The organism is Herpetosiphonaceae bacterium (genome assembly GCA_036374795.1).
Classification (GTDB): domain Bacteria; phylum Chloroflexota; class Chloroflexia; order Chloroflexales; family Kallotenuaceae; genus LB3-1.
Genome location: DASUTC010000318.1, coordinates 1 through 48,312, shown reverse-complemented (window position 1 = coordinate 48,312; position 48,312 = coordinate 1). Strand labels below are relative to the sequence as shown.

47 protein-coding genes and 1 tRNA gene are annotated in these 48,312 nt (G+C 63.3%); 23 read left to right on the top strand and 25 right to left on the bottom strand.

The genetic code is table 11. The annotated features are described in order from the left end of the window. Window positions 1–618, top strand: a 618-nt coding sequence (locus VFZ66_25010) for a DUF3800 domain-containing protein (protein ID HEX6292470.1), incomplete at its 5' end; no start/stop codon positions are given. A gap of 64 nt (window positions 619–682) precedes the next feature. Here the strand turns inward: VFZ66_25010 and VFZ66_25005 are convergent. Then, entirely contained in the window at window positions 683–1,540 is an 858-nt protein-coding gene (locus VFZ66_25005; GenBank protein HEX6292469.1) for a DUF1206 domain-containing protein, read from the bottom strand. 148 nt (window positions 1,541–1,688) lie between these two features. Between VFZ66_25005 and VFZ66_25000 the strand changes: the two genes are divergently transcribed. Further along, the gene (locus tag VFZ66_25000; protein HEX6292468.1) at window positions 1,689–2,558 is read left to right on the top strand and encodes an MBL fold metallo-hydrolase; all 870 of its coding nucleotides are present in this window, start codon (window positions 1,689–1,691) and stop codon (window positions 2,556–2,558) included. Window positions 2,559–2,672: 114 nt separating this feature from the next. On the opposite strand, the gene serS is transcribed toward VFZ66_25000, so the two are convergent. From serS to VFZ66_24980, 4 genes are all read right to left on the bottom strand, one after another. Beyond that, window positions 2,673–3,941, bottom strand: coding sequence for a serine--tRNA ligase (gene serS / locus VFZ66_24995; GenBank protein ID HEX6292467.1), 1,269 nt, complete (start codon window positions 3,939–3,941; stop codon window positions 2,673–2,675). A gap of 73 nt (window positions 3,942–4,014) precedes the next feature. Continuing rightward, the gene (locus VFZ66_24990) at window positions 4,015–4,503 is read right to left on the bottom strand and encodes an 8-oxo-dGTP diphosphatase (GenBank protein ID HEX6292466.1); all 489 of its coding nucleotides are present in this window, start codon (window positions 4,501–4,503) and stop codon (window positions 4,015–4,017) included. A 38-nt stretch (window positions 4,504–4,541) separates the two neighbouring features. After that, complete coding sequence (locus VFZ66_24985; protein HEX6292465.1) at window positions 4,542–5,021, bottom strand: NUDIX domain-containing protein; 480 nt, start codon at window positions 5,019–5,021, stop codon at window positions 4,542–4,544. Beyond that, window positions 5,018–6,022 carry a glycosyltransferase family 2 protein gene (locus VFZ66_24980; GenBank protein HEX6292464.1) on the bottom strand — a complete coding sequence of 335 codons (1,005 nt, stop codon included), beginning with the start codon at window positions 6,020–6,022 and terminating at the stop codon, window positions 5,018–5,020. Before VFZ66_24980 ends, VFZ66_24985 begins: the two co-directional genes overlap by 4 nt. A 386-nt stretch (window positions 6,023–6,408) precedes the next feature. On the opposite strand from VFZ66_24980, the gene VFZ66_24975 reads away from it, so the two are divergent. Next, the gene (locus VFZ66_24975) at window positions 6,409–7,347 is read left to right on the top strand and encodes a pseudouridine-5'-phosphate glycosidase (GenBank protein HEX6292463.1); all 939 of its coding nucleotides are present in this window, start codon (window positions 6,409–6,411) and stop codon (window positions 7,345–7,347) included. 96 nt (window positions 7,348–7,443) lie between these two features. After that, entirely contained in the window at window positions 7,444–9,045 is a 1,602-nt protein-coding gene (locus tag VFZ66_24970) for an amidohydrolase (protein ID HEX6292462.1), read from the top strand. Between the two features lie 179 nt (window positions 9,046–9,224). Here VFZ66_24970 and VFZ66_24965 read toward each other — a convergent pair whose 3' ends face one another. The 6 genes from VFZ66_24965 to VFZ66_24940 all read right to left on the bottom strand — a co-directional run bounded on the left by VFZ66_24965 (window position 9,225) and on the right by VFZ66_24940 (window position 15,964). Further along, the gene (locus VFZ66_24965) at window positions 9,225–9,473 is read right to left on the bottom strand and encodes a hypothetical protein (protein ID HEX6292461.1); all 249 of its coding nucleotides are present in this window, start codon (window positions 9,471–9,473) and stop codon (window positions 9,225–9,227) included. 5 nt (window positions 9,474–9,478) lie between these two features. Next, window positions 9,479–10,000 carry an FHA domain-containing protein gene (locus tag VFZ66_24960; GenBank protein HEX6292460.1) on the bottom strand — a complete coding sequence of 174 codons (522 nt, stop codon included), beginning with the start codon at window positions 9,998–10,000 and terminating at the stop codon, window positions 9,479–9,481. A 149-nt stretch (window positions 10,001–10,149) separates the two neighbouring features. Then, window positions 10,150–11,379, bottom strand: coding sequence for a VWA domain-containing protein (locus VFZ66_24955; GenBank protein HEX6292459.1), 1,230 nt, complete (start codon window positions 11,377–11,379; stop codon window positions 10,150–10,152). Window positions 11,380–11,382: 3 nt separating this feature from the next. After that, window positions 11,383–12,417, bottom strand: a complete 1,035-nt coding sequence (locus VFZ66_24950; protein ID HEX6292458.1) for a PP2C family serine/threonine-protein phosphatase — start codon at window positions 12,415–12,417, stop codon at window positions 11,383–11,385. Between the two features lie 103 nt (window positions 12,418–12,520). Next, window positions 12,521–14,548 (bottom strand): serine/threonine-protein kinase, encoded by a 2,028-nt coding sequence (locus VFZ66_24945; protein HEX6292457.1) that lies wholly within the window; start codon window positions 14,546–14,548, stop codon window positions 12,521–12,523. A 264-nt stretch (window positions 14,549–14,812) separates the two neighbouring features. Further along, complete coding sequence (locus tag VFZ66_24940) at window positions 14,813–15,964, bottom strand: FtsW/RodA/SpoVE family cell cycle protein (protein HEX6292456.1); 1,152 nt, start codon at window positions 15,962–15,964, stop codon at window positions 14,813–14,815. A 147-nt stretch (window positions 15,965–16,111) separates the two neighbouring features. On the opposite strand from VFZ66_24940, the gene VFZ66_24935 reads away from it, so the two are divergent. Further along, window positions 16,112–17,257, top strand: coding sequence for an acyl-CoA dehydrogenase (locus tag VFZ66_24935; protein HEX6292455.1), 1,146 nt, complete (start codon window positions 16,112–16,114; stop codon window positions 17,255–17,257). Between the two features lie 32 nt (window positions 17,258–17,289). On the opposite strand, the gene VFZ66_24930 is transcribed toward VFZ66_24935, so the two are convergent. Beyond that, window positions 17,290–17,880: a DUF6624 domain-containing protein gene (locus VFZ66_24930; protein ID HEX6292454.1), complete on the bottom strand. Its 591-nt coding sequence runs from the start codon at window positions 17,878–17,880 to the stop codon at window positions 17,290–17,292. Window positions 17,881–18,118: 238 nt separating this feature from the next. Between VFZ66_24930 and VFZ66_24925 the strand changes: the two genes are divergently transcribed. After that, the gene (locus VFZ66_24925) at window positions 18,119–19,000 is read left to right on the top strand and encodes a PAS domain S-box protein (protein HEX6292453.1); all 882 of its coding nucleotides are present in this window, start codon (window positions 18,119–18,121) and stop codon (window positions 18,998–19,000) included. Window positions 19,001–19,087: 87 nt separating this feature from the next. Here VFZ66_24925 and fmt read toward each other — a convergent pair whose 3' ends face one another. Beyond that, window positions 19,088–20,032 carry a methionyl-tRNA formyltransferase gene (gene fmt / locus VFZ66_24920; GenBank protein ID HEX6292452.1) on the bottom strand — a complete coding sequence of 315 codons (945 nt, stop codon included), beginning with the start codon at window positions 20,030–20,032 and terminating at the stop codon, window positions 19,088–19,090. A 311-nt stretch (window positions 20,033–20,343) separates the two neighbouring features. Between fmt and VFZ66_24915 the strand changes: the two genes are divergently transcribed. The 10 genes from VFZ66_24915 to moaA all read left to right on the top strand — a co-directional run bounded on the left by VFZ66_24915 (window position 20,344) and on the right by moaA (window position 32,048). Next, entirely contained in the window at window positions 20,344–21,537 is a 1,194-nt protein-coding gene (locus VFZ66_24915) for an SPFH domain-containing protein (GenBank protein ID HEX6292451.1), read from the top strand. Between the two features lie 48 nt (window positions 21,538–21,585). Beyond that, window positions 21,586–22,515, top strand: a complete 930-nt coding sequence (locus tag VFZ66_24910) for a carbohydrate kinase family protein (GenBank protein ID HEX6292450.1) — start codon at window positions 21,586–21,588, stop codon at window positions 22,513–22,515. Between the two features lie 2 nt (window positions 22,516–22,517). Further along, entirely contained in the window at window positions 22,518–23,267 is a 750-nt protein-coding gene (locus VFZ66_24905) for a lysophospholipid acyltransferase family protein (protein HEX6292449.1), read from the top strand. Window positions 23,268–23,451: 184 nt separating this feature from the next. Continuing rightward, on the top strand, window positions 23,452–24,687 hold the full coding sequence (locus tag VFZ66_24900; GenBank protein HEX6292448.1) for a PH domain-containing protein: 1,236 nt from the start codon (window positions 23,452–23,454) through the stop codon (window positions 24,685–24,687). 213 nt (window positions 24,688–24,900) lie between these two features. After that, window positions 24,901–26,922, top strand: coding sequence for a hypothetical protein (locus VFZ66_24895; protein ID HEX6292447.1), 2,022 nt, complete (start codon window positions 24,901–24,903; stop codon window positions 26,920–26,922). 1 nt (window position 26,923) lies between these two features. After that, on the top strand, window positions 26,924–27,964 hold the full coding sequence (locus VFZ66_24890; protein HEX6292446.1) for an ABC transporter ATP-binding protein: 1,041 nt from the start codon (window positions 26,924–26,926) through the stop codon (window positions 27,962–27,964). Continuing rightward, entirely contained in the window at window positions 27,961–28,905 is a 945-nt protein-coding gene (locus VFZ66_24885) for an ABC transporter permease subunit (protein ID HEX6292445.1), read from the top strand. The genes VFZ66_24890 and VFZ66_24885 overlap by 4 nt, the downstream gene beginning before the upstream one ends. A 69-nt stretch (window positions 28,906–28,974) precedes the next feature. After that, entirely contained in the window at window positions 28,975–29,601 is a 627-nt protein-coding gene (gene upp / locus VFZ66_24880; GenBank protein HEX6292444.1) for a uracil phosphoribosyltransferase, read from the top strand. A 240-nt stretch (window positions 29,602–29,841) separates the two neighbouring features. Further along, complete coding sequence (locus VFZ66_24875; protein ID HEX6292443.1) at window positions 29,842–30,921, top strand: Mrp/NBP35 family ATP-binding protein; 1,080 nt, start codon at window positions 29,842–29,844, stop codon at window positions 30,919–30,921. A gap of 50 nt (window positions 30,922–30,971) precedes the next feature. Then, entirely contained in the window at window positions 30,972–32,048 is a 1,077-nt protein-coding gene (gene moaA, locus VFZ66_24870; protein HEX6292442.1) for a GTP 3',8-cyclase MoaA, read from the top strand. Window positions 32,049–32,132: 84 nt separating this feature from the next. Here the strand turns inward: moaA and VFZ66_24865 are convergent, their stop codons facing one another. Further along, window positions 32,133–33,860 carry a glycerol-3-phosphate dehydrogenase/oxidase gene (locus VFZ66_24865; protein ID HEX6292441.1) on the bottom strand — a complete coding sequence of 576 codons (1,728 nt, stop codon included), beginning with the start codon at window positions 33,858–33,860 and terminating at the stop codon, window positions 32,133–32,135. Between the two features lie 192 nt (window positions 33,861–34,052). On the opposite strand from VFZ66_24865, the gene VFZ66_24860 reads away from it, so the two are divergent. Further along, the gene (locus tag VFZ66_24860; protein ID HEX6292440.1) at window positions 34,053–34,289 is read left to right on the top strand and encodes a hypothetical protein; all 237 of its coding nucleotides are present in this window, start codon (window positions 34,053–34,055) and stop codon (window positions 34,287–34,289) included. 65 nt (window positions 34,290–34,354) lie between these two features. Then, window positions 34,355–34,672 carry a type II toxin-antitoxin system VapC family toxin gene (locus VFZ66_24855; protein HEX6292439.1) on the top strand — a complete coding sequence of 106 codons (318 nt, stop codon included), beginning with the start codon at window positions 34,355–34,357 and terminating at the stop codon, window positions 34,670–34,672. A 141-nt stretch (window positions 34,673–34,813) separates the two neighbouring features. Here the strand turns inward: VFZ66_24855 and VFZ66_24850 are convergent, their stop codons facing one another. Then, on the bottom strand, window positions 34,814–35,224 hold the full coding sequence (locus VFZ66_24850; protein HEX6292438.1) for a VOC family protein: 411 nt from the start codon (window positions 35,222–35,224) through the stop codon (window positions 34,814–34,816). Between the two features lie 268 nt (window positions 35,225–35,492). Here VFZ66_24850 and VFZ66_24845 point away from each other — a divergent pair, with 268 nt between their 5' ends. The 5 genes from VFZ66_24845 (at window position 35,493) to VFZ66_24825 (ending at window position 38,097) form a co-directional block, all read left to right on the top strand. Continuing rightward, window positions 35,493–35,720 carry a hypothetical protein gene (locus VFZ66_24845; GenBank protein HEX6292437.1) on the top strand — a complete coding sequence of 76 codons (228 nt, stop codon included), beginning with the start codon at window positions 35,493–35,495 and terminating at the stop codon, window positions 35,718–35,720. 85 nt (window positions 35,721–35,805) lie between these two features. After that, a complete protein-coding gene (locus VFZ66_24840; GenBank protein HEX6292436.1) occupies window positions 35,806–37,023 on the top strand; it encodes a crosslink repair DNA glycosylase YcaQ family protein in 1,218 nt (405 codons plus the stop codon). 103 nt (window positions 37,024–37,126) lie between these two features. After that, window positions 37,127–37,203 (top strand) — tRNA-Val (locus VFZ66_24835). 282 nt (window positions 37,204–37,485) lie between these two features. Next, window positions 37,486–37,752 (top strand): hypothetical protein, encoded by a 267-nt coding sequence (locus tag VFZ66_24830; protein ID HEX6292435.1) that lies wholly within the window; start codon window positions 37,486–37,488, stop codon window positions 37,750–37,752. Between the two features lie 99 nt (window positions 37,753–37,851). Next, window positions 37,852–38,097, top strand: coding sequence for a hypothetical protein (locus tag VFZ66_24825; GenBank protein ID HEX6292434.1), 246 nt, complete (start codon window positions 37,852–37,854; stop codon window positions 38,095–38,097). An 8-nt stretch (window positions 38,098–38,105) separates the two neighbouring features. On the opposite strand, the gene VFZ66_24820 is transcribed toward VFZ66_24825, so the two are convergent. The 10 genes from VFZ66_24820 to radC all read right to left on the bottom strand — a co-directional run bounded on the left by VFZ66_24820 (window position 38,106) and on the right by radC (window position 47,975). Beyond that, complete coding sequence (locus tag VFZ66_24820; protein HEX6292433.1) at window positions 38,106–38,441, bottom strand: zf-HC2 domain-containing protein; 336 nt, start codon at window positions 38,439–38,441, stop codon at window positions 38,106–38,108. Next, window positions 38,441–38,881, bottom strand: a complete 441-nt coding sequence (locus VFZ66_24815; GenBank protein ID HEX6292432.1) for a sigma factor-like helix-turn-helix DNA-binding protein — start codon at window positions 38,879–38,881, stop codon at window positions 38,441–38,443. The genes VFZ66_24820 and VFZ66_24815 overlap by 1 nt, the downstream gene beginning before the upstream one ends. Window positions 38,882–38,995: 114 nt before the next feature. Beyond that, entirely contained in the window at window positions 38,996–39,967 is a 972-nt protein-coding gene (locus tag VFZ66_24810) for a ribose-phosphate pyrophosphokinase (GenBank protein HEX6292431.1), read from the bottom strand. A 137-nt stretch (window positions 39,968–40,104) separates the two neighbouring features. Then, a complete protein-coding gene (locus tag VFZ66_24805) occupies window positions 40,105–40,956 on the bottom strand; it encodes an SDR family oxidoreductase (GenBank protein HEX6292430.1) in 852 nt (283 codons plus the stop codon). Next, complete coding sequence (gene rnc / locus VFZ66_24800) at window positions 40,953–41,684, bottom strand: ribonuclease III (GenBank protein HEX6292429.1); 732 nt, start codon at window positions 41,682–41,684, stop codon at window positions 40,953–40,955. Before rnc ends, VFZ66_24805 begins: the two co-directional genes overlap by 4 nt. Window positions 41,685–41,748: 64 nt before the next feature. Beyond that, window positions 41,749–42,996, bottom strand: a complete 1,248-nt coding sequence (fabF, locus tag VFZ66_24795) for a beta-ketoacyl-ACP synthase II (protein ID HEX6292428.1) — start codon at window positions 42,994–42,996, stop codon at window positions 41,749–41,751. 98 nt (window positions 42,997–43,094) lie between these two features. After that, window positions 43,095–44,243, bottom strand: a complete 1,149-nt coding sequence (locus VFZ66_24790; GenBank protein HEX6292427.1) for a CpXC domain-containing protein — start codon at window positions 44,241–44,243, stop codon at window positions 43,095–43,097. A gap of 173 nt (window positions 44,244–44,416) precedes the next feature. Next, a complete protein-coding gene (gene guaB / locus VFZ66_24785; GenBank protein ID HEX6292426.1) occupies window positions 44,417–45,892 on the bottom strand; it encodes an IMP dehydrogenase in 1,476 nt (491 codons plus the stop codon). Window positions 45,893–46,004: 112 nt separating this feature from the next. Then, a complete protein-coding gene (aroF, locus tag VFZ66_24780; protein ID HEX6292425.1) occupies window positions 46,005–47,051 on the bottom strand; it encodes a 3-deoxy-7-phosphoheptulonate synthase in 1,047 nt (348 codons plus the stop codon). A 222-nt stretch (window positions 47,052–47,273) separates the two neighbouring features. Next, window positions 47,274–47,975 (bottom strand): DNA repair protein RadC, encoded by a 702-nt coding sequence (gene radC / locus VFZ66_24775; GenBank protein ID HEX6292424.1) that lies wholly within the window; start codon window positions 47,973–47,975, stop codon window positions 47,274–47,276. Window positions 47,976–48,312 lie beyond the last annotated feature (337 nt).

The window sequence follows — 48,312 nt, the reverse complement described above, 5'->3', positions numbered from 1 at the left end:
TGTGTGTTTGAGCGTCAGGGCTACTGGATCGCAAAGGAGCTAGACAACATTGCTGCTAGATTTAACCCGGCAGATCCTTCATCAGTTGAGCTACATGGCAACCCAATGGTTGGTGGTAAAGGAAAGTGGAGACAATACACTAAAGATGATCGATTCAAAGCAATTGAAGATATACTGCACGTTTTTCTAGCATCACACCCAAGCAATCGTTTGTTTGCGAGTGTTATAAGAAAGTCGGCAGTTTCACCAGCAGATCCGGTCGAAGTTGCTTTTGAACAACTGGCTAGCCGATTTGACCATTATTTGGCGAGATTACATAAGATTGGTGATACACAGAGAGGTATTATTATTTTTGATAAGTCAACATACGAAACAACCATTCAATCCTTGGCTACGGACTTTAGAACCATCGGTCATAGATGGGGAATAATAAGAAACTTTTCAGAAGTACCCCTATTTTTAGACTCAAAGGCTTCAAGACTGATTCAGCTGGCTGATATTATTGCCTATGTGATTTTTCGCAGATTCGAGAGGGAAGATAACAGGTTTTACCGCATCATTGAAGATAGATTTGATTCTGAAGGTGGTATAGTGCATGGGCTATTTGTGCGGCAATAGTAGGTTTGTGCGCATTTTCGTGTACGTGCGCTTCGCTTAAGTAGCGAAGCGCACGTAGCGTTAATCAGCCCGTAAAGATACGTCGATAGCGCGCCTCGACCAGCATATACACGCCGTAGGCTACCAGCCCAGCCGCCACAACTCCCAGCAGCCACGGCCCGAATGGCTGCCGCGCCAGCGCCTGGAGCGCGCCGCTGAGTCCCTGCGCTTTATCCGGGTTGTATTGCAGCGCGGCCTGCACCAGGAAGCTGCCGATGATCCCAAAGACGACGCCCCGCGCTGCCAGGCCGAACCTGCCGCTGCGGATCGCCCACGATTCTTCCGTGGCGCTCATCTCCGCAACCTTCAACTTCTTGCGGAACCGGGTCGTGTAGGCTTGATACAGTTCGTACAGCCCGAATCCGATCACGCCCAGACCGATCAGGCCGACGAGCCAGCGCCCGAACGGCTGCGACATCAGTCGCGCCGTCCAATCCTGTGTCATGTCGCCGCTCGCCTCATCCGCACCTGTGAGCAGCCGGATCGCCGTCACCGCCAGCCCCACGTAGACCACGCCGAGTCCGGCATAGCCCACACGCTGCGCGATCCCTTTGGCATCGCTGCCCTTGTGCTCAGGATCGGTGGCGGCCTGGACGAAGCGCCACAGCGCATGGCCCAGCAGCCCGACCGCCAGCAGGCCGAGTAAGACCTGCCCAAACGGCTGCTGTCCAAGCTGCCGGATCGCCCCGTGCGGGTCGGTGGTCGCGCCGCCCGCGCCGAGCGCCGCCTGAGTCGCCAGCACGCCGATCGTGATGTACACGACGCCCTTGGCCGCAAAGCCCAGGCGGGCAAGTCGCTCGACCCACGGATTTGCCGCTGCTTGCCGCGCCGCCTGCTCTGCATGCTCCGCAGCCTCTCTAACGGATGAGCCGACCTGTCCCATACGCTTGATCCTTTATCTATCGTGGTATCTTGTCGATGGGTGTGTGATCCTTCACGAGTGATGCATATAGCAAGTTCAGGGCCAGTTCTCGCACGCCGGGCAGCGTGTGCTACAATCCGTCGATAGTGCTAGACCCAGGATAGCCACGGTGAGTATACAGAGCTTCAATCAGATCTCGGCGCATGTCCACTGGCTTGCTCCCGACTCGACCACCGACCGACCGGTCCTGGGCGCGATCAGCGGGTCGCGCGCGACTCTTCTGGTCGACGCCGGAAATTCTCCGGCTCATGCCAGGACGCTGCTGCGCGAGCTGGCGCGCGTGGCTGTCGCGCCGCCGACCTTTGTCGCGCTCACGCACTGGCACTGGGATCATGTCTTCGGCACCGCCGCGCTCGATCTGCCGACGTTTGCGCATACCGAGACGTGCCGGATCGTCGCGGAGATAGCGATGCAGGATTGGAGCGACGCGGCGCTGGACCGGCGGGTTGCGCAGGGCGTGGAGATTGCGTTTTGCCGCGATATGATCAAGGCCGAGCTGCCCGATCGCTCCGATCTGACAATCCGCCCGCCGGAGATCGGCTTCACGGAGCGCGTCGAGCTTGACCTGGGCGGTGTCACCTGTCAGATCGTGCATGTCGGCGGCGACCACGCGGCGGACTCGGCGGTCGTCTACGTGCCGGAAGACCGAGTCGTCTTTCTCGGCGATTGCGTGTATCCCGATATTTACGCGCCGCAGCGCCGCTACACCACGGCGCGGGTTCTGCCGCTGTTCGACCGGCTGCTCAGCTTCGATGCCGAGTGCTTTCTCGCGGGCCACGACCCTGAGCCAATAACCCGCGCGCAGATGGTCGCAGAGGCCGCGCTGCTCAAGACGGTTAGCGGCACCGTGGAGCAGCTCGCGCCCGACCATGCGGCGATTCTGGCGGCGCTTCAGAAGGCCGTCGCTGCTCCGCTCGACGACTATCTGTACATGGTCGATGCGTTTCTCGCGGGGCTGCCCGATGCGGAGATTGGCTGATCACGCCGGAGTATCCATGTCGAAAGGGCACACCATCGGCGTGCCCCTACGAATGACGCGATTCGCTTGTCCTGCAACGCGGCTGCCGCACTGCCCCGATCTATCGTTTTGCTCCTACTCGATCACCTCGATGCCGCCCATGTAGGGCCGCAGCACCTCCGGCACCTCGATCGAGCCGTCGGCGCGCTGGTAGTTTTCCATGATCGCGATGATCACGCGCGGCAGAGCCAGCCCCGATCCGTTGAGCGTATGCACGAACTCCGGCTTGGCGTTCGGCTCTGGCCGGTAGCGGATATTCGCCCGCCGCGACTGGTAATCGCCGAAGTTGGCGCACGAGCTGACCTCCAGCCACTCGCCGCAGCCGGGTGCCCACAGCTCAAGGTCGTACTTCATGGTGGCGGTGCCCAGGTCGGCGGTGCAGAGCTGCAAGAGACGATAGGGGATCTTGAGCGCTTTGCAGATGTCCTCGGCGTTGTCGATCAGCGTTTTCAGCTCGTCGTAGCTGGTGTGCGGCTCGACAAACTTGACCATCTCGACTTTATCGAACTGGTAAACGCGCTTGATGCCGCGCACGTCGCGGCCAGCGCTGATCTGCTCGTTGCGCCAGCAGGGCGTGTACGCCACGTGGTAGATCGGCAGGCGGCCCGGCTCGATGATCTCCTCGCGATACAGGTTCGTCACCGGCACCTCGGCGGTCGGGATCAGCGTCAGGTCGACGCCCTCGATGCGGAAGAGGTTATCGCCGAACTTGGGCAGGTTGGCCGTGCCGACCAGGACCTCTTCTTTGACGAGGTAGGGCGGCGTGACCTCGGTGTAGCCGTGCTGGCCGATATGCACGTCGAGCATCCAGGCGATCAGCGCCCGTTGCAGCCGCGAGCCCGCGCCCTTGAGCACGAAGAAGCGGCTGCCGCTCAGCTTGACGCCGCGCTCGAAGTCGATAATGCCCAGCGCCTCGCCAAGCTCCCAGTGCGGCCTGGGCGTGAACTCGAAGCTGCGCGGCGTGCCCTCGGTGCGCACGACGATGTTCTCATCCTCGCTGGTGCCGACCGGCACGTCGGGATGCGGCAGATTCGGCAGCAGCAGCATCAACTGGTACAGCGCCGTCTCGACCTCCGCTGTCGCCTTGTCAAGCTCAGGGATACGATCGCCCTGCGCGCGCATCTCGGCGATGCGCTGGTTTCGCTCCGCCGGATCTTTGATCTTGCCGATCGCCTTCGACGCGGCGTTTTTCTCGGCCTTCAGTCGCTCGACCTCGCTCAGCAGCTCGCGTCGCCGTGCATCCAGCCGCAGCACCTCATCGACCATCGCGGGATCGTCGCCGCGCTTGCCAACGCCATCTTTCACCAGTTCGGGCTGTTCGCGGATCAGTTTAATATCTAGCATGCCGAACCTTCCTCGCTCATGCGCCGCTCGAATGAGGCGCTCCCACCGAATTCGTTATCCTTCATGTTGATCATCAAAATCGCTCGTAGCTCCACCCCACCATCTGGCCGTTCTCGTAGGGCATCACGCCATGAAACACGGCGGGCGAGTCGTCGAAGACCATCGGCAGAAACAGCCGATCGCTCTCCCAGAGCGGCAGATCCAGCAGCACATCGCGCTCAACCCACTCCAGTGTGCCCTCGTGGTTGCCCGCGTGCGGCGTGCCGCTCCAGCCGTCGATGCGAAAGATAAAGCCGAACCAGTCCTCTCCGCGCTTGCCGAAGCCGGGCCAGCTAATCGTGCCGCGCAGCACCATCGCCTCGACGTGCAGCCCCGACTCTTCCCACACCTCGCGCTTCATACAGTCGCTCACCGACTCGCCCCGGTCGAGCTTGCCGCCTAAGCCGTTGTACTTTCCATAATGAATGTCGTCGAGCCGCTTGTTGCGATGGACCATCAGCACGCGCTGTCTGTCCGGCGATACGATATAGCCTAACGTGGCGAGAATCGGTGTATAGCTCATGGATACCTCGATCGTCTGATTGTGCTCGGCGGGCAGCGCTACCACACGCCATCCAGCCCGTATGCTCCAGCGGCGTACTCGGCCAGGCGGCCCGGCACCGACGGCGTGACGGGCGGCAGCGCGTCGAGCGGCCAGTAGCGCGCCTCGGCGATCTCAATGTTGAGCGCCAGCGCCGGACGGTTGATCGGGCGGCAGACATACACCGCCACGTAGTTGGTCATGCCGTCGCAGAGGTTGAGATACATCCCCAGCAGGCGCTCGGCCTCGACCACACAGCCGCTCTCCTCGCGTGTCTCGCGGATCGCGGCCTCGCGCAGCGACTCGCCCCGCTTGACGCCGCCGCCGGGTAGATCCCAGCGCGCGCAGCCGTGTGCCCGCACCAGGAGCACCTGGTGATCCTGCACCACCAGCGCGCGCACGCCCATGCTGATCGGTCGTCTGATGCGGCGATACACCGCTCGCCCGACAAAAAACAGCGGGATCGCGCGCGTCAGCAGCGGCTCCAGCAGCGGCCTCATGGCCCGTGCTCGCGCTCGTCGTCAAAGCCTAGCTCCTCGGCCACGATGTAGAGCGGTCGGCGCTTCACCTCATCGTAGATCCGGCCCAGGTACTCGCCGATGATGCCCAGGAAGATGAGCTGAATGCCGCCCAGGAAGAGCACGCTGACGAGCGTCGACGCCTGGCCGTAGAAGTTGGCCTGCGAGCCGGTCAGGCGCAGGATGATCACCGCCACCAGCGCGAACATACTGATCGTCGCGATGATAAACCCAAAGTAGGTTGCCAATTGCAGCGGCAGGTACGAGAAGCTGGTAATACCGTCGAGCGCGAAGCGCAGCATCTTGCTGAGCGGATACTTGGTTTCGCCCGCGTGACGCGGCGCGCGCCGGTACTCCACGCCGGTCTGCTTGAAGCCGACCCAGACCGAGAGGCCGCGCATAAAGCGGTGATGCTCGCGCATCCGCATCAGCGCATCGACCACTTTGCGATCCATCAGGCGGAAATCGCCCGTATCCACAGGGATGTTGACGTTGGTGATGCGGCGGATCAGCCGGTAGAAGAACGCGGCGGTCGTTTTCTTGAACCACGTCTCTCCCTCGCGCTCGGAGCGCTGCGCAAAGACGATGCCGTAGCCCTCGCGCCATTTGGCGAAGAGCGCCGGGATCACCTCCGGCGGATCTTGCAGGTCCGAGTCGATCACCACCACCGCATCGCCCCGCGCGTAGTCGATGCCCGCCGTGATCGCGATCTGGTGGCCGAAGTTGCGCGAAAAGTTGACGGCTTTGATCCGTGGATCGCGCTGATGCAGCTCGTGCATCACCTCCAGCGAGCTGTCGCGGCTGCCATCGTTGATCAACACCACCTCAAAGGGCACGCCCAAAGGCTCCAGCGCCGCGATCACCCGTTCGCAAAAAAGCGGCAGCGTCGGCGCTTCATTGTATACCGGCGCGACGACCGAAAGCACCGGATGCGTGGGTGCGGTGGATGACATCTCGCGCGGTGTGGGTTGCGTCCTGATCATGAGCTTGCTTCTCCAATTGCCAGAATTAAAAAGCCTCCGTCCATGAAGGACGAAGGGCTGAGCTTCGTGGTGCCACCTTCTTTCGTCACCACCAGCGCCGGGCGATGACCTTGAAGCGCCCGCTAACGGAGGCGAACCGGAAAAGATTTACAGTCGGGCGATCAGCGCGGGCTGAGCGCTGCGGCTGGTACATCCTCGACTCAGGAGTGGATTCGGCTGGCTCTGGCTACCGCCCTTGCACTCTCGGCGGCTCGCTGTAAACTGATGACCAGCGTACTCGTCTCCATCGGCGTCGTTGCCCTGAATCATAGAGGGGAGTCCCGCGATTGTCAAGCAAGTTGCAGGGTCGGCGCTGTGTGAGTACACTTGCGCCAGGAGACAAGGCTATGATGCAAGTATCTATTCATGCGGCTGTGCAAGCGGCGCTGGCGCAGGGTCGCGCGGTCGTCGCGCTCGAATCGACGGTAATCGCGCATGGGCTGCCGCAGCCGCGCAATCGCGAGGTTGCCTACGCGCTGGAGTCGATCGTGCGTGAGCGTGGCGCGCAGCCCGCGACGATCGGCGTGGTGCGCGGCCAGCCGACAATCGGGCTGGACGAGGCGGCGATCGAGCGCTTTGCCACGGGCGCGGATGTGCTGAAGCTGTCGCGGCGCGACCTGGCGCTGGCGGTCGTCACCAGCCAGGACGGCGCGACCACGGTCGCGGGAACGATGGCGCTGGCGCACGCTGCGGGCGTGCAGGTCTTTGCCACGGGCGGCATCGGCGGCGTTCATCGCGGCGCGCGCGAAACCTGGGACGTGTCCGGCGATCTGACGGAGCTAGGCCGTACGCCGGTGCTGGTAGTCTGCGCGGGTGCCAAGTCGATCCTCGACATTCCCGCGACGCTGGAGGTGCTCGAAACGCTGGGCGTGCCCGTCGTGGGCTACGGCACCGATGAGTTTCCGTCGTTCTACTCGCGGTCCAGCGGCCTGCGGCTCTCGGCGCGCGCCGACACGCCCGAGGCGGTCGCGGCGCTGTGGCAGGCGCATCGCTGGCTGGGCGGCGGGGGCGGGATGGTGCTGGCGGTGCCGCCGCCGGAGGAGGCCGCGCTGCCGCCGGAGGAGGTCGAGGCGGCGATCGGGCGGGCGCTGGCCGAGGCGCGGCGTCAGGGTATCCACGGCGCGCAGGTAACGCCGTTCCTGCTCGCGGCGATGAAGGATGAAACCGGCGGGCGCAGCCTTGAGACGAACATCGCGCTGCTGGAAAACAACGCGCGCGTGGCGGCGGAGGTGGCGGTGGCGATAGCAAACAGCGCCCAAAGAGCACAAAGAGCAGAGAACAGGTAATCTTGCGTTGTTGTTCTTCGTTCTTCGTGCGCCCTTTGGGCATGGCACCCGGTTCTTTGTTCTTTGTTCCGTTGTTCTTTGTTCTTCGGAGTGTTTATGCCAGACATACTCTTTCACGGCGGCCCGATCTACACGCTCGATCCGCAGCAGGCTCAGGCCGAGGCGCTGCTGGTGCGCGACGATACGATCGTGGCGGTGGGCAGCGCCGCAGCGGTGCGCGAGCAGCTTCGGCCAGGCTACGAGGACGTGCCGCTAGCCGGGCGCGCGCTGATCCCTGGTCTGACCGACGCGCATATCCATCTGCTCTGGACCGCACAGGGTCGCCAGCATGCCGATCTCGACGGCGTGAGGTCGCTCGACGAGGCGCTGGAGCTGATCCGGCAGCGCGCCGAGGATTTGCCGGAGGGCGCGTGGCTGCGCGGCCACGGCTGGAACCACGCGCTGTGGGATTATCGCTGGCCGACGGCGCTGGAGCTGGATCGCGTCACCCTGGGCCATCCAGCGGTTCTGTCGCGCAAAGACGGCCACTCGGTCTGGATCAATAGCCGCGCACTGGCCCTGGCCGGAATCGACGAGCACACGCCCGACCCCGACGGCGGGCTGATCCAGCGCGACGAGCATGGCCTGCCGACCGGAATTTTGCTGGAGAACGCCAACGATCTGATCTATCGCATCGTGCCGGAGCCGTCGCTGACCGAGGACATCCAGGCGCTGCGCGAGATCATCCGGGCCTGCAACGAGCGCGGCCTGACCAGCCTGCATATGCCCGAAGGCCCGGCGACGCTGGCGGCGCTTCAGGCGCTACGTGCCGCCGACCAGCTCAACGCGCGCTGCCTCTTCCATCTGCCCTATCGCCAGCTCGACGACTATATCGCGCTGGGCGTGCGCTCAGGCTTCGGCGATGAGTGGCTGCGGATCGGCGGCGTGAAAATCTTCGGCGACGGCTCGCTCGGCTCGTGTACCTGCCATATGCTCGCGCCCTTCGCGGGCAGTACCACCTGCGGCCTGCCGACGATCCCTGAGGAGGAGCTGCACGCGGCGGTGCGCAAGGCCAATACGCACGGCATCGCCGTCACCGTCCACGCGATCGGCGATCGAGCCAATCGCACGGTACTGGATGCGATCGCGGCGCAGCACGCGGCCTTCGCCGCTCAGGGCGCGGAGGCGCTGCGTCCGCTCCTGCCGAATCGGATCGAGCACGCCCAGCATCTCGATCCGGCGGACGTGCCGCGCTTTGCGGCGCTCAACGTGATCGCCTCGATGCAGCCGATCCACGCGACCTCCGATATGGAGATTGCCGAGCGGCTGCTGGGCGGCGAGCGCTGCGCCTGGGCCTACGCCTGGCAGCCGTTGCTACAGTCCGGCGCGGTGCTGGCCTTTGGCTCCGACGCGCCCGTCGAGACGCTCGACCCGTGGGCGGGGATTCATGCCGCCGTGACGCGCAAGCGCCAGGATGGGCAGCCGCCGCAGGGCTGGTACCGCGAGCTGGCGCTGAGCCTGCACGACGCGCTGCGGGCCTATGTCGTCGGCCCGGCCATCGCATCAGGCGAGACAGCGCTCAAGGGGCCGCTCATGCCGGGCCTGCGCGCCGATCTGCTGGTGCTCGAAGCCGATCCGTTCGCGGTCGATCCCGATGATCTCTGGCGCATGCAGGTCGCGCAGACGTTCGTCGGCGGGCGCAGCGTGTGGGAGGCGTAGCAGAAATGAATCTCAGAGGTGGGATTTCTGGTTTTCGACATCATGTTGATGTCAACGTTTGTAGGGGCGTATTGCAATACGCCCCTACGCTCTCAACGTTGTAGTTTTTGGATTGGTAGTCGTGAAGAGCTTGAATTGTGGTCGCCGATTGAGCGTCGTGTTACGCAGGCACAGATTGCTTAATCCAGCCGGAAGAAGTCGACCACCTTGCCGCGCTCTTCCTCGTCGACCATGAACTCAAGAAACGTGATGCGGTTCCACGGGAAGATCACCGACTGGACGCCCGGCGATAGGTAGTGAACTTCCTTGCCGTCGCGCTTACGCAGGTTGCTGACATGAATAAACGTATCGCTGGGCTGCGGCTCATGCTCGATCTCGGCGATCACGGGATCTTCGCCGGCGATATGAACAATCACAGTGCGTGCCATACTCTCTAAACCCTTTCAATGCGTAGAATGAGCGATCCAAGCCGTAGCTCATCGCCTGCCTGCAAACGATAGGCGGTACGTGGCTGCAAGCGCGTATCGCTGATAAAGCTGCCGTTGGCGCTATCCAGATCTTCGATGTATGCCGCGCCAGAGTCCAGGCTGATCCGGGCGTGGCGGCGGCTCACGCCGCTGTCGTAGCCGCCGTCGGGGTTGAGATCGATGTCGGGGAAGTGTCCCCGCGCCGCGTCTTGCCGCCCGATCAGCAGCGCTGTCACCAGCGGCACGTCGATGCGCCGCCCGCTGTTAAGCACCGTCGCGGAGAAGCGGCGCTCGCCGCTGGCAGGCGCGGGCTCCGCCCTGACCGTACGCTCCTGCGCCGCGCGAGCCGATGGACGCGCGCCTAACATCGACGTGGTATCGGGGGCGCGATCCTGGGGCAGCAAGCTCATGCCGCAGTTGAGGCAAAAGATCGTGCCGCGAATATTCTGGCTTTGACAGCTAGGACAGATCATAGTTTCAAGTTCCAAGTTTCAAGTTCCAAGTCCAGGGATCAGGGGTCCAGGTTCTTGGTTCCGGGTTTTCCCTTGTTCCTTTGTTCCCTTGTTCTTTGTGCGCCTGGTACCCGGTTCTTGGTTCTTTGTTCTTCCATTCCCCACAGCCCCGGCCTGCTGGCTCACTAGCGTCCGGCGATCAGACCGCGCGTTCCGTATTTGATCCGCTTGCGCCCGTCGGCGCTGGTCGAGCCGCCCTGCAACAGGCGTGTCGCCTCGGCGTGCGCCATCTCCGCCAGCGCCACCTCGCCTGAGTTGAAGAGATGCGTGCCCGCCATCCTCAGCCGCTTGGTCGCATCCTCGATCTTACCCTCGGCAACGGCCTCCCAGGCGCGCGTTTGCAACTGGTAGGCGACCATCCGCTCCAGCGCGCGGCGGACCTCAGACGCGACCGGCTGCTCGTCCAGGAGGGCGGGAAGCTGCACCACCGCCGCCGCCGATTGCGTGCCCATCGTCCCAACCAGCTCATAGCGCAGGTCGAGCCGTGCCACGCTGTGGGTGCCGGTGGTTACGGGCGGCACGATCAGCTCGACGATAAAGGTCTGGTCTTCGTTGGCGGCCCACTCGCCGATCGGGACGCGCCACGTGCCGCTTCCCGCTGCCTGTGGATAAAGCTGCGCGATAAACGGCTGGACGCGATAGCAGGCATGGATCTGCGTCTCGGCGCTGATCGAGAGCGTCAGCTCGACGCTCTGGGCGACCGTCGCGTGCAGCCGGTTTAGCTCCGCCACAAAGACATTGCCGATCTCGCTCGCGGCGGTGATGTACTGCGTCCGGCTGTTCGGCCCGGCGGTCATCGTCTCAAGCAGGTCTTCGTTCCACTCCGTGCCGACGCCAAGCGTGGTCAGGCCAATGCCGCGCCGCTGCGCCCGCCGTGCCAGCTCGACGCAGGCGTGCTCGTCGCCGTAGGTCCGTCCGTCGGTCAGCAGCACCAGGCGGCTAATACCGTTGATCTTTGGCCGCTCGATCTCTTGCAGGCCCAGCGCCAGCCCTTGCGCCATCTCGGTGCCGCCGCGCGCCTCAAGGCTCATCACCTGCGCCTTGAGCGACTCGGCATCGCGCACCTGCTGCGACGGAACGATCACCTCGGCCCGATCGTTGAACGCCACCAGCCCGAACGCATCGGTGCTCTGCATCTGGCTGAGCACCTGACGCGCCGCCTCTTTGACCTGAAACAGACGCTCGCCGCGCATCGAGGAGGAGCGATCCAGCACCAGGCATAGATTCAGCGGCAGGTGCTTCTGGCTCGTCGCGGCGGCGCGGCCCGTCACCATCAGATAGACCATCTGTGGCTCGCTCGATACCTGAAGCGCGGCGCGGGCTGGCTGGATGTGGAGGGTGATCGGTGCTGTCATGGGCTAGCCTCGCGATCCGTCGGGAAGCGTGACGACCACTACTGAGATATTGTCGTGGCCGCCAAGCAGGTTAGCACGAGCAATCAGGTGCCGCGCGGCGATCTGCGCGGTCGGCGCTTCCGTCACGATGTCGGCGATCTCCGCTTCGGGCACCAGGCCCCACAGCCCGTCGGAGCAGATCACCAGATGGCTCTCGTCGTGGATCGTCGTCGTCGTCACATCGACGGTCACGTCGGGCGTCTGCCCGACGCTGCGATACAGATGACTCCGCAGCGGGTGATCGAGCGCCTCCTCCGGCGTGAGCGCGCCGATCGCGATCAGCCGTCCCACGGCGGTGTGATCTGTGGTGAGCTGCTTGACGCCGCCGCCGATCAGCAGCGCCCGCGTATCGCCGACATGCGCCGTGATCAACTGCTGGCCGTCGAGCAGCACCGCCGTGCAGGTGGTGCCCATGTCGTTGCCCGCCTCCTGCCCGGCGGCGTGTACCGCAGCGTTGGCCGCCTGCACCGCCGCCTGCATGATCGGCTGGGGCGCTCGGCGCTCGCCGCTCAAGATCGGCAGCACGTACTCGGCCTGCACCGCCTGTACCACCGTGGTCAGCGCCAGCTTCGAGGCATAGCCGCCATCGTGGTGGCCCCCCATGCCGTCGGCGACCACGAAGAGTCCAAGCGTCAGATCGCTGTGATCGCTGGGCAGGGTCACGATCTGCGCGCAGCAGTGATCCTGGTTTTCTTGTCGTTCGCGGCCAATGTCTCGCAGCGCCGCAGCGCTGAGCACGCGCTCGCCCAGCAGCACCGCCAGGTGCGGCGCGCTCGACGCCAGCGAGCGGGTTGTATCGCCAAACCGGCGCGTCTCGTCGGCCTCGATCGGCTGCGACTCGGCCTCAGGCGCGGCGGCAGGTATCTCGATCGGCAGATTATGCGGCGCGACCAGCGTTTCTACGCCGGGGTCGGCGACGGTTGCCGTGGCAATCTCAGAATTGGAATGGGTAGGCGCGGTTTTGCGGAAGCGCGATAGCATGTCTCGCCAGGCCGGCATCGGCGGCTCCTTTCGGGGACCAGTACGGGGGGCGATTGAAGCAGCGGGAACCGGGAGCCATGCGTTTGATTGGATTGGCTCCCGGTTCCTGCCCTCGGTGTTCCTAGGCTTTCAGCGCGTACAGATGATGATCGAGCGAGCCGACGTACACGATTCCGTTGGCGACGGCGGGCGACGACACGACCGCTGCCTCGGCCTGGTACTGCCAGATCAGCGCGCCGCTCGACGCATCCAGGCAGTAGATCATGCCGTTCACGCCGCCGAAATACACCCGTCCCTCGACGACGCGCGCCGACGAGGTGATCTGCGTGCCGCTCTCGAACTTCCAGACGAGCTTGCCGCTCTTGGTTTCCAGGGCGTAGAAGCTGCCGTCTACGCTGCCCACAAACAGGCGCATGCCGACGACGGCGGGCGAGGCGTTGACGTAGTGGCCCGTCTTGAAGCGCCACACGGGCCAGCCGCCCTCGCCGTCCAGGGCATAGACGTTGTTATCCATCGAGCCGACGAAGACCAGCCCGTCGCTGATCGCTGGCGACGAGATCACGCCCTGCTGGGTGCGGTGCTTCCAGCGCAGACCGCCGTTGAATGCGTCGAGGGCGTAGACGTGCCCGTCCGACGATCCCACTGCGACCATGCCCTGACCGATGCCGCAGGAGGATCGAACCGGCATCCAGGCGCGGTATTTCCAGAGCTGTCGTCCGTTCTGCCCATCGATGGCGTACACGTGCTGGTCGTCGGAGCCGACGTAGATGATGCGATCCTCGACGCGCGGCGACGAGCGCACCGCGCGACCCGTGCGGAAGGTCCACTTGACGGTGCCTTTGCGCGAGTCGAGGGCATAGAGCTGGCCGTCCTCCGACCCGATCAGCGCCAGATCGCCCCAGGTCGTCGGCGACGACGAGACGCCGCCGAGCGTCGCGCGCTTCCAGCGGAACTCGCCGGTCATGGCGTCTAGCGCGTACAGGTTGGTGTCGTAGCTGCCGACATAGACCAGCGCGTCGCGCACATGCGGCGATGAGCGCACCTCGTCCTCGCACGCGAAGCGCCAGACTAGCTCGGTTGTCGCGCCTTTGCCGCTGCGCACGTTGATCGCGGGCGCGGCCACCGGCGCGGCGATCCCGCCGCTCAGCCCCTTGAGGCAGGGCACGCTGAGCAGGAGCGACTTGAACTCGGCGGCGGTCTGTGGCCGCTGGGTCGGATCGTATTCTAGCGCCTGCATCACCACGGCCTCCATCTCCGCCGAAATCTGCGGGTTGATCTGGCGGATCGGGCGCTCGTGGAAGGTGAAGGGCGTCTCGGTGCGCGGATCGACATTGGTCAGCAGGTGGTGCAGCGTCGCGCCCAGAGCGTAGACGTCGCCGCGCGGATCGGCAATACCACGATACTGCTCCGGCGGCGCGTAGCCCTCGGTGCCGATCATCGTGCCTTTGCGCTGGTTTTCCTGAAAGATGCGCGCGATGCCGAAGTCGATCATCACGATGCGGTCTTCCGGCGTGACGATCACGTTCGACGGCTTCATATCGCGGAAGATGATCGGTTCGGGCGAGTGGTTGTGCAGGTAGTGCAGCACATCGCAGATCTGGAGCGCCCAGCTTCCGGCGCGCTGCTCGGCGATCGGCTGCTTGGCCTGATCGAGCGTCGCCTCCAGGTCGCGCCCCGCGATCAGCTCCATGATCAGGTAGATCCGATCGTTCTCCTCGAAGAAATCATAGACTTTCGGAATCGCCGGGTGGCTGAGCGTCGCCAGCAGCCCCGACTCGCGCTCGAAGTTTTTGAGCGTCAGCAGGCGCGTGTTCGAGTCGGGCGCGCTCTGGTACATCTCCTTGATCGCGCAGGTGCGGATCACGTCCTTGAAGCGCAGATCGCGGCCACGGTAGACCATGCTCATACCGCCGACGCCGAGCACGTTTTCGACGGCGTAGCGGCCTTGCAGCACGGTGCCGCTGGGCAACATTTGGAGTTGAGTCGTCGAGCGCCGGATGCTGCCCGTCCCGAAGCCGGTCGCTGGCCGGGGAATGGAACCAACCGAGCCGGATGGAGGTGAGTCGGTTGTCTCCTTCGCATCGGGCGCAGTCACAGACTGAGGGAGCGAAATCCCTTTGGTCGTGCCACCTTTTTTGAGCAATGACATGCCGCCCTCCCTGAGGAAGATAAAAGCGAGACGGACGGGGGGCGGCGACCGAAGAAGAATAGCAAAGAAGGAGCACCTGCCGACCCAATAACCATCCACCTGATGCGCTACTATCAGGTATCGAGCATTATAGAAACGCCGCGTGCCCGGCGGCATGCACGGCGGTCCTATCTGCCGGTGAGACAGATCGCGGCGCTCAGATGGGGGTGGTTGCGCGTGATCGCTGATCGCTGTGTAGGATCGGCGAGCTGTCGCCTTCCTCGGCTAGAACGTCAGCGAGCGATGGCGCAGGCTGATGCTCTGGAGCAGCCCGACCGCCGCCAGGACGGTTACGGTAAACGAGCCGCCGTAGGAGATGAACGGCAGCGGAATGCCTGTCACCGGCATCATGCCCATGTTCATCCCGACGTTCTCATACGTATGAATCAGCAGCATCGCAAAGATGCCCACGGCGATCAGCCGCCCAAACGTATCTTTGGCGCGGTAGGCGATGCTCACGGCCTGCCACAGGACCAGGCAGATAAAGCCCAGCATGGTCGCCGCGCCGACGAAGCCAAGCTCCTCTGCCGTCACCGCGAAGATAAAGTCGGTGTACTGCACCGGCAAGAAGTTGCGCTGGCTTTGAATGCCGTTGAGCAAGCCCTGGCCGGTCAGCCCGCCGTTGCCGACCGCGACTTTCGAGGCGTCGACGTTGTAGAAGACACGCGCCACGGCGTCGTAGACCTTGGGATCTTTGATATGCTCGATCTCGTCGCGCGTCATGGTAAACGCAAGCAGACGGCCCTGCTGGTACGGCTCAAGCACATAGTTCCAGCCGATATACAGCACCGGAATCGCGATCATCAACAGCACTGCCGCCTGCTTCCAGGTCATCCCCGCCGCCCAGGCCATCGCCAGCCACATCACGCCGATCACCATCGCCGTGCCGAGATCGGGCTGGAGCAGCACCAGCAGCAGCGGCGCTCCGGCCAGCAGCAGCGAGCCGCCAAGCGTAAACCAGGAGTGGCCCTGCTCGTCGTGGTTGGCCCACCACGCCGCCAGGCTGATGATCAGCAGCAGCTTCGCGGGCTCCGACGGCTGGCCGCTCGACTCGCCCAGGAGCCAGCTCTGCGCGCCGCTGGCGATCTTGCCTGCCAGCAGCGTGTAGCCTAGCAGCAGCAGCATAAAGATGTACAGCGGGCGGGTGAAGATTTGCAGGTTGTGGTAGTCGAACAGCGTCAGGAACAGCATCGCGCCTGCGCCGATGCCTATCCAGATAAAATGCCGGGCGAACGGGCTGCTGAGGCTCCAGACATCGCCCCGGTAGTTGTTGCCGATCGTCGTGCTATAGACCATTGCCGTGCCGAAGCCCAGCAGCACCAGCACGCTAATCATCAGGTAGAGGTTGAAGTCTTGCCAGCGTCGAGTATTCATCATCAAAGCCGATCAACAATTGCAACGATTCATCCGCTGCGATTATACCTGATACAGGGGGCTGTGCGCGGCGGAGATGCGACGAGACGTAGGTGCTATAATGGTGGACACGTCGATACAAAACTCACAATGGTGTGATAGGAGCATACGATGGACTTTCAGTTGACCGAAGACCAGATATTTATTCGCAAAGCGGCGCGCGACTTTGCCGAGAAGGCGATCAAGCCGACCGCCGCCGAGCGCGATCACGACCGGATCTGGCCCGCCGAGCTGGTCAAGCAGATGGGCCAGCTTGGCTTTATGGGTATCGCCGTCAGCGAGGAGTATGGCGGATCGGGCCTTGACTATATCTCATACGCGATCGTGATCGAGGAGCTGTCGCGCGTGGATGCCTCGCTGGGCGTGATCGCCTCGGTCAATAACTCGCTGGTCTGCTATGGCCTGGAAAAGTTCGGCAACGAGCAGCAGAAGCAGGAGATTCTCGCGCCGCTGGCCTCAGGCGAGCGGCTCGGCGCGTTTTCGCTGAGCGAGCCGGGCGCAGGCTCCGACGCCGCCGCGCAGAAGACAACTGCGGTCAGGGACGGCGACTACTACGTGATCAACGGCATCAAAAACTGGGTCACGAATGGCCCGCACGCCGACACGATCCTGCTGATGGCGATGACCGATCCGGGCAAAGGCTCCAAAGGCATCACCTGCTTCATCGTCGACACGCACCAGCCGGGCGTCAGCGTCGTCAAGAACGAGGATAAGCTCGGCATTCGCTCGGCGCACTCGGCGCAGATGGCCTACGATAACTATCGCGTTCACAAAGATCGTATCCTGGGCGAGGAGGGCATGGGCTTCAAGGTTGCCCTGACGATCCTCAACGCGGGCCGCATCGGCATCGCCGCGCAGGCGGTCGGCATTGCCCAGGGCGCGTTCGAGGCCGCGCGCGACTACGCCAAGATCCGCGAGCAGTTCGGCCAGCCGATCGCGCAGTTCCAGGCGGTCGGCTTTACGCTGGCCGACATGGCGACGCGCATCAAGGCGTCGCGGCTGCTGACCTGGGAGGCGGCATCGCGCAAAGATCGCGGCGACGACTACGTCGAGGCGGCGTCGATGGCAAAGGTCTTTGCCTCCGAGACGGCGATGTGGACGGCGACCAAGGCGGTGCAGGTCTTTGGCTCGAACGGCTACTCCAAGGAATACCCCGTCGAGCGCTTCTTCCGCGACGCCAAGATCACCGAGATCTACGAGGGAACCAGCGAGATCCAACGTCTGGTGATCAGCCGCGAGCTGTTGAAAGAATCCTGATGCCTGGAGCCGTACGGACGATGCCGGAACCGCTATGGTTCCGGCGCGCTCTTGTGTGTCTTTGCCTGCGCCGTCTGCTGAACTGCTTGCTCGACGCCAACACGCCGTCGCAGGCTGTCTGCGTGGTCGCTGAGCGGCGCTAAGCCAACGCTGGCTCGGCGCGCATCCACGGTGTCCGGGTCGGCCAGCGTCCACGGTACGATGCCGCCGTGCTCATCGCCCACGAAGATCGAGCCGTAGATCTGCGGCTGGCCGGACTCCATGAGCACGCGATCCGTCAGCATGGCCCACTGCTGGGCTGGCGCTTCTCCTGCCTTGACCGCTGCTTCCAGCAAGGGTAAGGCCCGCTGTTGGAGATCGTGGTCGAGAATGGCATGCTGTACGATCCGCCAGGCGGCCTGGCCTCCCTCGGCTCCGACCAGACCTTCGCCCGGCCAGCCGTATTGTTCCAATATTTCGCTCATGCGCGCGTTATTCTTCCGATGCACGGCGGCCATACGGGGATGGTACCAGTCTTTAGGCAGATGCGGCCCATACAGCTCGCCCGCTTCGATAAGCTCTCGACGTGTGGCAAGATCTTCGGCCTGCATCTGTAATAACTCAGCACGAAGTTGCTCGTTCATGGAACCCTCATCGCATACCCGATAGATTGAAAGTGTACCGTCTGTGTCAAGCCGCGAACACAATGTTTAGCATCGATCGCTACTTTTGGGCTACTTCGGTTTCGCACGAATCTCCTTACAATCGAGGGTTATACTGGAGGAAGAACAAAGAACAAAGAACGAGGAACCGGGGAAATGTTGAACTCGAAACTGTGAACTTTGAACTTTGAACTTGAAACTTGAATAATGAAAGGCTAGCATGAGCACAGAGCCCCCCCTATCATTAGAGCCAGAGGTGAGCGCGCTACGGCAGCGCGTTGCAGAGCTTGAGCAGCAGTTGCAGGAGCGAGCGGCAGCCGAGGCGACGCTGCGCGACAGCGAGCGATGCTACCGCCAGATGTTCGAGCGCAACCGGACGATCAAGCTCATGATCGATCCGCAGGACGGCACGATCATCGATGCCAATCCCGCCGCGTGCCGCTTCTACGGCTATAGCCTGGAGCAGATTCGGCAGATGAAGATTAGCCAGATCAACATGCTGCCGCCCGAAGAGGTTGCAGCAGAGATGGCCCGCGCCGAATCCGAGCAGCGCAACTACTTTTTGTTTCCCCATCGCCTGGCCTCCGGCGAGATCCGCCAGGTCGAGGTACAGTCCGGCCCGGTCGAGCTTGGCGCGCAGCGCTTCCTCTACTCCGTGATCCACGATATTACCGATCGCGTGCGCGCCGAGGCGGAGCGCGCCCAGCTCCAAGATCAGATCATTCAAGTCCAGTCGGCGATGCTGGCCGAGCTATCCACGCCGCTAATCCCGATCAGCGATCAGGTGGTGGTGCTGCCGCTGATCGGCACGATCGATGCCCAGCGCGCCCAGCAGGTGATCGAGGCGCTGCTCCACGGTATCGAAGCGCACCGCGCAGAGGTGGCGATCATCGATATTACCGGCGTGTCCGATGTCGATACGCATGTCGCCAACACGCTGATGCAGGCCGCACGCGCGGTGCGGCTGCTTGGCGCGCAGATCGTGCTGACCGGCATTCGTCCCGAAGTCGCGCAGACGCTCGTGGGACTGGGCTTGAATCTCAACGGCCTCGTCACGCTGAGCACGCTGCAAAGCGGCATCGCCTTCGCCGTGCGACGATAGCGAGACGAAAGAACCAAGCCCTCTGTGCAAACCAAGAACCAGAGAACTCGAAACTCGAAACGTGAAACGTGAAACTCTGATTCTGGGCTAGGCTGGCTCGACCGATGCGCCGAGGCGCTGTCCCACCAGGCCACGCTGGCCGCGCAGCCAGTCCAGGCCCGCCATCTGGCGCTTCCCGGCGGGCTGCACCTCCAGAATCTCAAGCGCGCCGCTGCCGGTCGCAACGCGCAGCGTGGGCGCGTCGAGCACGGTTCCGGGCAGCGCCCCGCCGGGCCAGTCGGCATCGACCCGCGCCGCGCCGATTTTGAGCGGCTGTCCCTGCCAGAGGGTAAACGCTCCCGGCCACGGATCGTAGGCGCGAATCGCCCGCTCGATCACCAGCGCAGGCAGCGTCCAGTCGAGCAGCCCGTCCTCTTTGCGCAGCAGCGTACAGTAGGTCGCCTGGTGCTCATCCTGGGGCTGCGGCTGAAGCTCGCCGCTGGCGTACAGGGGTAAGACGCCGACCAGAAGCTGCGATCCGATGGTGAAAAGCTCGTCGGTGAGCGGCCCGCTGCGAGCATCCGGCGGCATCGGCAGCGTGGCCTGGGCGACGATCGGCCCGGCGTCCATCGCCCGCACCAGGCGGATGATCGACACGCCGGTGATCTCATCGCCCGCGAGAATGGCGGCGGCGACGGGCGTCGGGCCGCGATAGAGCGGCAGCAGCGATGGATGAATGTTGAGGTAGCCGAGCGGCGGAATGTCCAGCATATCCTTGCGGAGAATCTCGCCGTAGGCCGCCACCACGCCGACTTCGGGCTGGAACGCGCGCAGGCGCTCCACCATAGCGGGATCGCGCAGCGTCGCGGGCTGCAACACCGGCAGCCCAAGCTCGACGGCTGCCACTTTGACCGGCGGCGCTTGCGGCGTTCTGGAGCGGCCAGCAGGTCGATCCGGCTGTGTCACGACGCCGACGACCTCGTGACCGGCGGCGACGAGCGCTCGGAGCGGGAGCGCGGCGAACGCGGGCGTTCCCAAAAAGAGTACACGCATGGTAGCCCCCCTTCATCCAGTGATACGATCGAGCCATAGTATAGCCCAGGCGTGGACGATGATGGGAGATCTCCTGTATAATCGCAGTAGCTTATCGAGCAGCATAGCCGGTTTTGCCTGCGCTTGCTCCGCGATCGGAAAGGGTCTGGATGTTGGGACTCCTCAAACCCCGGCCTGGCTGTCGCGCAGCCACACCGTCGCCTTGACGATGGCGATCCCTGAGCGGGCGGTGGCGCAAGTCTTGCGACATTGGTGCTGCTCGTCTCACGCCTGATCGAACCATTCCGGGCACCTTGGATGAAGGATGTCGTATGTATCGTCTGTTGCCTAATCTGCTGCTGCTGCTGATGCTCCTCTTCCTGCTGCCGGTGTATGCGGTCACGCAGAGCCAGACGGTGCTGCTGTTGGGCATCGCGCTGCTGGGAGCAGGCTTTATTCTGGTCTATACCAATCAGCCGCGAGCGATCCAGGTACTGGCCGCGCTGACCGCCGTGCTCTCCTTCGTCGGCGTCGCGTTCTGGGGCCGTCTGCTGACGGGAAGCACCAACGGCGGCTACTGCTTCGTCGGCGCGTGGATTCTGCTGCTGGCGGCGATCAGCGTGTTGCTCTTCCAGCGCGCGGTGTTCGTCGAGCGCGGCCAGATCATCGTGATCAATCAACTGCCCGAAAATCGCGCGCTGGTCTGGACCGAGGGCCTGCATCGTCCGCTCAAGCCAGTTGTCGAGCGCCGGGCGGCGGCGCTGCCGTCGTATGAGCTGGACCTGGAGTTCTTCATCGAAAATCTAAACACCAAATCGCTCTACAACGTCGATAGCGTCAAGGTGCTGGTCCGCTACCGTGTCGAACAGCCCCGCGAGGTGGTCTTTTGCTTTCCCAACCGCGAGCAGGCCTGCGAGCAGCTTGCCAGAGAGCGCGGCGAGCCCAGCCCGACCGATACCGATGAGCAAGTCGCCTTCTGGTCCGAGCTAATCCGCCGCCAGATGCTGCTTGAGGTCGAGCAGAGCGTGCGCACCGAGATCGCCAATGTCACCGGGCCGACGGACGTGGCCCAGGATCGCGAAACCCACGCGCGGCATACGCGCCAGCGGTTGCAAAACTCGGTGGCGCGCTGGGGCATCAGGGTGCTCGATTTCCGGCTGCTGGATGTCAAGATCAGCGAATATAGCATCAAGCTCAAGTATCGCGATCATCGGATTCGGCGCGAGGTGGAGGATGCCCAGCGGCTGGCAGAGATCCGGGCGAAAGAGGTCCAGGCGATCGGCGAGGCGCAGGCGCAGGCTACCGCCCGCCTTGTGGCCGAGATGGTCCGCACGCTGCAACAGCAGGGCACCACGCTGACGACCAACGATATTGAGCGGATCGTGATTACGGCGATGCAGCGCATGTCGGATCATCAGCAGCTCAGCGGCTTCTTCCGCGATGTCGCCCAGACCAGCGCGCCGGGCTCGTCGCAGTCGACAGCGCCGCCGAGCACCAATAACCCGAATCAGCCGCCTGGTTCCTGAGCTGGTGGCAAGGCCACGGCATCCGATCGTCAACTGAGGAGCAACTCTTTGGGCAGCCAACCATCCATCGTTGTTATTGGCGGCGCGTCGCTTGATATTAAAGGGCGGCTGCGGCGCGACTTTATTCCTGGCACCTCAAATGCGGCAGCTATTCAGATTAGCGTGGGCGGTGTTGGCCGCAACCTGGCCGAAAACCTGGCGCGGCTGGGCACCTCTGTCGCGCTGATCTCCGCCATCTGCGCCGACGACTTCGGACGCGCGATCGTGCAGCAGACCGAGGCGGCGGGCGTCGACATGCGCTATATGATCGTCACCAACGAGCAGCGATCGTCGAGCTATATCGCCATCCTGAGCCACGACGGCAGCCTGCTGGCCGGGCTGGATGATAGCTCGGCTGGCCGTGCGATCAGCGCCGAGTATATCCGCGAGCACGCGGCGCTGCTGGAAAACGCCGATATGGTGGCGATCGACGCCAACGTCGCGCGTCCCACCGCCGAGACGATCCTGGCGATCTGCGAGGCCGCGCGCGTGCCCGTCGCCTTCGAGCCGGTCGCGTTTGGACTGGCCGATCGATACCGGCAGCAGGTAGGCCGCTTCTACCTTGTTACGCCCAACGAGCTTGAGGCCGAGGCGCTCTCCGGCCTGCCCGTCCGCGATGTCGCCACCGCGACCGCTGCGGCACAAAAGCTGGTGTCGCTCGGCGTGGATGTGGTGCTGATCAGCCTGGCGGGCGAGGGCATCGTCTATGCCTCGGCGGATGAGGTCGGCCATCTGCCGAGCATTCCCGTCGAGATCGTCGATCCGACCGGCGCGGGCGATGCGCTGGCGGCGACGGTGATCTATGGGCTGACACATCATATTCCGCTGGCCGAATCGGTGCAGCTTGGGCAGATTGCCGCGACGGTGACGCTCAAGTCGCCGGAGACGGTCGCGCCAGAGATTAGCCTCGATTATTTGTACGCACAGCTTGAGATGTAGCCATGAATCTGTATTACACCGGCTGGTACTATCTGTTGCGCGCCGTGGTTCCGACCGCGATCTACATGAAGGTGCGTGGGCTGGAGAACATTCCCAGAACCGGCCCGTGCCTGCTGGTCGGCAACCATCTCAGCATGATCGATCCGATGTGTCTGCTGGCATACGCGCCCCGGCATGTGCATTTTATGACCAAGGCCGAACTCTTCGATCAGTGGCCGCTGAGCGTGCTCTTGCCGCCTGGCGATCCGATCAAGGTTCATCGTGGCCGCGCCGACCGCCACGCGCTGCGGCTGGCGGAGCAGTACCTCAAGCAGGGTGAGCCCGTGGCGATCTATGCCGAGGGCACTCGTGCCAGGTCGGGGATGGCCCAGGAGGCGCGCGCGGGCGTCGTCTATCTGGCCCAGCGCACCAACGCGCCGATCGTGCCCGTGGCGATCAGCGGCACCGAGCGGGTGTTTAGCAAGCGCTTTCCCTGGTATCGTCGCACGCGCGCGCAGATGACGATCGGCGAGCCGTTTCTGCTCTCGGATCTCGGCGAGGTGACGCGCCAGAATCGCGATCTGCTCGCGCAGCAGGTCATGGCGCGCGTGGCCGACCTGCTGCCGCCGGGCTATCGCGGCGTGTATCGCGCGCGGCTCGCTCCCGATACCATGCGTGAGGCCGGGGTCTTGCCCCCGCCCGCCGCAGACGCCGAAGGCGAGGAGCAGGCGCAGCCGATCGAGGCCGCCGCGACGACCGATCGCAACGGCTAGGAGAAGAACCAAGAACAAACGAACAAAGGAACAAAGGAACGACGAGTAAGCGTGTACGCCGCTCCCCCTCGCCTATGCCGCAGGCAGCGAAGGCGGAAGCCCGCCTGAGCGTGGGGCCGGGGGTGAGGGCCGGAGAACTCGAAACTTGAAACTTGAAACTCGCGCGAGCGCTGGGTGATTGCTGATGGCGAAGGTAAACATCCGCCCGGATCAGGACGAGCGGTTCATCTACATCGCGCATCGTCACTGGGTTGCGCTGCTGATCCGCGGTCTGTTTCCCGCGCTGTTCACGCTGGGTAGCGCGCTGGTGTTTGTGCTCCGCACGCTCAGCAGCGAGCCGGATTTTTTTGGACAGGCTCCGCCGCTGCTCGATCCGATCAATCTGATGCTCGTTCTGGTAGCGCTGATCTCGTTCGCGATCATCGCGTATATCTGGCTCGACTGGCGCAACGATCATTTGATCATCTCCAACAAGCGGATTATTCACGAAGATCGCACGCTGTGGCTGTCGTATATCTACGAGACGATCCCGCTGGAGCAGATCCAAAATGTGAACGTGCGCATGGAAAACGTGTTCCAGTACACGCTCAAGTACGGGCGGATCGATATCCAGGCGGCGGGGCCGACCGAGCCGATTGTGTTTTTGCGCGTCGAGCGACCAGCCGAGGTCCAGCGGCAGATCCTGGGCGAGGTCCAGCGCGAGAAGCGTCATCAGGAGGAGCGGCGGCTGGCCGCGACGATTGCGCGGCGTCTCGATCCGCAGGCCACGGTGCCGCTCAGGCCGCCGCCGCCGATCTCTCAGCGCGCCACCACGCTGCCGAGCGCGCTCCAATCGCTGCTGCCCTTTGGGCCGATCATCCAGAACGGGATCGTCACCTGGCATCGTCATTGGATTGTGCTGCTGAAGAACATGATCGTGCCGATCGTGGCCTTTCTGGTCTGGCTGCTGCTGCTGTATCTCATTCCACGCTACGGCCTCATGGAGCCAGGCACGATGGTTGTGGTGCTCGGCCTGCTGCTGGTGGTGATCGGCGTCTTAGTCTACTGGCAGTACGAAGACTGGCGCAACGATATTTATGTCCTTGAGCCGAGCAAGATTATCGATATTCAACGGCTGCCGTTTGGCCTGTATGAGAGTCGGCGCGAGGCTACGCTGGGCGTGATCCAGAACGTCAACGCGCGCAGCCCCAACGTGATCGCGAAGCTGCTGGGCTACGGCGATGTGCTGATCGAGACGGCGGGCGCTGCCGGTAACTTTACCTTCGACAACGTGCCCGATCCGGATCAGGTGCAGCGGATCGTCTTTGAGTACCGCGAGCGCTTCAAGTGGCAGCAGCGCGAGCGCGAGTGGAACAACACGCTCGATATTGTCGAGTTGTACCAGCGGATGCACCAGCGCGGGAACTCCCCTCAACCTTAGCGCGTCGAACACCACAGTGTAGCCGGGTAGATCCGCATCGCCGCGATCGGCCTGCGATCGTGGGCAGCACACGCTCCGATACGCGCTGATCGTCGTTTATCTCAGCCAGATCTCAGTCACGCGGGCGTGATACGCCCTTGAATCTATGCTACGCTTGTGGCACAGGCTGCCAGCCTACGTCCGCCTGGACGCACGGTGATGGAGGTTCGTACCTTGAACATACGTTGGTTTCATCTGCTCATCCTCGGCTCGATGCTGCTTGCGCTGTGGCCCGCGCGCGGCAGCGCGCAGCAAAACGCCGTCACCTGGCAAATAGAGGCCGGTTTCAACGGCTCGTACAAGGCCGGTACGTGGTTTCCGGTCGTGGTGACGATCTCGAATACCGGCGCGGATCTGCGCGGCACGCTCTCGGTGCAACTGCGCTCAGGCAGCGCGCTCAGCTACCGCCAGGCGATCGATCTGCCGCAGGGCGCGAAAAAACGGGTGGTCATCCATGTCAAAAGCGATGCGAATGACGGCGGCAGCGTTCGGGCGGATGTCACGCTGCGCGATGATACTGCCGTCGTGCTGAGCGAACGGGTCAACCTGAATGTGATCCAGAGCTTCAACGTCGTCGTCGGTATCCTCAGCGACGAGGAGGGCGCGCTGCCTGAGCTTGCGAATATCACCCAGCGACAGGCGAATCAGGTACAGGTGATGCGGCTCGACGGCGCGAATCTCCCCGATCGCGCCGAGCTGCTTCAGGCGTTCGATGCGATCTTTGTCCATGCGCTCTCGACCAGCACCTTTACCGACGCGCAGCGCGAGGCGCTGCGGCAGTGGCTCGACAGCGGCGGTCAGCTCGTGGTCGGCGGCGACAACTATGTTGCGCAGGAGTTGAGCGCGCTGCTTCCGGCGACGATCGGCGGCAGCGCTGGCAGCAGCAATCTCCAGGGCCTCCAGGCGATCGGCTGGAGCCTGCGCGATGCCAATCGGCAGGTGCCGCTGCTTCAGGTGCAGCCCAAGACCGGCGCGCGCGTGCTGGCCTCAAACCAGGCCGGGCAACCGCTGCTGGTCCAGCAGCGCTACGGTTCGGGCACGATCGTGATGACGGCGTTTGGCCTTGAGACGCTGCGCGATGTCGGCAATACCGCCCGTCTGTGGGAGCGGCTGCTGGCGCTGGATGTCGAGCGCTCACCATTTTGGGAAACGCTGCGCAGCCAGGGCTTCAGCATCCTGCGCGATTCGCTGCAATTGCCGGAGATCGGGTTTATCTCGGCGCTTGGTCTGCTGGGCTTCTTAGTTTTGTATATCCTGGCGGTCGGCCCGCTCAACTACCTGATCTTGCAGCGGCTCAATCGCCGCGAGTGGGCCTACGCCACAATTCCGCTGTGGGTGCTGCTCTTTACCGTCGGCGCGTACCTCTGGGGCACTGGCGGACGCGGGCGGGCGGTGGTGGTCAACCAGCTGGCGATCGTGCGCGTGCCGCAGCAGGCGACGCAGGGCCAGGCGCTCACGTATGTCTCGCTCTTCTCACCCACGCGCGCGACCTATAGCCTCCAGTTCGCGTCGCAGGCGCTCGTCTCGAATGTCGAAGATTTTATGCGCCAGGGCCAGCGGCTCAACGTGCTCTACACCGAGGGCGGCGTCGAGGTGCCGGATCTGACGGTCGATGTCGGCGGCGTGAGCCTGCTGACCGTCGAGCAGGCGGTCGCAGCGCCGCAGCTTGCCGCCGTGCTGCGCGTCGTCGATGGCGAGCAGCAGATGACGCTGCGTAATCTCAGCGATCGGCGGCTGGCGGATGTGGTGCTGCTGCGCGGCGACGGCCAGGTGCAAGAGATCGATGCCCTGGAGCCGGGTGCCGAGCGCACGATCGTGCTGCGACCCGATCACTATTTTTACGAGCAGTTGAACATCTCCGGCGGCAATGCCATTCGCCGAAACGCCGTTATCGGCCAGCTTGGCAGGATCATCCAGCCCGGCGCTTTCTTTCCGGGCGACTTCGGCCCGGTGCCAGCGGTACCGCCGCCGCCGGTGATGGAGGTGGAGCCTGTGCCAGGCGGTGTGCTGCCGACCGCCACGCCAGCAACGATCGGCGAGCAGCCCGCGACGGTCAGGGTACAGCCCGATCCGCAGCAAATCTGGTATGTGCTGGGCTGGCAGCCACAGTCGCCGGTGGAGTTGAACCTGGATGGCAGCCCGGTACAGGCGGAAGGTGAGACGCTCTACATCTGGACCGCGCAGGAGGAGCAGTAAGATGGCAGCGATTGTTGAAACCCGCGATCTCACCAAGCGCTACGATAGCCTGGTGGCGCTCGATCATCTCAACCTGACGATCCCCGAAGGCGCGATCTACGGCTTCATCGGTCCCAACGGCGCGGGCAAGACCACCACGATGCGTATCCTGACCGCGCTGCTCAAGCCGACATCCGGCGAGGCTCGCGTTGCCGGGCACGAGGTCACGCGCGATCCTCGCGCGATCCGCCGTCTGGTCGGCTGGATGCCCGACTCGTTCGGCGTCTACGACAACATGAAGGCCTGGGAGTACCTCGATTTCTTCGCGGCCTCCTACGGCGTGCCTGAGCAGCGGCGCAAACAGCAGATCGAAGAGCTGCTCGATCTGGTCGATCTCAGCGGCAAGCGCGACGAGTATGTGATGGGCCTCAGCCGGGGCATGAAGCAGCGGCTCTCGCTGGCGCGCACGATGGCCCACGATCCGCGTCTGCTGATCCTCGACGAGCCTGCGTCGGGCCTCGATCCACGCGCGCGGATCGAGCTACGCGAGCTGCTGAAAGAGCTGCGCTCGCTGGGCAAGACGATCATGATCTCGTCGCATATTCTGACCGAGCTGGCCGAGATGTGTACGCATATCGGGATTATCGAGGCCGGCAGGCTGCTGATCACCGGCGAGGTCAACCAGATCCTCGCGTCGCTCCAGCCGCATCGCACGATCGAGGTGCATGTGCTGGCCGAGGCGGAGCGCGCGCAGGCGTTGCTGCGTCAGATGCCGGGCGTTCGCGAGGTCCGGCTGCTGGAGCCAGCCGTCCAGGTAGCCGCGTCGGATCAGCAGCCAATCGCCGCACATAGCCCAGCCGATGCGCAGGCGGCGCTGGCCGAGGTACTGCCCGGCACCTCGGAGCGGACGATGCTTTACGTCGATTTTGTCGGCGATGATGCGGCCTTGAGCGCGATCTTGCATGGCCTGACGGCAGCCGGTGTGCCGGTGGTTCACTTCGCCGGTCAGGTCAGCGATCTGGAAGATATTTTTATGCAGGTGACACGCGGAGTAACGCAATGAGCTGGCTGTCGAATGCTAATCCCGTGCTGGTGAAGGAACTGCGAGGGCGCATGCGCGGCGCGCGCGCCTTTGTGATCCTCACCGTGTTTTTGCTGGTGCTGGCGATCCCGACGGTCTTGATCTACCTGTCGATGGCGCAGACCGTGCGCTTCGATCCGTTCAGCGCCGGGCAGCAGATCGGCAAGGCGCTCTTCATCGGCATCGTCACGATCGCGCTGATCCAGATTATGATCGTCGTGCCGGGCCAGGCCGCAAGCGCGCTCACGTCGGAGAAAGAGCGCGAAACCTACGATCTGCTCATCTCGACGCTGCTGCCGCCCTGGAAGATCATCATCGGCAAGCTGCTGGCGGCGCTGGCCTACGCGGTGCTGTTGATCGTCGCGGTGATCCCGTTCATGGCCGTCTCGTTTTTCTTCGGCGGCGTCACGCTGCAAGAGTTTCTGCTGGCGCTGCTTGGCCTGCTCGTCACGGTGATCCTCTTTGGCTCGATCGGCATCCTGTGGTCGGTAATCATGCGCCGCAGCCTGGCCGCGACGATCGTCACCCAGGCGACGACCGTCGCGGTGCTGCTGGGCATTCCGTTTCTGATGGTCGTCTTTGCAATCCTGTTCCTGTCCCGCCCGACCGAGCCGGAGTGGACGCGCAGCGGTGTCTTTCTCTTCCTGTGGCTCAGCTTTATGTCGCTGCATCCGTTTCTGGCGCTGGGATCGAGCGAGATCTTGCTCACCGAGGGCCAGACCGATGTGCTCTTTTCGGCTGAGCGCGGCAATCTGTTTTTGTTGCCGACATCCGGCTTTCGCGACGGGGTTAACGAAATGATGCTGCCGCAGCCGTGGCTGCTGTACACCCTCGAAGGGCTGCTGATCAGCGTCGTGCTGGTGGCGATCAGCATCCGGCTGCTCGGCCCGATCAACGATGGTCCGCGTCGTCGCCGCAAATGACCCGCCGACGATGTGCTACTCTGTGTGCGCGACATATCGCCAAATGATCGATGTTGTGGGAGGGCTGTCGTGGAACAGGTCTATGTATCAAACCATCCGCTGGTTCAGCATAAGCTGACGCTGCTGCGGCGCGTCGAGACGGAGCCGAAGAAGTTTCGCGAGCTGGTGCGTGAGCTTACGCAATTTTTGATCTACGAGGCGACGGCGGATCTGCGTCTGACCGATAAAGAGGTACAAACGCCACTGGCGGCCTACACTGGCAAGGAGATTGGCGAGCGCATCGGGCTGGTGCCGATCCTGCGGGCCGGGCTGGGCATGGTCGATCCCGTGCTGGAGATGATCCCGACGGTGCGCGTGTGGCACCTGGGTCTTTACCGCGACACCAAAACGCTGGAGCCGATCTCGTACTACAACAAGCTGCCGCCTCAGGCGGATGTCGATCTGTGCCTGATCCTCGACCCGATGCTGGCGACCGCAGGCTCGGCCACGGCGGCGGTCGATGTGCTCAAGCAGTGGGGCGCGCAGCGGATCAAGTTCCTGGGGCTGATCGCCGCGCCGGAGGGCGTGCGGCGGCTCACCGAGGCGCATCCCGACGTGCCGATCCATCTGGCCGCGATCGACGAGCGCCTCAACGATCACGCCTACATCGTGCCCGGCCTCGGCGACGCGGGCGATCGACAGTTCGGCACGGGCTAGGCCGGAGAACACAGAGCCGGGGAACAACGAGTACGTGTATAAGCCGCTCCAGCTCTGCTATGCCGCAGGCGATCGGAGAGGGCCGCAACACAGAGTCACGTATGGCAGGGATACGGTTGAGCCGCGTCCCTGCCGCTTTTTGGCGGCGGCCTGAGGAGCCGTAAGCATCATGCTATAATATGTATAGCTGTTCGGGGCTGATACAGCTTTTTTTGACTCGTCTAAGGAACTGGTATCTCCATGAATATATTTTCTCGCCGCAACACAGGGGTCAGCGAAGACGCGGTGATGCGCGCGCTCAGCACGGTGCAGGAGCCTGAGCTAGGCGGCGATCTGGTCAGCCGCAAGATGATCAAAGACGTGCGGATCGAAGGCGGTCGTGTCTCGATCATCGTCGATCTGACGACGCCGGCCTGTCCGCTCAAAGATCAGATTCAAGATGAGGTGCGCGCGGCGGTGATGCAGGTCAGCGGCGTGCAGGAGGTGGCGGTCGAGTTTACCGCGACGGTGCGTCAGCGGCCCGGCCTGTTCGACAAAGCCTCGGTGCCCGGCGTGGCGCATGTGCTGGCGGTAGCCTCAGGCAAGGGCGGCGTCGGCAAGAGCACCGTCGCCACCAATCTGGCGATTGCGCTGACGCAGGAGGGCGCTCGGGTTGGCCTGCTCGACGCCGATGTGTACGGCCCGTCGGCTCCGATCATGCTGGGCTTGAAGAACCGGCAGCCGATGGTGCAGGATAACAAGATGGTGCCGCTGGAGGCCTACGGCATCAAAACGATCTCGGTCGGCTTTATGGTGCCTGAGAACCAGCCGCTGATCTTTCGTGGCCCGATCATCTCGTCGATGCTGCGCCAGTTCTTGTACGAGGTCCACTGGGGCGAGCTAGATTATCTGGTGGTCGATCTGCCGCCCGGCACCGGCGATATTCAGCTCACGCTCGCCCAGGCGATCCCGCTCTCCGGCTCGGTGATCGTCACCACGCCGCAGGATGTTGCGATGGCCGACGTAATACGCGGCATCGAGATGTTTAAGAAGCTGGACGTGCCGATCCTGGGCCTGATCGAGAATATGAGCTATTTCTGCTGCCCGAACTGCGGCGAGCGCTCGGAGATTTTCTCACACGGCAGCGCGGCACGCGCCAGCAAGCAGTTTGACGTGCCGTTCCTGGGCGAGATCCCGCTGAGTCTGGCGATTCGTGAGGGCGGCGATGTTGGCAGGCCCGCTGTCACCAGCGAGCAGCCGGAGGCGTACGCCGAGGCGTTCCGCGATGTGGCGCGTAACCTGGCGGGCCGGATCAGCGTTGAAGCGTTTGCGCGGGCTTAGTCCGTCGATAGGCCGGGGCGGCGCATTCCTTCGCGAGAAGTGACGCGCGTATGAGTATGTTTATTCCACTGAGCGATCTGCGCTCCGACGAGCCGCAGACCGAGACGTATATTCCAGCGCCGGAGGAGTTCTACCGACAGGGTGGCCCTGCGCTGGATTCGTTCAAGCGGCGGATCAACTACCTGCGCATCTCGCTTACCGACCGCTGCAACTTTCGCTGTCTGTACTGCATGCCGGAGCACGGCGCGCACTTCGCGCCCCGCGATCAGTTGCTCACCGACGCCGAGCTGGTGCGCGTCGTTGGGGCGGCGGCATCCGTCGGCTTCGAGAAGATTCGCCTGACCGGCGGCGAGCCGACGCTGCGCCGGAATATTATCGAGATCATGCGCGGCATTGGGGCCACGCCCGGTATTCGCGAGATCTCAATGACGACCAATGGGCTGCGGCTGGCGGAGATGGCGGAGCCGCTGCGCGAGGCCGGTCTGACTCGCGTCAATATCTCGATCGATTCGCTCAAGCCCGAAAAGTTTCGCCAGATGACGCGCGGCGGTGATTTTGCCCGTGTCTGGGCCGGCATCGAGGCGGCGGAGCGCGTCGGGTTCCAGCCGATGAAGCTGAACGCGGTGGTGGTGCGCGGCCTGAACGACGACGAGGTCGCCGATATTGCGCGGCTGACGGTCGATCGACCCTGGCAACTGCGGTTTATCGAGATGATGCCGCTGGCGGGCGTGGGCGATCTGGCCGAGCAGAGCGTGGTCCCGACGCGCGAGATCATCGCGCGGCTGGAGCGAGTATACGGCCCGCTGGAGTTCGTGGGCTGGTTCGGCAGCGATCCCGCGCGCACCTACCGCATTCCGGGGGCGCAGGGCACGCTCGGCTTTATCTCGTCGATCACCGAGCCGTTCTGCTCGACCTGCAACCGGATGCGGCTGACCGCCGACGGCAAGCTGCATCTGTGCCTGCTGCGCGACAACGAGCTTGATCTGCGCGCGGCGCTGCGTAACGGCGCGTCCGACAAGGATCTGGCGGCGCTGATCCGCCAGGCGGTCTGGCTCAAGCCCTGGGGCCACGGGCTGCCGGAGGGCGTTAAGCCAACGCTGCGCGGGATGTCGGAGCTGGGCGGCTGATAGCTAGCTGTCTGGTGTCTATTCACGCTCGATCGGAGCGCGTGGACATCCACGCGCTCTTTTTTTGGTCGCCGTGCCTGTCTGCTACAACCCGACCAACGAGCGCTCGGTCGCTTCGAGCAGCACCGCCTCGTGGTGGGGCTGTGGCAGCAGCCGCTCGACCGTGGCATGATACTGCTTAACTTCTTGGTCGATCCGCTCGGCGCTCCAGCCGAACCGGCTGCCGAGGATCGCGGCGGCAGCGTCGGCGATCTCCAGGCCACGTCCGGCGCGATAGGCGCTCATGGTGCGGCGGAAGAGCACATCCGTCAGCGATCGTGCCTGCTCGTGCTGTATCGCATAGACGAGCTGCGCGCCGATCAGCGGCTGCTCAGTCGGCAGACGGCGGCGTAGCTCCGGCTGCTCATCCGTCAGCGCCAGCAGCGTCGCGCTCTGCGAGCCGTAGATCTGCGCAAGCTGCTCGATCGTCGCAGTGTCCAGGCCATAGCGCTGCTCAAGATTCCGCCCATGCGCCCGTACGATCGCCTCTGGATTGTCCCAGGCCGCGCCCGGCAGCGGCGTAGTCGCGGTTCGTGAGCGCACGCGAACGCCCAGCCGTCGACATACGGCGTCGACCGCGTGCTCGGCCAGGCTGCGGTACGTCGTGATTTTGCCGCCGATGATCGAGAATAGCCCGTACACGCCATCGTGCCTGCCGTGATCGTACAGAATATGCCGCCGGGTGATGCCGCCCGCCTCTCCCGCATGGACGTAGGGCAGCGGACGCACGCCGGAGTAGGTGTAGAGCACGTCGTCGGCGCTCAGGTTGGCGTCGGGGATGGTGTGGTTCGTCGAGCGCAGCAGGTATGCGACCTCGTCGGCGGTGGCGCGGACCTCGCCGAGATCGCCCTCGAAGTGTGTATCGGTCGTGCCGATCAGGTACAAGCCCTGCCACGGCACGATGAAGAATTGCCGCCGATCGTCGCGCGCGGCGATGTAGAGCGCGCGCCGGGGAGCGCCGGGAAACGGACGCACGATGATATGCGAGCCTTTGGTCCCGCCAATCTGCCGTTTGGTCGTCACGCCCAGCTCACCGAGCGCCTGATCGACCCACGGCCCGGCGCAGTTGATGATCGTGCTGCCGCGCGCGGTCACGCTTGTGCCGCAGAGCGTGTCGTGCAGCTCGACGCCGCGCACCTGTCCGTCGCTGTGCTGAAGCTCGCCCGCCGCGACGTAGTTGAGCGCTACCGCGCCGTGCGCCACAGCATCCAGCACCGACTCAAGGCACAGTCGTTCGGGATACGTCACCTGACCGTCGTAGTAGATCGCACCACCGCGCAGGCCGCTGGGCGATAAGCCCGGCTCGACCTCGCGCAGCCTGGCGCTGCTGTAAAGTTTGTAGCGCGGGAGGCTTTTATCGAAGGAGAGGATGTCGTAGCCCAGCATCGCGAGGTACATATCAGGCAGGCTGTAGCGCAGGCCGCGCAGGATCGGGATCGCGTGGAAGTTGTTTCCGGCGTAGACCGGCAGCACAAAGGCCAGCGGCTCGACCAGATGCGGCGCGATCCGCAGCAGGATCTCGCGCTCACGCAGCGACTCGCGCACCAGCGGGATCTCGGCGTACTCCAGGTAGCGCAGACCGCCGTGGATCAGCCGTGTCGACCAGCTCGTGGTGCCGCCGCCCCAGTCGCCGCGCTCGACGACCAGCGTGCGCAGCCCGCGTAGCGCCGCGTCGCGCGCAATGCCCGCCCCGTTGATCCCGCCGCCGATCACGATCACATCCCAGTTGATCTGCTCTACCCGTGCCAGTTGTCGCTCGCGCGTCTCGCTCATGTGCGTCCTACCTGCTACACGTTTGCATCTGCGTGGTATCGTACCACGGAAACCGCTTTCCGATGGCGTGCAGCGCAGGCTGCGGATTATGCGCTATCTAGCTGCTCTTAGGCATTCGCCCTATGCTCAACCCCTACTTTCACTCTTTCCATTTGTGTACTAGAATTAAGTATGCTCGTGGGAGGATCATCGATGAGCACGAAAACGGTTGATGTGCAGGAAGCACAACATCAGCTTGCTGAGCTGCTTACTTTAGCGCAGCAAGGCAACGAAGTGATTATTGCTGAAGGAAACAGGCCGCTTGCTCGTCTGGTTCCGTTTACGCCGCCTGGTAAACCTCGCGTCGCAGGTCTTCATCAAGGAGCCATGCAGATGCATCCTGATTTTGATGAGCCGCTACCCGACGAGTTCTGGATGGGTGCCGCGTGAGATTAGTGCTCGACACGCAAATTTTCATCTAGTGGGACAGTGAGCCACAGAAGCTATCACCACAAGTGCTTGCACTATGCCAAGATCAGAGTCATACGTTAATTTTGAGTGTTGCAAGCGTATGGGAGATGCAGATCAAGTCGCAGCTTGGCAAGCTGAATCTCGATCGCCCTTTGTCTGATATCATTGAAAGTCAGCAATTGATCAATAATCTTGAGCTACTCCCTGTGCAGTTAGCGCATGTACTCGCGCTACAATATCTTCTACCACATCACAAAGATCCATTCGATCGTCTCATTATTGCCCAAGCGTTGGTAGAGGGTATGCCAGTCATTAGTGTTGATGCTACATTTCCGCTCTATCCTGTCACCGTGCTTGGCTGATTCGACCGTTCGGACACTGTATCCTAAGCATCATCCTTGATCCAAACGTGATGCGAGGGGGATTGCCGCCCCTCGCCCGCGCCGCTGTCACCTGCCGCAACGTAACCGCTCACGTATCACGCTGGAAGCGCGGCAGAGCGCTTATGCCGACTTCGGCCCGATGTACACGACTTCCAGCAGGATACGATCGGGCGACTCGAACATCACCTGATAGTAGGTGTGCTCCTCGCTTCGGGAAAACTCCGCGCGGTGCCGTGGCGTCTCAAAGAGCAGCTCCACGCCTCGCTCCCTGAGGTAGTCTGCAACTGCATCGACATCGGCCTGCGATGCCACGCCGAGGCCCAGGTGGTTCATCCCCGGCCCGTCGTAGTCGTTGCTGACGGGCTTGACCTGGCCGATGAACCAGAGGCTGCCGACGCGCTTGTCGGCTACACCAAGCATTCCCTCGTTGTCGACGATGGCATGCCAGCCCAAGAAGGCCATCAAGTCTTTGTAGAACGGCATGTTTGCTGGCTGGACGTTGAACTGGATGTGCGAGAAGTGGCTTTGCACGGTGCTTTCCTCCGATGATGCTGTGGTCGACTCATACCAATGCCATCCCTTCTTACCGCTCTCTGCTAGCTTTATACGTTAGAACCTCTATTCTAAATTGTCAAATCCAACGGCGACGATCTGCAAGCTCTCCTCGATCGCTTCCGCGCCGCTCCCACAGCCATCGTGATCCGACGATAATGGTATAGTATCCGCGTCTTGGGCACGCAAGGAAGTTAAGTTTTGTTCCGTTGTTCTTTTGTTCTTTGTTCTTCTCAGGAGGTTCTACATGGCTGCTCCGCGCGCGGTGGTCGAGGCCGCACGCCGATATGTGCGCGAGCGCTTCCCAGAGATGCAGGGTATGCGCTGCTCAGGCGCGCCCTCGCCCGTCGCAGGCAAGTATATCGTAACGGCCCGGCGCACACAGGTGACGCAGGATGGGCGGACGATCGAGCGGATCGTGCGGGTGACGCTGGATGCCGACGGCAACGTGCTGCGGGCGACGGCCTCGAAGTAGGAAAATCGCGGCGGCCCGATCGACCGCCGATGCGACCGTAGCTGTCACACGCCTGAGGTACAACGAAGAGATGAACAGGAGCGTGATGTCCACAACACACCTGACGCTGACCGAGGCGCAGCGGATCGCGGTGGCTGCCCAGGCGCTGGATCGCCAGCCAGCCGCGCCCGCAAGCAAAGCCGATGTGCTGGCGCTCGTCCGGCAGCTTGGCTGTATTCAGATCGACACGATTCATGTGGTGGCGCGCAGCCCCTACCTCGTGCTGTGGAGTCGCCTGGGCGCTTACGATCCGGCCTGGCTGGACGAGCTGCTCTATCCCGACCGGCAGGTCTTTGAATATTGGGCGCATGCCGCCAGTATTATCCCGATCGAGCACTGGCCGCTTTTCCGCAGCCGGATGCTGGCCTATGCCAATGGCGACCGGGGCTGGTGGGCGGAGTGGCAATCCGAGAACGCCGATGTGCTGGCGCATGTGCTGGCCGAGATCCGGGCGCGTGGTCCGCTTGGCGCTGCGCACTTTGAGGCACCGCCGGATCATCGCGGCGGCTGGTGGGAGTGGAAGCCAGCCAAGCGCGCGCTCGACTCGCTCTGGAGCGCTGGCGAGCTGATGATCGAGCGGCGGGTCAACTTCCACCGGCGCTACGAGCTGCGCGAGCGGCTGCTGCCCGATTGGGACGATGCGCAGATGCCGTCTGAGGACGAGCGACGGCGATGCCTGGCCGAGATTGCGCTCCGGGCGATGGGCCTGGCAACGGTTCGTCAGCTTGCCGACTATTTCCGCCAGAGGCAGACCGGATTGAGCGAGACTCTAGAGGCGTTTGTCGCGGAAGGTCTGGCCGAGCGGGTGCAGGTCGCCGATTGGCCGATGCCAGCCTACGTCCATCGCAGCGCCTGGGAGCGCTACTGTGGCGGCCTGCCCGCGCCGGAGCATACCACGCTGCTCTCGCCCTTCGACAGCCTGATCTGGGATCGTGAGCGGACCCGCGCGCTGTGGGGCTTCGACTACACGCTGGAATGCTACGTGCCCGCGCCCAAGCGACGCTACGGCTACTTCACGCTGCCGATTCTGCGTCGCGGCACGCTCGTCGGGCGGCTCGACGCCAAGGCCGAGCGCAAAGCGGGCGTGTTTCGCGTCAAGGCGCTGTATCTTGAGCCCGACGTGCCGCCCGACGAGTCCCTGGTGGCCGACCTGGCGCGGGCGCTGCAAGCCTGTGCCGACTGGCATCGCACGCCGGAGGTCACGATCGATCGGACGGAGCCGCCGACGCTGCAAGCGCCGCTGAGCGCTGTGCTGCGTGGGTGAGGGCCTGCCCCAAAAGCGCCTGTGACGGTAGCCGCAGCCACAAAAAATCCACTCGATCCGCTTGCGTCAAACCGGTTTGCATGGTATACTGCCTGCCACGCGAGGGCGATTAGCTCAGTTGGCTAGAGCGCTGCCTTCACACGGCAGAGGTCACTGGTTCGAGCCCAGTATCGCCCACCAGCCAGCAGCACTCCTTGATGGGAGTGCTGCTTTTTTGTTCCTCGCCGCATCCAAAACGAAACGATAAGCGTCCATTGATCGTCCGCGTTGCTGCATCCAACACGAAACTATAGGCGTACATTGATCGTCCGTGTTGCTGTGTCCAACGTGATTACTATTCATCGTAGTGATAAAATAGGTCAGCATGAGAGCAAGTAAGTAAAATGTCGGTTTAATCCCTTCACTCTGGCCCCTGTTTAGGTTATACTATGCTTGCTTTAACGTGCGAGGTAGTAGTTAATAGTGGTTGAAGGCTATCAAAGAAACGGGGCGGAGTATCGCGCGCAGCTTGCCGATATTATTCGGCGTGCGGCAGCTCTGGAAGCTCATGCGCGCAAAGAATCAACGGCTCCAGGTATCCATGATCCGCAGCGCGCCGCGTGGACACGTATCGAGCGCCGCTACGCGACCGTTCGTGGTAACGCGCAGCATCTACTCCTGATCCACGAGCGGATCGATCAACGCCGCAAACCGCTCTTCCGTTTCCTCCGCTATCTCAACCTGCTGTAACATCACCACACAGCGTCGCCTCTGCCTGGCGAACTATGGTACATTTCTAGCGTACAATCGACGAATCTCGTCGGCGATAGCGATGAAGGATGGCCTACCATGAGCCAGGAAATGCTGCATATTTTGTTCGCAATCGTAGCCGGGATGCTGGTGTTTGTGTTTCTTGCGATTCGCCGCTACTGGGAAGCCAGGGTCAATATCAGCGAGGAAGAGGAAGATCTGGAGCGGCGCATGGCCTCGCTCAACGAACGGCAGGCCAACCGGCGGCGCGACGACGAGATTGTGCGCCTGCTGCGCGGCGACGAGCAGCCTGTCGTCGGCGAGCGGCGCAACCGGAGCGACTAGCGGGCGGCTCAGATGCCCAGGTAAAAGAACGTCAGCAGGATGCCCAGAATCAGCACGGACGCCAGCAGCGCCGAGACGAAAAACGGATAGTCCTCAAGACGGTGCGGGCGGTGCATGGCGCGCTGTTCGAGCCGCCGCCGAAAGCGCGCGACCCGGCTCGACATGCCTGCGGGGAGTAGCGGCAGCCGCCGCAATTGCTGCGCGACTTGATGCGCGGCCTGCACGCGCTGCTGGCAGCGGCTACAGAGCTGCACATGCCGCTCGACGATCCGCCGCGTGCGCTCGTCGGCAATGCCATCGGCGTAGTCGGACAAGAATGGTTCGAGATCCGTGCAATCTATCATCATTTCTGCGAGAGATCGAGCAGCCGCCCGCGAGCGGTCGCAACCTGCTTGCGCACGTCGCGCTCAGGAATCCCCAAGATCTGCGCCAGCTCGGTTGTCTCCAAGCCTTCATGATACCGCAAAAGCAGCAGCGCGCGCTCCATCGGCGGCAGTTCCGCCAGTTGTCGCAGCAGCGCCGCCTGCCAGCTATGGCTCTGCGGCGCCAGCGGACGTACCACGAATCCGCGTGCGACATAGCCGCGCACCGTAGCGATAGCCGCCGTCCAGACCGCGAGATCATCCATCGGCGGATCGCGCCTGACAAACACGCTTTCGGTCGCCTGGGCTGCCAGCTCAGCGTCGCCCAACACCTGATAGGTAAATCCCAGCACACGCAGGTAAAGCCGGTCGAGCAGCTCGCGCGGAGTCATCTTCGCGCGCTGCGACGATCCCTTGAACATGGCACTCTTCCTCCGCTGTGCCTGCAAGCTGACGCATCCGACCCGCCGAAGACGCGCGCGGCGCGTCGATCGACGCGCCACACAGCCTCGCACATGGGAGCGGATCGCAGGCTCTTACCAGCGGCCAAGCTGCGCGTGACCCTCGGCAAACATCGCGCCGACCGAGATGCCCTTGTGGATGCGCAGGATCGTCTCGCCCAGCAGCGGCGCGACCGATGTCACCTGCAAGCCGCTCCAGGCATCGGGCGGATGCGGGATCGAGTCGGTCGTGATCAGCATCTCGATCGCGCACTGCTTGAATCGCTCGATCGCACCCTCGCACAGCAGCGGATGGATTGTCGCCGCGATCAGCCGATCGGCACCTTTTTCTTTGAGCAATTCCGCGACCCGCAGCATCGTCTTGCCTGTCGCCACCTCGTCGTCGACGATCACACAGGACCGACCGGCGACATCGCCCAGCAGGTTAAGATGGCTTGATCCGACCTCGTCGAGATCGTGGCGGCGCTCGACCAGCGCCAGCGGCATCCCCAGCGATTCGGCGAAGTTCCGGGCACGCTTGGCAAAGCCCAGGCTCGGCGCGACAACCGTGGCGTTGGTCAGCTCAAGCTCGCGCACCCGTTGCAGCAGCAGATGCATCGTGCTCATCTCATCGAACGGGATGCGGAAAAAGCCCTGGATCTGACCGGCGTGGAGATCGAGCGTCAGCACGCGGCTCGCGCCCGCCACCTCGATCATATCGGCCAGCAGCCGGGCGCTGATCGGCACGCGCGGCTGATCGCGCTTGTCGGTGCGGCTGTAGGCGTAGTACGGCAGCACGGCGGTAATCCGGCCCGCCGAGTCGCGTCTGCATGCGTCGATCGTCAGCAGCAGCTCCATAATCCGGTCGCTTAGTGGCGAGTGGAGCGATTGCACAATAAAGACATCTTGCTCGCGAACGCTCTCTTGCAGCTTGACAAAAATGTTGTCGTTGGCAAATTTCTCGATGTGAATGCCTGAGGGCCGCACGCCAATGTACGAGCAGATCGCCTCAGTCAGCGCCGGATGGCCCGTACCGCTGAAAATGCGCATTTCGTCAAAACGACTCATACTTATTCCTAATTATTGGGCCTGGCACCTGCCCCGGCCTGTTGTTCTAAGTTTCGAGTTCCAGGTTGCAAGTTTCGAGTTCCAGGTTATTCCCTTGCTCCTTTGTTCCCCTGTTCCTTTGTTCTTTCGCTGCGATGCTATGCTGAATCATCGATGGTCAAAGCGTCGATAAATTGTGTCGCTCCCTGGAGCGGCGTGCGCAGCAGCGCTTGCGCGCGGCGAACATCCAGCCGTACATCGGTGGGCCGCCGCAGCCCGCTCTCGACGGTCGAGATCGCGCGCAGCCGCGCGGGATCGTAGCCCCAGCGACGAGCAATCAGCCTGCCAAGCGCATAGCGGCTGAGCGCCTCGGTGCCTGCGACGTTGAGCACGCCGCCGTAGTCATGGTCCGTCAGCTCAAGCACCGCCGCGGCCAGATTGCCGACAAAGACCGGGCAACGAATCTCGTCGCTAAAGAGCGCGTCGGATCGCTTGCCGGTCAGCATATCCAGCACCATGCGCACATGCTTGTACGGCTGCGCGCCGATGATCAGCGATGTACGAACGATCGCCGCCGACGGCAGGAGCGCCTTCACCGCCGTCTCCGCCGCCGCCTTGGCCGCGCCATAGGGCGTGATCGGCTCAGGCATCGCGTCTTCATCGTACAGGCCGCTTGCGCCGCTGAAGATCGCATCGCTCGATACATGCACCAGCCGCGCGTGGTGCTGCCGCGCCGCGAGCGCCACATGCGCCGCGCCGTCGGCGTTGGTAGCCCAGTCGTTCGGCTCGGTGATCGCCGTGTGGACGATCGCGTCAGGCCGGATAGCGGCAACACACCCGGCGACCGCATCACGATCCCGTACGTCGAGCTGCTGCCACTGAATGCCCGCCAGCGGCAGCGGCGCGCGGCGAAACGTTCCGATCACCTGCCAGCCCGCTGCGTGTGCCTGACGAGCCAGCTCACGGCCAAGGTAGCCGCTCGCGCCGGTGATCAGCAGCGTGCCGCTCATGCGCCGGGCTGCCCATCGGGATCGTTGCTCTCTGCCGCCAGCGTATCCAGGTATTCGAGCGCCGCGCGTGCCGCTGCCTGCGCCGCCGCCTGCTTGCTGTTGCCCACGCCGATGCCGAGCCGATCGCCGCCCGCATGGACCTCGATCGTGAAGACGCGATTATGATCGGGGCCTTCGGCGCTCACCGTGCGGTAGCGCGGCGTTTGATTGCGCTCCGACTGGACGCGCTCTTGCAGGCGGCTTTTGTCGTCCAGTTGCAGCCCATGTACGGCAATGCGCGCGGCCTCCGATTCGAGAAACGGCAGCAGAAAGCGATTGGCTGCATCCATGCCCTGATCGAGATAGATCGCCGCGATCACCGCCTCGAAGGCATCGGCCAGCAGATTATCGCGGTTGCGACCGCCGCTATGCTCCTCGCCCTTGCCCAGCTTGAGATAGCCGCCAAGCTCCAGCCTGCGCGCGAACTGGGCCAGCATCCCCGTGCGCACCAGTGAGGCGCGCATCGCCGTTAGCTCGCCCTCGCCGCGCTGTGGAAAGGTCTGATACAGAAATTGTGCCGTCAAGAAATTGAGCACTGAATCTCCCAGAAACTCCAGCCGCTCGTTCGGTTGCAGCGAGGTTTGATAGTGCTCATGGACGTAGGAGCGATGCGTGAGCGCGCTCTGGAGCAGATCGGGGTTCTGGAACTGCACGCCGAGCGCCGACATCAATTTTTCAACCGAAGGCATACGTTCTCGGTGTTCGTTCCGAGCTGCCTGCTCTGCGGCAGGCAAGCTCAGAACGGAATAGAAATCACGGCTCGTAGCTGCCAAAGATCAGGCTCACGTTGTGACCGCCAAAGCCGAATGAGTTAGACATAGCTCGTCTGATAGTGGCAGGTCGTGGCGTGTTCGGCACGTAGTCGAGGTCACAGTCGGGGTCGGGCGTGCTGTAGTTGATCGTGGCCGGCAGCAGGCCCTCACGAATCGCCAGGATCGAGACGATCCCTTCGACCGCGCCCGCCGCGCCCAGCAGATGCCCAAGCTGCGACTTGGAGGAGCTGATCGGCAGGCGGTAGGCCGCGTCGCCAAAGACATTTTTGATCGCCAGCGTTTCCAGGCGGTCGTTCGCCTGCGTGGATGTGCCGTGCGCGTTCAGGTAGTCGATGTCGCCCGGTTGCAGCCCGGCATGGTTGAGCGCAAGCTGCATCGCTTTGCCAGCGCCGGAGCCGATCTCGTCGGGCATGGTGATGTGATAGGCGTCGGCGGTCGCGGCGTAGCTCAGCACCTCCGCCAGGATCGTCGCGCCGCGCTCCAGCGCGTGCTCCAGCCGCTCAAGGATCAGAATGCCCGCGCCCTCGCCCATCACGAAGCCGTCGCGCGTCTTGTCGAATGGCCGCGACGCGCCAGCGGGATCGTCGTTGCGGGTGGAGAGCGCTTTGGCCGCGTTGAACCCGGCGATTGCCAGCGGCACGATCCCTGCCTCGGTTCCACCGGCGATCATCACATCGGCATCGCCCCGGCGGATGATCGCCGCCGCCTCGCCGATCGCGTTGCCCGCCGTCGCGCAGGCTGAGACGGGCGCGTAGTTGGGTCCTTTCGCGCCGTAGCGGATCGAAACCATGCCGCCGGCCATATCGGCGATCATCATCGGCACGGTGAAGGGGCTGACGCGGCCAGGGCCGCGCGAGCGCATGGCCTCCATGTTCTCGCTCAACGTCTGGATGCCGCCGATGCCGCTGCCGATCAGCACGCCCACCCGATCGCCGTTGGCCTCGGTGATCTGAAGCTCCGCGTTGCGCAGCGCCTCGTCGGTCGCGGCGATTGCAAGCTGAATCACCCGATCGGTGCGCCGCGCCTCCTTGCGGTCGAGCACCGTCGCGGGGTCGAAGCCGCGAACCTCGGCGGCAATTTTGGTATCGAAGCCTTCAGCATCGAAGCGCGTGATCGGCCCGATCCCGCTGCGAGCCGCTTTGATGCCATCCCACAGGGTTGGTACATCTAAACCTAGCGGCGTCACAGCGCCCAGGCCGGTGATTACCACGCGGGGTACGTTCCCCATTGCCGCCTCCCTTTAGCAATACATAAACATAGCGCGATCATCTCGCGCCCATTATAGCAAATCGACCGATTGTGGTGGAGTATGCCCGATGGTTTCGGCTACTCTTCTTCCAGCGCGGCGCGAACCTGCTGCAAGAAGCGTCGTCGCTCCTCGACGAAGGCAGCAAACGCCTCGTCGCCCTCGGCGCGCGTGTTTTCGGCCAGTCGGGCCAGCGCACGATCGGCGGCATCGCCGGTCAGCGCCTCATGCTCCAGCACCACCGCCTCGATCTCGTCGCCTGTCTCCGCCTGCAAATAGGCCTGGATCGCGTCGAGGACCGGCTGCTGCGCGCGATACTGCTCGCGCATCTCACGCAGCGCCGCCCGGCGCTCGTCGAGGCCATCGGCGATCCGTGGCTTGCCCTCTTGACGAGCCTGCCGCGCATAGGTCGCCAGCGCGTCGTCGGCCCAATCTTCCAGCAGCTCAGGATGCTCGTCCACGGTGCGGGCCAGATCCTGCCCGGTTGTGCTGCGCAGCACGGCAAAGGCCAGCTCTTCCAGCGCTTCGGGCGTGATCCGCGCGGCTGCTTCCCCGTCGAATGCGACCGAGACGGTGGGCGCGTGCGCGCGAATCTGCTTGACCTGCTCCAGCAGCTCGGCGGCGCGCGCAAAGCCATCGGCGGCATCGACCTGCCCATGCTTGATCGCCTCCGCCGCCAGCTCCTGCATGATCGCCACCGCCTGCGGCTCGTTCAGAATCGGATGCTGCTCAAGGATCTGTTGCAGCTCCGCCGGACCCTTGGCGTCGAGCAGCGCCTGGATCGCGATCACGATCGGCGGCAGATCTTCGCGCTCTTCTTCGCCGCCGGAGCCTGCCAGCGCCTCGCTGCGGATGACATGGGCCACTCCGGCCAGGCCAGCCTCGGCCTGAACATCGCCCAGGTAAGGCAGCCGATGCGTCTCCGGCAGCGCGCCGATCAGCGTCCACAGCAGCGTTTGCCCAACCTCACGCCACTCGGCCTCGGACATGTCGGGCGGCACCCCAAGCAGCACCCGACCCTGCCGTCCGTCGTGGTAGAGCAGCGGCGCTGGCACCCGGCCTGTCTGCCCGCAGTTGGGACAGAGCGCGTCGTGGAGCGAATCGTTGAGGATGCGCGCGACCAGATCGGGACGCTCCACGCCGTCGACGATGATATAGGTGGTGCTGACGAACGGCGTCTGGCAGCGCGGACACGTCAGCGGCACATGTTCAGCGTATGAAATTGGCATATCAGTTTCGAGTTCAAAGTCGAGTTCAGGCCCTCACCCCCGGCCCCTCTCCCATTTCATAGGAGAGGGGGGAAGTCTGAGAATCTACGTTATCCTTGGTTCTCGGTTCTCGGTTCTTGGTTCTTGGTTCGCCCAGAGGGCACCCGGTTCTTGGTTCTTGGTTCTTGGTTCTCCTAACGCCGCTCATTGTAGTTCGGCGCTTCCTTGGTGATCGTCACGTCGTGCGGATGGCTTTCGATCAGACTTGCCATCGTGATACGGATGAATCTGGTGTCACGCCGGAGTTGCTCGACATTGCGCGCGCCGACGTAGCCCATCCCTGCCCGCAGGCCGCCGACAAGCTGGTACACGGTGTCGGCCAGCGGCCCTTTGTAGGCGACCATCCCCTCGATGCCCTCGGCGACGAGCTTGCCCTTGCCGACGTTGTTCTGGAAGTACCGGTCGCCGCTGCCCTTCTCCATCGCGCCGATCGAGCCCATGCCCCGGTACGATTTGTAGGAGCGGCCCTCGTACAGGATCGTCTCGCCGGGCGACTCCTCGGTGCCCGCGAAGAGCGAGCCGATCATCACGGTGTGCGCGCCCGCCGCGAGCGCCTTGGTGATGTCGCCGCTGTACTTGATGCCGCCGTCGGCGATGATCGGCACGCCGAAGCGCTCCGCCGCCTTGGCGCACTCTACGATCGCCGTGATCTGCGGCATGCCCGCGCCGGAGACGACGCGCGTCGTGCAGATCGAGCCGGGGCCAATGCCGACTTTGACCGCGTCCACGCCGCGCTCGATCAGCGCGATCGTCGCCGCGCCCGTCGCGACGTTGCCCGCCACAAGCTGCACGTTCGGGAACAGCTCGCGCATGCGCGCGACCGCGTCGAGCACGCCCTGCGAGTGTCCGTGCGCCGTGTCGATGATCAGCAGGTCCACGCCCGCCGCCACCAGCGCTCGCGCGCGCTCGACGTTTTCCGGCCCCGCGCCGATCGCCGCGCCGACTCGCAGCCGCCCAAACTCGTCTTTCGTCGAGTTCGGATGCTCGATCTGCTTCGTGATGTCTTTGACGGTGATCAGCCCCGACAGCTTGCCCTGCGCGTTGACCACCAGCAGCTTCTCGACCCGGTGCCTGTGCAGCGCGGCTTTAGCCTGCTCCAGCGTGGTGCCCTCCGGCACGGTCACGAGATTGTCCTTGGTCATCAGCTCGCTGATTGTGCGCGTCGGATCAGTCTCAAAGCGCAGGTCGCGATTGGTCAGGATACCGACGAGATCGCCGCTGGCGGTCGTGATCGGCACGCCCGAAATGTGGTACTCCTCCATCAAGGCCCACGCCTCGCCGATCGTCTGCTCAGGCCGCAGCGTGATCGGGTCGGTGATCATGCCGCTCTCGGAGCGCTTGACCTTGCGCACCATCTCGGCCTGCTGCTCGGCGCTCATGTTTTTATGGATAATGCCCAGACCGCCCTCGCGCGCTATCGCAATCGCCAGCCTGGCCTCGGTGACGGTATCCATCGCCGATGAGATGATCGGGATGTTGAGCCGAATCGTTTTGGTCAACTGCGTGCCCACGTCCACCTGTGCCGGCAGAATATCGGAGTAGGCAGGCTCCAGCAGCACATCGTCGAAGGTCAAGCCTTCGCGTTCAAACTTCGCTTCCCAGTCGATCATGCGCGCCTCCTATAGAAAAAGCCTGCCGCGCAGCCGCACAGCAGGCATCTGTATGTACCAGATTCTTGATCCAAGAGCGGTTGGGTTCCACCATTTCATGCAATCATTATACTTATACTTCGGCAGAAACGCGCTCACGACCGATCACGGTGCGATCAACTGCCGCCGCAATCCGCCCGACCTGCTGCATCATCTCGGCGAAGCGCTGCGGCACCAGCGATTGCTCGCCGTCGCATACGGCAAAGGCCGGGTCGGGGTGCACCTCGACGATCAGCCCGTCCGCGCCCGCCGCGATTGCCGCCCGCGCCATCGGGATGATCCGGTCGGACATGCCAGAAGCGTGGCTCGGATCGACGATCACCGGCAGGTGTGTCAGCGACTTGAGCACCGGGATCGCGCCCAGGTCCAGCGTAAACCGCGAGTGATCGTCGAAGGTCCGCACGCCGCGCTCGCACAGGATCACCTGCTTGTTGCCCTCGGCCATGATGTACTCGGCGGCCAGCAGCAGATCCTTGAGCGTCGCCGCAAAGCCGCGCTTGAGCATCACGGCCCGGCGAGAGCGGCCAACTTTGCGCAGCAGCGGGTAGTTTTGCATGTTGCGCGCGCCAATCTGCAAAATATCGGCGTACTGCTCGACGAGCGGCACGGTTTCGGTGTCCATGACCTCGGTGATCACGGGCGTGCCCAGCTCCTCGCGCACCTCCGCCAGGTAGCGCAGCCCTTCTTCGCCAAGGCCCTGGAAGCTGTAGGGCGAGGTGCGCGGCTTGAACGCGCCGCCACGAACGATGGTCGCGCCCTCGGCGATGACCGCCTGAGCCGTGTGGAACAACTGGGCGCGGCTCTCGATGGTGCACGGCCCAGCCATCACGATGATGCCGCTGCCGCCGATCTCGACATTGCCCACCCGCACAATCGTGTCTATCTCTTTGAACTCTCGTGATACGAGCTTGTACGGCTTTGTCACCCGAATGATCTCGGCTACTGCGGGCAGCATTTGAATCCGTGATGTTTGCACGATCGCGCCTTCGTTGCCGGTGACGCCGATCGCCGTGCGCGTGGGTCCGGGCATCGGATGAGGCTCGTAGCCCATCGCTGTGATCTCTTCACAAACCCGTTTGATCTGCTCGTCGGTAGCATGCGAGTCCATGACGATCAGCATGGCATCCTCTTATTTACAAGAAACCCCCAGCGGCCTCGGCCTGCCTGGGGGTCGCACAACGAAATCATTTGTTGCTGGCATTGTATCATGCGTCACAATGTGGATCAAGGATGCGCAGCCGATGCGCCGCATCGGTTGATGACTGTATCGAGCTTTCGCGGCTGCTGTAGCATCAATTCGATGCTCGGCTGATGTGTGCTGTTTGGACAGCCTGCGCGCCTCCTATCCGCTGAAGGCCAGCCGCCGCTGCCGCAGGCTGACCCACTGCCCCTGCCCAATCACGAGATGATCGAGCACATTCACATCCAGCAGCTTGCCCGACTCGATCAGGTGGCGGGTGACGGCGACATCTTCGGGCGAGGGCGTGGGATCGCCCGACGGGTGGTTGTGGACCACAATCAGCGAGGCGGCGTTGTGCTTGAGGGCCTCCTTGAAGATCTCGCCGATGCGCACCGCCGAGCTATTGATCGATCCGATATAGATCGTTGTGATCTTGAGCACATGATTTTTGGTGTTGAGCAGCACTACCCGCAGATGCTCCTGCTCCAGATGGCTCATCTCGACCATCAGCAGATTCGCCACGTCGTCGGGACAGGTGATCTGTGGCCGCTGCTCAGGCTGTGCCAGCAGCAGCCGCCGCCCAATCTCCAGTGCCGCCTTCACCTGCGCCGCTTTCGCCTCCCCCATACCGTGGATCTTCGTAAGCTCTTCAAAGCTCAGCCGTTGCAGCCCGACCCAGCCGCCATGCTCGACCAGCAGCTTGCGCGCCATCTCGACGACGTTGATGCCGGTGACGCCGGTTCGTAAAAGTATCGCCAGGAGCTCGGCGTCGCTCAACGCCTGGGGGCCGTTATCTCTGAGTCGTTCGCGCGGCTGTTCGGAGGCGGGCAGTTCCTTCATCGGAATGTGATACGAGTCTGTCATAGAGCGGAACCCTTTTGTCGATAGGGGGGCGAGTTGCGGTTGTTGATGATATACGACAGCTTATAGTCAGGATGCCGTGCTAAAAGGTCTATCATCCGAGCAGAGCGATGCCGTGCTTGCCGACTATGCATACCCCGAGTCGGCGGTTTTTTAGCTGCCTGATGTCGAGGTAGCCTGCTCGTCGCTCGACATCGCTCTGTGTTCAGGTGCCGATCTTCGATCAATGGCATAGTTACTGCACGCATCGGAGCCGCGTATACACGAATGTCGGGTCTATCCTATGCTGTTAATGCGGGATCAGGGAGGATATTCAGGAAGCGGCGTGCTCAATTCGGCA

What these genes read in the sequence shown, in the direction of transcription:
- VFZ66_24965 (HEX6292461.1), bottom strand. Translation starts at nt 9,473, where the DNA reads ATGGCACGCACTGTGATTGTTCATATCGCCGGCGAAGATCCCGTGATC.
- VFZ66_24945 (HEX6292457.1), bottom strand. Translation starts at nt 14,548, where the DNA reads ATGTCATTGCTCAAAAAAGGTGGCACGACCAAAGGGATTTCGCTCCCT.
- serS (HEX6292467.1), bottom strand. Translation starts at nt 3,941, where the DNA reads ATGCTAGATATTAAACTGATCCGCGAACAGCCCGAACTGGTGAAAGAT.
- VFZ66_24925 (HEX6292453.1), top strand. Translation starts at nt 18,119, where the DNA reads ATGAGCACAGAGCCCCCCCTATCATTAGAGCCAGAGGTGAGCGCGCTA.
- moaA (HEX6292442.1), top strand. Translation starts at nt 30,972, where the DNA reads ATGAGTATGTTTATTCCACTGAGCGATCTGCGCTCCGACGAGCCGCAG.
- VFZ66_24930 (HEX6292454.1), bottom strand. Translation starts at nt 17,880, where the DNA reads ATGAACGAGCAACTTCGTGCTGAGTTATTACAGATGCAGGCCGAAGAT.
- VFZ66_24955 (HEX6292459.1), bottom strand. Translation starts at nt 11,379, where the DNA reads ATGACAGCACCGATCACCCTCCACATCCAGCCAGCCCGCGCCGCGCTT.
- VFZ66_24890 (HEX6292446.1), top strand. Translation starts at nt 26,924, where the DNA reads ATGGCAGCGATTGTTGAAACCCGCGATCTCACCAAGCGCTACGATAGC.
- aroF (HEX6292425.1), bottom strand. Translation starts at nt 47,051, where the DNA reads ATGCTGATCGTCATGGACTCGCATGCTACCGACGAGCAGATCAAACGG.
- VFZ66_24790 (HEX6292427.1), bottom strand. Translation starts at nt 44,243, where the DNA reads ATGCCAATTTCATACGCTGAACATGTGCCGCTGACGTGTCCGCGCTGC.
- VFZ66_24845 (HEX6292437.1), top strand. Translation starts at nt 35,493, where the DNA reads ATGGCTGCTCCGCGCGCGGTGGTCGAGGCCGCACGCCGATATGTGCGC.
- VFZ66_24875 (HEX6292443.1), top strand. Translation starts at nt 29,842, where the DNA reads ATGAATATATTTTCTCGCCGCAACACAGGGGTCAGCGAAGACGCGGTG.
- VFZ66_24985 (HEX6292465.1), bottom strand. Translation starts at nt 5,021, where the DNA reads ATGAGGCCGCTGCTGGAGCCGCTGCTGACGCGCGCGATCCCGCTGTTT.
- VFZ66_24885 (HEX6292445.1), top strand. Translation starts at nt 27,961, where the DNA reads ATGAGCTGGCTGTCGAATGCTAATCCCGTGCTGGTGAAGGAACTGCGA.
- guaB (HEX6292426.1), bottom strand. Translation starts at nt 45,892, where the DNA reads ATGATCGACTGGGAAGCGAAGTTTGAACGCGAAGGCTTGACCTTCGAC.
- VFZ66_24970 (HEX6292462.1), top strand. Translation starts at nt 7,444, where the DNA reads ATGCCAGACATACTCTTTCACGGCGGCCCGATCTACACGCTCGATCCG.
- VFZ66_24990 (HEX6292466.1), bottom strand. Translation starts at nt 4,503, where the DNA reads ATGAGCTATACACCGATTCTCGCCACGTTAGGCTATATCGTATCGCCG.
- VFZ66_24900 (HEX6292448.1), top strand. Translation starts at nt 23,452, where the DNA reads ATGGCGAAGGTAAACATCCGCCCGGATCAGGACGAGCGGTTCATCTAC.
- radC (HEX6292424.1), bottom strand. Translation starts at nt 47,975, where the DNA reads ATGACAGACTCGTATCACATTCCGATGAAGGAACTGCCCGCCTCCGAA.
- VFZ66_25005 (HEX6292469.1), bottom strand. Translation starts at nt 1,540, where the DNA reads ATGGGACAGGTCGGCTCATCCGTTAGAGAGGCTGCGGAGCATGCAGAG.
- VFZ66_24840 (HEX6292436.1), top strand. Translation starts at nt 35,806, where the DNA reads ATGTCCACAACACACCTGACGCTGACCGAGGCGCAGCGGATCGCGGTG.
- VFZ66_24820 (HEX6292433.1), bottom strand. Translation starts at nt 38,441, where the DNA reads ATGATAGATTGCACGGATCTCGAACCATTCTTGTCCGACTACGCCGAT.
- VFZ66_24825 (HEX6292434.1), top strand. Translation starts at nt 37,852, where the DNA reads ATGAGCCAGGAAATGCTGCATATTTTGTTCGCAATCGTAGCCGGGATG.
- VFZ66_24860 (HEX6292440.1), top strand. Translation starts at nt 34,053, where the DNA reads ATGAGCACGAAAACGGTTGATGTGCAGGAAGCACAACATCAGCTTGCT.
- VFZ66_24950 (HEX6292458.1), bottom strand. Translation starts at nt 12,417, where the DNA reads ATGCCGGCCTGGCGAGACATGCTATCGCGCTTCCGCAAAACCGCGCCT.
- VFZ66_24905 (HEX6292449.1), top strand. Translation starts at nt 22,518, where the DNA reads ATGAATCTGTATTACACCGGCTGGTACTATCTGTTGCGCGCCGTGGTT.
- VFZ66_24940 (HEX6292456.1), bottom strand. Translation starts at nt 15,964, where the DNA reads ATGATGAATACTCGACGCTGGCAAGACTTCAACCTCTACCTGATGATT.
- VFZ66_24935 (HEX6292455.1), top strand. Translation starts at nt 16,112, where the DNA reads ATGGACTTTCAGTTGACCGAAGACCAGATATTTATTCGCAAAGCGGCG.
- VFZ66_24805 (HEX6292430.1), bottom strand. Translation starts at nt 40,956, where the DNA reads ATGAGCGGCACGCTGCTGATCACCGGCGCGAGCGGCTACCTTGGCCGT.
- VFZ66_24865 (HEX6292441.1), bottom strand. Translation starts at nt 33,860, where the DNA reads ATGAGCGAGACGCGCGAGCGACAACTGGCACGGGTAGAGCAGATCAAC.
- VFZ66_24980 (HEX6292464.1), bottom strand. Translation starts at nt 6,022, where the DNA reads ATGATCAGGACGCAACCCACACCGCGCGAGATGTCATCCACCGCACCC.
- fabF (HEX6292428.1), bottom strand. Translation starts at nt 42,996, where the DNA reads ATGGGGAACGTACCCCGCGTGGTAATCACCGGCCTGGGCGCTGTGACG.
- VFZ66_24915 (HEX6292451.1), top strand. Translation starts at nt 20,344, where the DNA reads ATGTATCGTCTGTTGCCTAATCTGCTGCTGCTGCTGATGCTCCTCTTC.
- VFZ66_24810 (HEX6292431.1), bottom strand. Translation starts at nt 39,967, where the DNA reads ATGAGTCGTTTTGACGAAATGCGCATTTTCAGCGGTACGGGCCATCCG.
- rnc (HEX6292429.1), bottom strand. Translation starts at nt 41,684, where the DNA reads ATGCCTTCGGTTGAAAAATTGATGTCGGCGCTCGGCGTGCAGTTCCAG.
- VFZ66_24815 (HEX6292432.1), bottom strand. Translation starts at nt 38,881, where the DNA reads ATGTTCAAGGGATCGTCGCAGCGCGCGAAGATGACTCCGCGCGAGCTG.
- fmt (HEX6292452.1), bottom strand. Translation starts at nt 20,032, where the DNA reads ATGCGTGTACTCTTTTTGGGAACGCCCGCGTTCGCCGCGCTCCCGCTC.
- VFZ66_24975 (HEX6292463.1), top strand. Translation starts at nt 6,409, where the DNA reads ATGATGCAAGTATCTATTCATGCGGCTGTGCAAGCGGCGCTGGCGCAG.